Origin of the sequence: Undibacterium sp. 5I2, assembly GCF_035019605.1 — a bacterium.
Taxonomy (GTDB): Bacteria; Pseudomonadota; Gammaproteobacteria; order Burkholderiales; family Burkholderiaceae_D; genus Undibacterium.
This window is the reverse complement of record NZ_JASJVS010000001.1, coordinates 1-57,671: the sequence shown is the minus strand read 5'-3', so window position 1 is coordinate 57,671 and position 57,671 is coordinate 1. Positions and strand designations below refer to the sequence as shown.

Genomic DNA, 57,671 nt, shown 5'->3' with positions numbered 1-57,671 from the left:
TCCACGGTTACAAAATCATGCCGGCGCGCGGTTCCTGCAGCACTTGCACTGATGCGGAAATTACCGCGGCCGTGCAGTATATGATTACGCGGCTCAATGATTAAAACTGCTTAAATTATTGCTCACGCTGCGAGCTGATTAATCTTTCGATTTGCTGCGCATTCGCTGCTGAAATCGTGCGGAAGCGATCGCTGATCCTTGGATCGCATGCCGCACGATGCCAAAACACGGCGGCTGCCGCGGCAGCTTGTAGCCACGCGGAGCGTTCTCTTGGGCTTGGCAAAGTTGGCGTAAATTTTCTATCAAGCAATTCAACCCCACGTTGTGGTGCATAGAACATCGGTAACATATCGTAGGCCGGCGCTAACATCAGGTTTGGCTGGAATGCCAGATTCCCGTCATGCATATCGGTATTCGCGATTAAATGGCCAAAAAGTTCCAAAAGTTGTATCTGGCCGCGCGTTTCTGGTGCGATGTAATTATTCTCGAGCAAGTCATCGGCTGCAGCAGACCATGAGCCAGCTTTGCCGAACAAGGCGACATTCATCTCGTGCCAACTACAGACGCCGGAGCGGCCGAACTCGCCGTGGCGGTCGAATCGATCCACTTCGTAAAAAGTCCGCGCCCCGAATTGATAAATGCGACTGTTTGCTGCCGCAACGTGCAGCGTGTCAGCAATCGTATTCAAGGCTAAGTGTTTGCAGACCAGTAAATCTGACCAGCGCTGTGCTTGTGGTGAAGCATCTGAACCGGAAAATTTCACAATCACGTGCTGCGCTGTGCTTGTCATGCGTCGGGCGGTAAATTTTGGAAATTCCCCGGCAGCGGACGAACCCACTGTGCCATGGCTCAGCGCCTGTTGAGCCAGCGCCGGATAGGCTGTGACGATGGCATCTTCAGTGAGAAACGGCGGTTTGCTTTGTTGTTCCTCATAGAAGCGGCGCAGCGCCGCTTCACCTAAGATGTAATTGCCGGCTTGATCTGACCCCAGCAAACTCAATACGTGTAAGACGTCATCTTCACTCCAGCGTGTCAGGTCGGCGTCGACTTGCAGAATCGATGCATACTGATGCGCAAAATTGCGTCCTACAAAACCTTGTGGTCGCATATCTGCCAAGGGATAAGGGAGCCCGCGAAACCAGCCATCTTGCATTTCTTCGTACAGCGGCCATGGCAAGGGGGTGGCAAAGCGCATCGCACAACCGGCCGGATAAATCGCTTCAAGCTGGCCTGCTTCATGCGTACGTCCGGTGGTGTCGACGGAATACAGCATCAACGGTGCCTGACTACCACGAATTGCTCGTCTGGCCGCGTAGCTGGTTTTGCGAGCACGCCCACGTGAAACCATTTGGCCATCAAATATAATAGATCTATGTAACGATTGTTGTAACGATTGTTGTACATTGGTCGTAAGCGTATCCGTGGCAACGATGTCAGCGCCGTATGTAAATCAGACCCCATAGGATAGTCAAATCGGCCTTGTTTATTGAAGCATTCGACGCTGTTTAATCATACGCTTGCTGCTATCTCGTCTGCAGTGCGTTATGTTAAACTCAACACATGCCAAGCCCAGATCTTAATTTACTCCTGACTCTCGATGCCGTTCTGGCAGAGGGAAGTGTTGCGCGCGCAGCGAAACGCCTCGGCCTCAGCCCATCGGCAATGAGCCGTGCACTGGCCCGATTGCGAGCGACCACCGGTGATCCCTTGTTGGTCCGAGCCGGACGCGGTTTGGTTCCCACTCCTCGGGCGCTCGTGTTGCGTGAAAAAGTGAGCCAGATTGTGCAGGATGCTGAGGCGCTTCTGCGTCCCGCAGAAAACCTCGATCTCGCACAACTGATCAGAACATTTACGATCCGCACACGCGAGGGTTTTGTCGAAAATTTCGGGCCGGATTTGCTGGCTCGCTGCGCCAAAGAAGCCCCCGGGGTGCGGCTGTGTTTCGTGCAAAAACTCGATAAAGACAGTGTTCTGCTGCGCAGTGGTGTAGTCGATCTGGATGTGATGCGCTGCTTGAAGTTGCTGATGGGCAGGAAACCTTGGCATACCTCGAACAGGTCAACCTCTTTATTGTTCCGCTCGATAATGAGCGGCGCTGGTATCGATACCACCACTTGTTCGCTGATTTCTTGCGCCAACGCTTACTCAAAAATCAGCAAGCAGCAACATTTCATCTTCGTGCCAGCCTATGGTACGAGAAACAAGGCTTGGAAATTGATGCATTTCACCAAGCCGTCGCCGCGAACGACATACCACGCGCGATGCGTCTGATTGAAGGAAACGGCACGCCCCTGTACTTCCGTGGTGAGATGGAGCCTGTCGTACGTTGGCTACAAGCACAGCCCCACAAGGTCTTGAATGCCTATCCATCCCTTTGGGTGACGTTTGCTTGGGCCCTGTTTATTGCCGGCCAATCGAAACAAGTGAGTGCAAAACTATTGGCCGCCGAGGCTGCACTAGGTCATGCCCCGATTACTTCGTCTACCCCAGATCTTTACGGGCAAATCGCCACCCTCTGGTCTTGGTCGGCGGTCTCGCAACATAATATTGACGTCATTCATTCTCAAGCAACGCGCGCTTTAGAGCTCTTGTCAGCAGACAATCAGCCCGCGCGCACGGCCGCGCACTGTGCTCTCGGTGTTGTGTTGCTGTTTCGGAATGAACGTGCAGGGGCGCGACGCGCTTTCTCCGAGGTAGTCACCACCGGGCAGTCGAACGGAAACATGATGTTTACCGTAGCGGCATCGATCGCACTGGCAGGTATTGAAGCAAGCGACAATCAACTTCGCTCAGCCGCTGACACTTACCGACGCGCCTTGCAAATGATTACTGATCCTGACCATTTGATCGGATGCGAAGCCCACCTTGGATTAGCGCGCATACTGTATGAATGGAATGAACTCGACGAGGCTGAGTTCCATGCCTTGAAGAGCAGCAAGCTTGCCGCCCGCTCGGAAAGTGAAAACGGATTGGGTGGCGACGTATTACGCGCACGCATGATGTTGGCGCGCGAGGATAACGATAGTGCCGTGAGTTTATTGGCGCAAGCCAGCGTGGCCGCAAAGACAAAGCTTTTCACTGGCCGGATGCAGGAAATTGCTGAGGTTCAGGTGGTGGAAATGTTACGACGAGGTGAGGTGTCGGGTGCGGCCTATTTGGCCACTCAACAAAAATTACCGCTGGCCCAAGCCAAAGCATTTCTTGCGCAAGGGAATGGCAGTGCGGCGTTCTCAATTATCGACGCACACCGACGCGCCATGGTAGAAAAAGGCTATCCCAATGAGGTACTCAAAGCGCTGGTGACACAGGTGATGACACTGGCAGCCTTGGATAGAAGAACGGAAGCGATACAGGTACTCAATGAGGCCTTGGTACTGGCAGAGCCAGGAGAATATATCCGCATTTTTGTCGATGAAGGTATTGTCATGGCAAAGCTGCTCGCCGAAGCCGCCAGCCAAGCAATTAAACCGGATTACGTGGCCAAATTACTCAGTGTCTTTGCCCTGCAAGAGCCGATGAAGCAGAGCGAAATTACCCGAGCGGCCCCTCAGTTTTCCGCGCCAACTGTTGAATCCTATAGCCCCCGCGAGCTGGAAATACTGCACTTGATGCAGCAAGGACGTTCGAACCAGGAAATCAGTGAACGGCTGTTTTTATCGCTGAGCACGGTGAAATGGCATAATCAAAATATTTTTGGAAAACTACAGGTACAACGCAGAACCGAAGCCGTCGCTCGCGCCATGGAACTCAAGCTGTTCACGGCATAGTAGCTTACATGGCTACAATTATTTGCTTAATTGTAAGTTGACCTTATTTGTTCTCAATGATAAATTTGTTTTCAGCGCCCACTTCTGTCTGATATATAGGTCCATGTCGCGTACCGCTGTTTTTCAGGTATGTGCTTAAGCAATAGTGTCTTGCAAATGATTCAGCATACATTGCTTGGGCGGCGCGTTTTCTATACCAAGCAAGGCGCTCGCGCAGGGAGGCAAAAATGATGGCGGCAATTCCATTCGACACACAAATAATGGTGGAAAAGTTGGAAAAATCAGGCGTTCCACCAGAACAAGCCAAAGTGCAAACGGCACTATTAGCGGAACTCATTCAAGCTACCGATGACAGCATGAGCGAGCGTTTTTCCGCCAAGCAGGATGTGGCTTCGGAACTGAGTAAAATAGCTTTTGAGTTGACTTCGTTGCGTCAAGAAATGAAGACGGAATCAGCGCATTTTCGTCAAGAAGTGAAGACAGAATTAGCGTATTTTCGTCAAGAAGTGAAGGCAGAATTAAGTCAATTTAAATTGTCTGGCGAAACATTGAATGCCAATACCAAAGCAGATTTAATTCGCTACATTGTTTCTGCCGGTATTTTGCAGGGGGGCTTGATTGCCACTCTTATTTTAAAATTGCTGCATTAATTCAATGGCGACGGAGTGAGTCGCGTTTCGTTAGGAGCGGTTTTGCCGGTTTTGCTGTTTCAGTCGACGATATAAGCTGCGTTCGCTGATCCCCATTTGCGCTGCCAGCTCTTTGCGTGTGCCGCCCCATGCAGTCATCGGAACATCGGCTGGGCCGGCGACGCTTGCCTGAGTGCGCTTGCTCTGTCGCGTGGCTTCGATGTTTGCTGGTAGCGGTAAATGCTCGACGCGAATCACGTTGTCGTCGGCGAACAGGCTGGCTCGTTCCAAGACATTGCGCAACTCGCGCACATTGCCCGGCCAAGAACCGCGCTGTAATAGTTCCATCGCCTCTGCGTTGATCGTCAACTTGCGTTCACCTGAAGACATCCGTTGCAAAAATGAATCGACCAGCAGCACAATGTCGTCGGGACGCTCGCGTAGTGCCGGTAATACAATCGGAAATGCACTGATACGGTAATACAAGTCTTGCCGAAATTCCCTCTGCTCCATCATGCGATCGAGCGCCTTGTGGGTGGCTGCCACCAAGCGGAAGGTCGCGTGCTGAATTTCGACGCTACCGACACGGCGATAAGTACCCGATTCTATCAGGCGCAGCAATTTCACCTGCATTGACAGCGGCACATCACCTATTTCATCGAGAAACAAAGTGCCACCCTGAGCGGTCTCGACTAGCCCCAGTTTGCGTGAAGTCGCACCGGTGAAAGCGCCTTTTTCATGGCCGAACAGTTCGCTCTCGAACAGCGTTTCAGTCAAGCCTGAGCAGTCAACGATGACAAACGGCCCAGCCGACCGATTGCTCATTTCGTGCACGGCGCGCGCGAACAATTCTTTGCCGGTGCCCGATTCTCCGAGCAGCAATACTGGCAGCAAAGATGGCGCGACGCGTCGCAACGCGCCAAGTGCATGATTGAATGCGGCCGAGCGACCAACCAATCCATCGTCGCTGGGTCGCGCCGAAGCACTACGCACCACCTCCAAGCGTTCGACATACGCGGTAATAGTGCCGCTTTCATCAAAAATGGGACGCAGTTCCACAGCAACATGCTCGGGGCCCCGGGGTGTATGGTGAATATGCAATACACGGTCTGGCCCGCGCAACTCTTGCGCTTTTTTCATTGGGCAATGCTCGCCAGCCTGATCGCATGGCACCTCGTACTGATGCGAAATCCGATAACACTTGTGGCCGATGAGGGGTTTGTCGACCTGCCCGAAATTTCGCTGGTAGGCAACATTTGCGGCCAGGATGTTGTAGGCTGGGTCAAGCACGATCATTGGGTGCGGCTCGTATTCAAGAAACGAGATCAAAGACTGTACCGTAGCAGAGATGAGGGATGGTGCCGCAGGGGTGGCAAGCTTGCTCGGCATATTCGCTCCTAGTGATGACGCATCATGTCGCAAGACTGCCACTATGTCAAATGGCTCTGCCATTGGCAGTCAATAGCTGCCAAAAATGTCATGCGAACCGTAGCGCTGAATTAAATATTGTTTAAAATCAAATGTCTACGGTATTTTTCTTTAAGGAAATACTTTGGCACGGCTTTTGCTGTAGTGCATTCCATCGACGAGACATAAGCAACTCACCAAGGATGAAAATCATGAGCAATCAAGCACTTCATATTGAAGGATTTTTCGATCCTGCCACCAGCACGGTCAGCTATCTGGTCATGGACCCCCTTACCCGCCTTTGCGCTTTAGTCGATAGTGTGCTGGACTACGACCCACACTCCGGCCATACCAGCACGGCGTCGGCCGACCGCTTGATCGCCCTCGTCAAGGAACGCAATGCCACGCTGGAATGGATACTCGAAACGCATGTCCATGCCGATCATGTGACGGCAGCGCCTTACTTGAAAGAACGATTGGGCGGCAAGATCGGGATCGGCGCACAGATCGCTACCGTGCAAAAAGTGTTTGGTGCGCTGTTTAATGCCGGCCCCGATATGGCGCGTGACGGCAGCCAATTCGATCACTTGTTTACCAACGATGAGCCGTTTTCCATAGGAGCGCTGGAATGCCGCGCGCTGCATACGCCAGGCCATACCCCCGCCTGTATGAGCTATGTCGTTGGCAATGGCAGCGAGCGAGCCGCCTTCGTCGGTGACACCCTGTTCATGCCGGACTATGGCACCGCCCGTTGTGATTTTCCTGGCGGCGACGCCAGAACCCTGTTCCGTTCAATCAACAAAGTGTTGAGTTTGCCGGAAGACACCTTGCTCTACATGTGCCATGACTACCAGCCCGGTGGCCGCGAGCTGCGCTTTGTCAGTAGCGTCGCTGAAGAGCGACGCTCCAATATTCATGTACGCAACGGCATCACCGAAGAGGAATTTGTTGTCATGCGTACAAAACGAGATGCTTCGCTCGACATGCCGACCCTGCTCCTGCCTTCAGTGCAAATCAATATGCGTGCAGGGCACTTCCCGGAACCCGAAGCAAACGGCATCCGCTACCTGAAAATTCCACTTAACGCGGCCTGAAACACACAGCATAGTTGTAAGGAGACAAGCATGGATGGGCAAATCGGAAGCCGCAGATCGATGAAACGAAGAATACCAGCGGAGTCGACACAATGAGCATCATCATGCTGCTCGGATTCACAGTCGGCATCATTCTTGCACTCACCGGTGCTGGCGGCGGTATCTTGGCCGTGCCATTGTTGGTCTTTGGGGCCGGATTGAGCATGGCCGAAGCCGGTCCCATTGGCTTACTGGCAGTCGGCCTGGCGGCGGCCTTGGGCGCGCTAATGGGGCTGAAAAACGGCACGGTTCGCTACCGGGCGGCAGCGCTGATTGCCGGCGCAGGAATCATTTGTTCGCCGCTTGGTTTGTGGTTGGCGCAACGTAGCCCTAACCGGCCGCTGACTATCGTGTTTTCGTTTGTGCTGCTGTACGTGGCCGTGCGGGTCTTGCAACGCGCCATGCACGATGCTGGCAGTCATTCGCCGCAGGACAATGCGTCGACCAGCAAGACGCTACCGCCGTGCCAATTGGATGCGGAACGCGGCAAGCTACGCTGGACTGCGCCCTGCGCCCGTGCACTCGCGCTCTCCGGTGTGCTTGCTGGCACCCTGTCAGGTTTGCTCGGAGTCGGCGGCGGCTTTGTCATGGTGCCGGCATTGCAACGCTATACCGACCTGAAGACACAGTCGATTGTGGCGACTTCGCTCGCCGTCATCGCTCTGGTCTCGATTGCCGGCGTGGCCAGCAGTGCTGCGTCTGGCCACTTGCAATGGGCCATCGCCTTCCCCTTTGCTGCCGGCGCACTGGGCGGGATGATCGGCGGCCGCTTGATCGCGGCGCGGCTATCGGGGCCGTATCTACAAAAAGCGTTTGCCATTGTTTCTGCAGCGGTTGCAGTAGCGCTATTTATTAAAGCAATTTCATAAGGTTTTGGAGAAAATATGTTTGGCTTCAGCGCGTTAGAGCTCTCACGCATTCAGTTCGGTTTCACGATCTCGTTTCATATCATTTTTCCGGCGATCACCGTCGGCCTGGCCAGCTTTCTAACCGTGCTCGAATTTCGCTGGCTGCAAACCGGAAAAGCGGTCTATCTCGACCTATACCACTACTGGATCAAGATTTTCTCCGTCAACTTTGGCATGGGCGTGGTTTCCGGTCTCGTCATGGCTTACGAATTTGGTACCAACTGGGGCGGCTTTTCCACATTCGCCGGCGGCGTTACCGGGCCCCTGCTTGCTTATGAAGTATTGACGGCCTTTTTCCTCGAGGCCGGCTTTCTTGGTGTCATGCTGTTCGGTTGGGAAAGGGTGGGGCGCGGCTTGCACTTTTTCGCTACCGCCATGGTATCACTCGGCACACTCATCTCCACCACCTGGATTCTGGCCTCAAACAGCTGGATGCAAACGCCGCAGGGTTACGCAATCGTCAACGGCAGCGTGGTGCCGACGGATTGGCTGAAAGTGATTCTTAACCCCTCGTTCCCTTATCGTCTGCTGCACATGAGCACGGCTGCCTTTCTCGCCACAGCGCTGATAGTGGCCGCCGCCGCAGCGTGGCACTTGCTCAGAAAAAACGATAGCCCTGCCGTGCGCAAAATGCTTTCCATGGCAATGTGGATGCTGGTCATTGTTGCGCCGATTCAAGTCTTGATCGGCGACGCCCATGGTCTCAACACGCTGGCGTACCAGCCAGCCAAACTCGCGGCCATTGAAGCCCACTGGGAAAATCATGGCGATGAGGCGGTACCACTGATCCTGTTCGCTTGGCCCGACATGGCGGCCGAAAAAAACCATTATGAAGTGGCGATCCCGCGCATCGGCAGTTTGATCTTGACGCACACCATGAAAGGCCAGATTCCAGGCTTGAAAGAGTTTGCAAAAGCGGAGCGGCCGAATTCGACGATAGTCTTTTTCAGCTTCCGTATCATGGTGGCCCTCGGCTTAGCAATGATCGTGCTGGGTCTATGGGGTGTTTACTTGCGCATGCGTAAAACCATGTACCAGTCTCGCTACTTCTTACGCGCAACGCTGATGATGGGGCCGGCAGGCTTGATGGCCATCCTCGCCGGCTGGTTCACCACCGAAATTGGGCGTCAACCTTGGGTGGTCTACGGCCTGATGCGTACCGCCGATGCCGTTTCATCCCACGCTGCTGCGCCACTTGCCTTCACGCTTGCACTATTTATCATCGTCTATTTTTCCGTGTTCGGCACCGGTACCGCCTACTTGTTACGCTTGATGCGCAAAGGGCCGCAACCGTATGACGACCAGCGTCACCACATCAGCGGCGGGCCCGGTCACAGTCACACCGCCGCCCGTCCGCTGTCAGCGGCGGACGATGATGTTGCTGTTCACCTTTCATCATCCAACGAGCGGAGCTAAGCAAAATGGGTATCGATCTCTCCATCATTTGGGCCGTGATTATTTTCTTCGGCGTGTTCATGTACATTGTCATGGACGGCTTTGACCTCGGCATTGGCATCCTGTTTCCCTTCGTACCTGATCGGCACGAGCGCGACGTCATGATGAACACCGTGGCCCCTGTATGGGACGGCAACGAGACTTGGCTCGTGCTCGGTGGCGCGGCGCTGCTGGCCGCTTTCCCGCTGGCTTATTCAGTCATTCTCACTGCGCTCTACCTGCCGCTGATCTTCATGCTGCTGGGCCTGATTTTTCGCGGCGTGGCCTTCGAATTTCGCTTCAAGGCGCGCGACCACGAACGACATGTTTGGGATAAGGCGTTTATTGGCGGTTCGCTGACGGCCGCTTTCTTCCAGGGTGTTGCCTTGGGGGCCTATATCGATGGTTTCCCTATGCAAGGCCATGTCTACGTTGGTCACGTGCTCGACTGGCTGCGGCCATTCCCACTGTTATGCGGGGTCGGCGTGATCGTCGCCTACGGGCTACTCGGCAGTACCTGGTTGATCATGAAAACCGAGGGCGATTTACAACGGCGTATGCTGCAATTGACGCGGCCGCTGCTGGCACTGGTAGTCGCAGCTATTGGCGCGGTCAGTGTTTGGACGCCATTCGTCAACCCGCGCGTCACGGCACGCTGGTTCAGTTTTCCCAACATGCTATGGTTTGCCCCGGTACCGGTATTACTGGCCATTGGCGTGATCTTGCTGCTACGTTTTATTCGGACAAATTCTCAGCACCATGGCGCATTCGCAGCTGCATTGGCCATCGTTTTTCTCGGCTATACCGGGCTGGCGATCAGTATCTTTCCCAACATCATACCGCCGTCCATTTCCATCTGGGAGGCCGCATCTTCACCACAAAGCCAAGGTTTTGCACTGGTTGGAACGCTGTTTATCATTCCTTTTATTCTCGGCTACACGGTCTGGTCGTATTACGTATTTCGTGGCAAGGTGAAACTCGGCGATGGATACCATTGATATGCGCCATCATTGGCAATCTGACGAAGTGCCCAAACCTGCCAGCAACTGGCAGGTCTGGGGTAAACGCCTTGCTTGGCTCGTGCTGATCTGGACCCTGAGTGTCAGCGCGCTTGCTTTACTCGCCGGCGCCATGCGTTTGCTCATGCATGCGCTGGGCATGCGTTGACTGCTCGGCCGCGCCTTGTCAGGCAATCGGTTTGCGACGGCTCTGCAAGTGTTCCAATACCTCAAACACGATCATGCCCGCGATCATGGCAGCCACAAACACCAGTGGCTTGCTGCCGCCGCTGAGCAGTGAGGTCAGCGCCGGTCCCGGGCAATAACCGGCCAGACCCCAGCCTATCCCGAAGCTGAGGCCGCCCAATACCAGACGGCGATCAATCTGCGTTGCCGTGGGCACGCGCATGACCTCGCCTGTCAGTGATTGCCTGCGTCCTGCTGCCCAGCGTGACGCAAACAGCCCGACCAGAATGGCACCACCCATGACGAAAGCGAGCGACGGATCCCAACGACCAGTCAGATCAAGAAAGCCGATGACCTTGGCAGGATTGGTCATGCCCGAGAGAATCAGGCCGATACCGAAAATGATCCCAGCAATGAGTGCACTGATGATATGCATGGTGTTTTCCTTATCCGAGAAGGTGACGAACGATGAACACGGTTATGAAGCCAGCTGTCATGAAGGCGGCAGTCGCAACCAACGAGCGCAGCGAGCCGCGCGACAAGCCGCACACGCCGTGGCCGCTGGTGCAACCCGAGCCATAGCGGGTACCGACGCCGACCAATAAACCAGCTACCACCAGTGTGGCCGTGCTGGCATCAACGTGCACCGCAGGTAAGGGTGCGAAGATGCCATAGAAGAAGGGCGCGCCTAGCAGTCCAAGTAGGAAGGCAATGCGCCAAGCCATGTCGCCATGAGAGCGTTGCAGTAACCCACCTAAAATTCCGCTGATACCGGCGATACGGCCGTTGAACAGCAGGAATATCGCTGCCGCCAAGCCGATGAGGCTGCCGCCCGCCAGGGAGGTCCAAGGTGTGAAATGCGTCCAATCAATGATCATCATGCGACTCCGTTCGGTTGTTGACAATACAGGTGATACAAGATTTGCATGACTGCTTGCGCCTCACGACTGGCAATGCTGTAAAAGATCTGCTTACCTTCGCGCCGGGTGCTGACCAGTCCTTCGTCGCGCAACACGCCAAGCTGCTGAGAAAGGCTAGGCTGTTGGATGCCCAAAATAGTTTCAAGCTCGCTTACACAGTGAGGCCCCTGTGTGAGTTGGCACAGCAACAGCAGCCGGTCCGGATTGGCGAGCACTTTCAACAAACCGCACGCGGCAGTTGCAGCAAGGCGCATTTGGCTCAGGTTAAGCGAAGTTTCAAGCTCGGGCATGGTGTCAATATCTTCAATGAGAAGGTTTTATAATATACTATAAAACATAATATATAAATATATATTGTAAATTTGCAGTGTTTTTGTGCGTCTTAGATGAAGGGGCTGCGTTGCAAAAAAGGAAAAGAGCAGGGGGTATCACCTATGAATTATTCGACCGCTCGTCGTCGGGATAGGCGCTAAGCACGAGGCATCGAACTCGCGCATAGTTTCTTTTAATTCGGAACTATCATGTTCCTGAGGGCATTTTTTTCAGGTTTTCACATTGCTTGAGCATGCCACGTAGAATCGTGTCAGCAACATCGACTGGGAAGCCTTGTGGGATTTGGGTATAAACTGCGTTAACCACTTCTTCAGTTTTGTTTATGAGAGATTCAATAATTTGTTCAGCAGTTGCGGCACCTAATCCGACTAATTTAGCCTGATTTCCCCAATGGCATCGCTGTATTTGACGAATGAAATAATAATTTTCCGAACCTTTTACTGCCATTGCTAATTTTACTTTTTGAGGGGAAATGCTATGAGCTTTTGCGCCGATAATTGGATGAGCGGATAAGATGTCGTATAACGGCGTCGCCTGAAATTGACTTCCGGCTCGATGGAAAATGCTAAAGTTCTTTGCATGTCCATCTATCGCTGCTAATAACCAAAAGACCAATTGGGTTTTAAAAAAATTAAATCTATCTTGGTATGATTGATCAGAGCCGAGAAGAATTTCCATGATGCTTGAAATTCCCGGTCCCCCGTCTGCTTGGTATTTTTGGAGGGGCGACGTACCCGTCGCCTGACAAAAATCCTCTTGCGGTAGTCGTACTATCCAATTGCCATCTTGTGCCAACCGTCTATCAAATCGCTCAACGACAAGTACTTTTATATCTTCGAATTGAGCAATATCGCAATTTGCAACAGGCAGATCAAAGCCTTTCATGATTTTAGAGCATAGCCATTCATTTTCTACAGAAGTACGCATATCAGCCTTCATATCACCGACCAAGCCAAGTGGTAATTTAAAAATATGCGTGGTGGGCGTGCTACCTAGCGGCCTTTGCCACTGATTTTGGTGCCATAAAAGGGCACTTTTTTCTTGAGCACCTGCAATGGACAAACGAAGATCTACAGCGTTTTCTGTCATTCCGAAAGGTTTGTCGGTGCTGGCATTTCTTAGTGTTGCTGCAACCTGCCTATCGCTCAGGGGTTCACCGGCAATACAATAGAGATCGTTTGGTATATCGCCTTCTGGCAATAATTGAATTGCTCCAACGCAATCACGGCCAACCTCAGCTAATAATTGATAAGGTTCAATTCCGTCTGTTTTAAAGTGTCTAGCTATACGACGGCGTATCGTCAAACTGTCTGGTAACAAGTTATCAAAATAGTTTTGAACAGCAATACCTCGATGTGGCTCGTTATTTGGTGTAAAGGGAAGTGAAAGGGAAAGAGGGCGCCTTTGTTTATCAGCAAGCCACTCATCAAAGTACCTTAGCGTGCTCTTATTATTCTGCGCATCCCAGTACCCGACTGGTGTGCCATTGAGCCAGATATTTAAACGTTTTGTATGTGCTCGACGGCCCATTTACCAACTCTCTTTCGTACCAGATGGCGAGATTACCTTCGAGGGAGCTGAATGGCTTTTTTTTATTGCTTTACTCTTCAGTGCTATGGCCATTTTTGATGAAGGGTTTTTCGTACTTTGCTCAGCTAACACTGAAAGAGATTCTTTGTCTGTGAACTCTACCGGAGGTGCTGTTGTGGGATCATCGGAAACCCCCCAAATTTTCGTGTTTTGCGTGAAAACAATATCGCTTCCAAGTAATCGCAATATTGTAAATAGCCTTTCAACACTTGTCGCTTTGGGATTCGCTTCAATTTTGGCGTAACTCTGTTGAGTAACGCCAAGTAATTTTGCCACATCAGCTTGAGACAATCCGGCATGCTTTCTAAAGCCGACGAGAATAGTCCGAATTTGCTGCAATGTCTTAATAGGGTAGACCATATTCTTAATCCTGTATTTGACCGATACAGCATAGTGGTTGTATCGGTAAAATACAACTTTAAATATGTATTTTGTATAAACAGCCTCAAAGTTGTATTTTAAATTTACAACTTTAAGCTCTTGAGACGCTGTCGCAAAAGCCTGATGGACGTTTTTTACACCTGAAACACCGCATACATCGTCATTCCCGCATGCTTTTGGCGGGAACCCAGCGTCGTTTTTTACACTGAAAATGCCACAATTTCTGGCATTTTCAGTTAACCACGAACGCCGCTGGGTTCCTGCCAAAAGCGCGCAGGAATGACGTGGCCACCAGTTGGGGTCATGATACCGACTCAATACCCTTTTGCGACAGCCTCTTGAGGGCGGGGAGGATGTCAAGAGAAATTTCAAATCTTACCGATCTTCTTGAGGTTTGGCAGATGATAATTTGCATGTTGGGCATGCTGTTCTCTCCCACAGTGATCGAATTGAATGAGGAGATCATAAGGAGAGCGAATGATGAAGTAAAATGGTGTCATCTCAACGAAATATGAATTTTACTCATTCATCATGCTTGATCGCATCCACCTATCCATCGTCCAAGAGGTCGAAAAGCAAGGATCGCTGACCGCAGCAGCCGGCGTCCTCCACGTGACACAGTCAGCGCTGAGCCACAGTATGAAAAAACTGGAGCAACAACTGGGGACGGCCATCTGGCTGCGCGAAGGGCGTAGCCTTCGCCTGACACAAGCGGGGCAATACCTGCTGGCGCTAGCCAACCGCGTATTGCCGCAACTGAAGTTGGCCGAAGAGCGCCTGCAGCAGTTTGCGCAAGGCGAGCGCGGCACCTTGCGCATTGGGATGGAGTGCCATCCTTGCTACCAATGGCTGCTGAAGATCGTCTCCCCCTATTTGACGGCATGGCCCGACGTCGACGTCGACGTCAAACAGAAATTCCAGTTTGGCGGCATTGGTGCCTTGTTCGGTTACGAGATCGACTTGCTGGTCACGCCCGATCCGCTGGACAAGCCCGGACTGGTGTTCGAGCCGGTCTTCGACTACGAGCAGGTCTTGGTCGTCGCTGGCAATCACAAACTGGCCAAAGAGGAATACATCAAGCCTAGGCAGTTGGCCGACGAGGTATTGGTGACTTATCCCGTTTCGGTCGATCGCCTGGATATTTACAGCATGTTCCTGACACCAGCCGGTATTGCCCCCAAACGCCACAAACCGATTGAGACGACCGACATCATGCTGCAGATGGTTGCCAGCGGTCGGGGCGTGGCAGCGTTGCCGCGTTGGCTGGTCTTGGAATACGCTGACAAGATGGATGTGGTACCCGTGAGATTGGGCAAGCACGGCATTCCCAAGCAGATCTTCGTGGGCGTGCGCGAGGCAGAGATGGATCTCGACTACCTGCTAGCCTTTATCGAGCAAGCTAAACATCCTGCTGTGACATAGCTGACCAGCGTGGCTTTCATGAGTGCGACTCATAGAACCATCAATTCATTCCGACCTGCCACCTGCCTGAGATGCCACGCGAGCGCGCCATCCTCTGGTCTCAACAAGGCTTCGCAGTCACGACCGCTGACACCTTCCCCGCGCTGTAGAAGCGACAGCTTGAAAAGCCTTTCTCATGAGTATATCTAATGATTTTATGAAATTAATTCATTTTTATTCATGGATTGAACCTACTATAATTCGATTCAAATATTGGCAATGGCAAGACTTCTGAATCAAAAAAAACAGAAACGAACATTGGGAAGTATTGACGGCGCAGGAATGAAAGCGGGATTAACTGAGTAAGAAACTGGGGTTCAGGTCACATGCATAAAGCGTTTACATTTACTATCAAGAGCATTTGTTTCGACGAGGACTATCGTCCTTCCGATGCGTCACGCATCACCACGAACTTCGCGAATCTGGCACGTGGTGCGAGCCGTCACGAGAACCTGCGCAATACGCTCAGGATGATTGACAATCGCTTCAATGCTCTGGCGCACTGGGATAATCCCAACGGCGATCGCTACAGTGTGACGCTTGAGATCATTTCTGTTGAGATGACTATCGACGGTCAGCGTGCTGCTCAAGCATTGCCGCTGATTGAAATCCTGAAGACCAACATTGTTGATCGCAAGACCAACGAACGCATTGAGGGCATCGCGGGAAATAATTTCTCGTCCTACCTGCGTGACTACGACTTCAGCGTTCTGCTCATCGAACACAACAAGAATCAATCTGCCTTCAGCGCCCCGGAGAATTTCGGCGAGCTGCATGGCAAGCTGTTCAAGGCCTTCGTCAGTTCGGATGCGTATCAGGCACACTTCAAGAAGCTGCCCGTCATCTGCCTGAGCGTTTCCAGCACAAGGACCTATCAACGTACCGAGAACCAGCATCCTGTGTTGGGTCTGGAATACGTGCAGGACGCCTATTCGCTCACCGATGAGTATTTCGGCAAGATGGGCATGAAGGTGCGCTACTTCATGCCACCCAACAGCGTGGCCCCGCTGGCCTTCTATTTCTTCGGCGATCTGCTGCTGGACTATACCAATCTGGAACTGATCGGCACGATCAGCACGATGGATACCTTCCAGAAGATCTACCGGCCTGAGATCTACAACGCCAACTCGGCAGCCGGCAAGGTCTATCGGCCCAGCCTCAAGCACCAGGATTATTCCTTGACCCTGATCGTGTACGACCGGGACGAGCGCAACCGCCTCGCTGTCGAGCAAGGGAAATTCGCCGAAGAGAATTTCATCAAGCCCTACCAGGCAAGGCTTGCTCAGTGGGCAGCGAATTACGCTTTTTGATTAACCAGATAGATCATATCCTTTACCACCATGAAAAAACTGTTACCGACATCGACTGCTGGCAGCCTGCCGAAACCTTCCTGGCTTGCTGAGCCCGAGAAACTGTGGTCGCCCTGGAAATTGCAGGGCGATGAGCTGCGCGACGGCAAGCTGGACGCGCTGCGCCTGTCGCTGCAAGAGCAGCAGCACGCCGGGATCGATATCGTCAGTGATGGCGAGCAAACTCGCCAGCATTTCGTGACGACCTTCATCGAGCACCTCGATGGTGTCGATTTTGCGAAGCGCGAGACGGTCAGAATCCGTGACCGCTACGACGCGGCCGTGCCGACCGTGGTCGGTGCCGTTTCCCGCCAGAAGCCGGTCTTCGTCGAGGATGCCAAATTCCTGCGTCAACAGACCAAGCAAGCGATCAAATGGGCCTTGCCAGGTCCGATGACCATGATCGATACGCTCTACGACGCGCACTACAAGAGCCGTGAAAAGCTTGCCTGGGAATTCGCCAAGATCCTTAACCAGGAAGCAAGGGAGCTGGAAGCCGCCGGTGTGGACATCATCCAGTTCGATGAACCTGCGTTCAACGTGTTCTTCGATGAAGTCAATGACTGGGGTGTCGCCACTCTGGAACGTGCCATCGAAGGCCTTCAGTGCGAGACCGCCGTGCACATCTGCTATGGCTACGGCATCAAGGCCAATACCGACTGGAAGAAAACACTGGGATCGGAATGGCGTCAATATGAGGAAGCCTTCCCCAAGCTACAAAAGTCCAGCATCGATATTATCTCCCTCGAGTGCCACAACTCACATGTGCCGATGGACCTGATCGAGCTGATCCGCGGCAAAAAAGTCATGGTCGGTGCCATTGATGTCGCCAGCAACACCATCGAGACGCCTGAAGAGGTAGCCAATACGCTGCGCAAGGCGCTGCAGTTCGTCGATGCTGACAAGTTATATCCCTGCACCAACTGCGGTATGGCCCCGCTGAGCCGCAACGTTGCACGGGGCAAGCTCCGGGCACTGAGCGCCGGTGCTGAAATCATCCGTCAGGAATTGTCGAAGTAGAGCCTGTCAATAAATTGCTGTCAATGTCCGAGGTGTTGGCGTCGACTCAATAGTGACGCAGGGTTAGTTGCTGAATTTCAAGTTCCAATTCGTTGATCTGTTGATCTGTTGATCTGTTGATGGGAGTAGTCCGCGCTGCCAGTATCTTATTCACTGGCCGTGACGAATTCATGTTCCGCTTGCGACCGTGTCGCGGTGAGGCGGTTTGAATGCTGGTCATTGTCAACAGAAGAGCAGACATGCGGCTATGCCGAAAGGAGACGAAAGTACAAAACACCATGTTTGTTACGGTGTAAATGGGAAGGTGTCCGCGAAGTACGAGCAGGTGGTCGGATTCTACTTTGGCTCAAGCGCAGGCAGTTAGCAGAAAGATATTTTGCTGGCGCAAAGCGCAGCGGTGCCGCCTGAAAAATAAGCCTTTGCGGAACCAAGCCCGAATTGCGGAACTAAGCGCGCAAAAAATAAAAGCGACTTACATCGCTGTAAGCCGCTTGAATCCTTGTGGTGCCGAGAGCCGGAATCGAACCGGCACGCCTTGCGGCGCGGGATTTTGAGTCCCGTGCGTCTACCTATTCCGCCATCTCGGCAACGCATGAGCAGCATTATGACAGAGATGACCGCAAGTTGCAATAGTTGCCCGGTTTCGCCGGTCTTTGCCGGCTGTTCAGTGCTGTTTGTGTGCGGACTCCAGCCTCAGACAATATAACTGGCGGCATGCTGTCGCTGCACCCGCTGCAAATACAGGTACAGCGCCAAGGCAACCATGGCGATGCTCAGGCTGTTGGCTAGCCAGAAGCCGGGGGCGCCGTGCAGTGCGGTCGGCATGCATTGATACGGGTCTAAGCCGATCAAGTAACCGCCACCCAAGCCACAACCCCATAGGGCGACAGCATAGAGGATGGTCGGTACCACGGCGACGTGGTAGGCGCGCAGTGTGAAGGCGACGATAACTTGAATGGCATCAAACACTTGATAGACGGCGACAAAAAAGAACAGTGGCAGGGCGGCGGCGATGACTTCAGTCTGGTCGGTGTAGGCGTGCAGAATACGGCTGCGGCAAAACCAGATCAGCGCACCGAGCGGCATCACCAAGGCGGCGGCCAAGAGAATGCCGGCTTGGCCAGTTTGTTTGGCTGCGGCCGGATGGCGGGCACCGATCGCACGCGCGACCAAAGTGCCAGTGGCGCTGGCGATCGACAGCGGCAGCATGTACAAAATAGTACCGAAATTGGCCGTTAATTGATGGCCGGCGACAGCGACGGCACCGAGCCGAGCGATGAACAGCGCCATGAAGGTGTAGGCCGTTACTTCGATCAGATACGACAGGCCCATCGGTATGCCGAGTCGCAGCAGGTCGCGTAAATCCTGCCAGTGCGGGCGCACCCAGCCGCTGCCGAACAGCGCGAAAGCGCGATACACACTGGCATGGCGCAGTACCAGCCAAGCGCATAGCAGCATGCTCCAGGTGATGACGGTGGTGGCGACCGCGCAGCCGGGTCCACCCATGGCCGGTATGCCCCAGCCGCCGAAGATGAACAGGGTATTGAGCGGAATTTTGAGGACCAAGGCGCATAGCTGTATCGTCATCACCATTTTCGGTTTGCCGATGGCATTGTTGAACGCGCTGTAGATGCGAAATGCCAGTGTCGCCGGCAGCGCCATGGCGATGATTTGCAGGTATAGCGTGGCTTTGGCGCTTAAGGTCGGTGCTGCGCTGGCAATCCCGAGCAAGGGCGCGGGATGGAGCAGCAGCGCGCCGCCCAAGCCGCTCAGGAACAGGGCCAACCACAAGGCTTGTTTGAGTTTGGCACCGATGCGCACGAGTTCGCGCGCACCGAACAATTGGCCGATCACCGGTGCGAGCGCTTGCAACACGCCGTTGAGACCGACAAAAATACTCACATAAATCGAGATGCCGATCGACAGCGCAGCCAAGTCGTCAACCGAGCTGCGCGCCGTCATGGCGGTATCGATCACGCCGTTGGCAACAGTCGCCAACTGGCCTATCAGAATCGGCCAGGCCAGCGCGGCGATGCCAGCGGCGCTGCGCCAGAGGCTGCTACGGCCGGCCTCGTTCATCAGTTTTTGCGGCGATACAGGGTGAAAGTTTCGTCTTTATCGGCAGCGCGGTGGCCGCTCCAGATTCGGCTCCATTGCTCAAGACGGTATTGGGCCGGCAGATCCGGTTCGTCCGAGCGCTTGCGATTATGTTGCAGCATCAGGAATTCGCAGCCTTGATCCGAGAAACCGGCAAAATGCACTTGCCCGAAATACGCGAAGGAGCTGCGCTGTGAGGGGCCGATATAGGCTTCCATGCAGTAATTGCCAGTTGGTAATTGTGCCGCGATTTCTTGCGCCAAGGGTTGGTAAGTGACGCGATGATTGATCCATGGCAGCCATAAACTGAGCAGCAGCAGCCAGCACAAGATGACCCCGCCGCTCGAGAGTACGACGGCGCGCCATAACACCGCCGGTTGGCGCGAGATGCGCCAGTACACCAGCAAAAACCAGGCAATGGTGGCGGCCAAGGCGATGGCAAAAATGAAGGGGTTGAAGTTGGCTTGAAACCCCGGTGCCAGATGCATGATTTTGGCGCCGAGTTTATGCGGCCAGCCGGTTTGTTCGGCGATCCAACCGAGCCAAATGAAACCGGCGCTGGCAGTCAGTACGGTCACGGCAAACCAGTCGACGGCATTGATGGCGCTGCGTTTCATAGTCGGCAGGCCGAAGGCGGCAAGAATCGCCAGCGGCGGCAGCATCGGCAAGAGCAAACCATCTTCGGAATTCGGATTGAGCATGGCGAGCAGCGTTACGCACAGGAAAAATGCTGCCGGCAGCGCGATATGCAGGGCTTTGTCTTGCCGCCGCCAAGCGTAGATGGCCCAGCCGGCAAACGGCCAAGCCGGCCAGGCAAACCAGATGCTGTATTTGAAAAAGTAGCTGATGCTGGCCATCGTCGGCCACGCCAGTTGGCGCGCATTCCACTGCATCCACGCCGGGTAAGGAGTGCTGTCGTACGGGTGTGCCATGGAAATCGCCCATAGCCACAGAGCCGGCAGCAGCAGCGCCAACGGCAGCGCCGCCAGCAGATACTTGAACGGGCGCGCCTGGCGGCGGTACAGGCATAGTAATGCCAGGCTCATGACTAATCCGAGTGGCATCACCCAGCCCTTGGTCAGTATCAGTAAGCCCAGACTGATGCCGAATTGCAGAATCAAGAGTCGGCGCGCTTCATCGAACAGACGCACGCACAGGTAGAGGCAAAATGCGATCAGAGAAATTTGCAGGGTTTCGACGCTGGTTTCATGGCTCGGTATCAGCAGGCCGAGGCAAGCGAGATAAATCAGCAGGGCACCATCGGCCAAGGTGCGGCCGAAGTCGCGTGCTTCCGGTTGGCCACCGAAGGCCAGTTTCAAGGGCTGTGCTTCGTTGCGGCGACCGAGCAGGTAGGTGGCGTACCAGACCGAGAGCGAGCCGATGACGAAAAATACACCGGTCGAAACGCGTGCCGCCATCGGTTCGCCCAGCACGGCACCGAACAGTTTGATGCAGAGCGCGCCTATCCAGTAGGTCAATGGACCTTTTTCTGCTACCGGCATGCCGACAATATGCGGCCACAACCAGTCGGCAATACCGCCATGCGCCATGGTCCACATGATGCCGAAGCTGGTGGCGTCATCGCCTTTCCATGGGTCGCGTCCTATCAGACCGGGCAAGATGTACAGCAGGCACAGGGCAATGATGCCCCAGCGCGGAAGGGCGATCGTGGCAGCGGCAGGCAGGCGGACTGGCTTCATATCAATTCATTATTGGAAATGTCTTGCATCAACACATGCAAAGAGCTGCGCATATTGTAATGAGTGCGGCAGAAAAAAAGGCAGCCGGAGCTGCCTTTTTCTGAAATTCGTGCTGCTTAGTCGTTCGCAATAGAAGTCTTGGAACCAACTTTGCCGAATTTTTGGCGGAATTTTTCAACGCGACCAGCCGTATCAACAATTTTATGCTTGCCCGTGTAGAAAGGATGGGATTCAGCCGACACCTCGATCTTGACCAGTGGGTATTCTTTACCTTCAAACTCCATTTTGTCGCGAGTATTGATGGTGGAACGGGTGATGAATTTGAAATCGTTCGAAACGTCGTGGAACAACACATCGCGATAATTTGGGTGAATGCCTGGTTTCATGCTTGCCTCAGTATAAAGTTAGGTAGCCAATATGCACTTCGTCGATCGCCTTGCTTCTTGATCCGATTGCGTATCACTTGCCAGAGTTAAAGTTAACTTGGATTTCGCCTATGCAAAATGCCAAGCCCATGATTATACAATCAAATTGTCGCTGCGCGCCAGTGCTGTGATGGTATGCAGCAAGTTTGAGTGCACGGCAGAAACGAGTAAAATTCGCCTTAATATAGAAATAGCATGGAGGCAATATGAGTGGGGTGTATCTGGGAATGAATGCGGTCTTGCACACGGCCGAGGTAGCCGGCGTGATCGCTTTCGCCTGTTCTGGTTTTATTGAAGCGCGCCGCAAGCGCATGGATGCAGTCGGGGTGTTTACGGTGGCCTTCATCACGGCGTTCGGCGGTGGCACCTTGCGCGATCTCTTGCTCGACCGTCGACCCTTATTCTGGGTCGAGAATCAAGAATATCCGATTTTGATTTTTATTTTGTCATTATTGGCTATGCCCTTGTTGCGACATTTGCGCCATGCACTGACTGAAAGTGCGATCGAATGGGCCGATGCATTCGGCTTAGGTCTGTTCAGCGTTACCGGCACCTCGCTGGCACAAGAAGCCGGTATGCCGCTGTTTGTCTGTGCCATGATGGGCGTGATTACCGGTATATTCGGAGGGGTGCTGCGCGATGTGATTTGTAATGAAATTCCGCTGGTGTTCCGGCGCAGCCAGCTCTATGCCACCTGCGCCTTCGCCGGGTGCTGGGTCTATTTATTGCTCAATTGGTTCAATGCCTCCGATGCGGCGGCGCTATTGTGCGGCACCACGGTCACGTTTGCCATGCGCATGTTGGCCGTCAAATTCAACTGGAAGCTGCCGGTCTGAGCTGGCAGCGACCATTCAGTCAAGCGCAGCTTTTTTGCGCGGCGGGCAGGCCACCATGCCGGCTAAGAACATATCCATCATCGCTTCGGCATGCTCGGTCAAGCTGTAGGCGGAAGGGTCTTCCAGCCATTGGTGGATGATGCCGACCAAAAATGCATGGTTGGCTTGCATCACTAACGCGGCGTCGGTATCGGCCGGTAGTTGACCTTGCTTGGCGGCGGTTTCGATGATGGCCTGAACTTTGGCCAGGCATTCACCGCGTTTGAGTCGTTCGTCTTCAAAAAACAGCATTTCGATGTTTTTTTCACAGCGGTGATAAATGATGTCACATACGCGGCGCTGGCGTTGGCCGCTGGCGACCAGTTGCAGAAAATGGACATTCAACTGGCGTAGCGCGGCCAGTGGTTCTGCATCCGGTGTTCCGCTGATTTCATTGAGCAGCACTTCCATGGGCAAAAAGGCGCGGTCGCACATGGCCTGAAACAGGGCATTCTTGTCTTTGAAGTGCCAGTAAATCGCCCCGCGCGTCATTCCCGCAGCAACGGCGACATCATTGAGTGTGGTTCTGGTCACGCCTTTTTCTGAAAATACCTGTTCAGCCGCAGTGAGTAAGGCGGAATAGGTTTCTTGCGTATCTTCTTTGGTTTTTCTGACCATTTTCTTTCCTTGGCAGCGCTTGTCGGCTCACTCGCTGCGTACACCGCTGCGAGTGAATCCGGGCTTCCTGCATTTTTGCGACTTGCTAGTCGTTATCGATATTCCATGCACATTTTGACTAAAACCACGCAGCGGGGCAGGGTTTGGTGAACTTCTTGCACGAGCAAGTGACAAAGTTAGCCGTCCGACTGCTTTCGATCGCCACTTCAGCAACGAACCGTATCATGCCGAAAAGAATAATGATACGTGTCGATACCCATACAAAGTCTAGGGTTGCTCAATAAAATATTTACAAACATTCGTGTATGTATATAATAGCACGCTGCCCTTCAATCCAGAAGAAAGAATTTATATGCGTTTTACAGATGCTCCGTCGACAATCTTGTCGACCCAAATCAAACAAATGATGCAACATCCTGCTGCGCGCATGCTGGTGCTCGGCCTGCCGCTGGTCGTACTGGTAGCATGCAGTAAAGAGGGTGCCCACGCTGCACCCGGTCAAATGCCGCCACCAGGCGTGAACGTGGTCACGCTCGAAAAGCGCGACTTGGCGCTCGATTTTGAATATGTCGGTCAGACTGCCGGTTCGCGTGAAACCGAAGTTCGCGCTCGCGTCGGTGGCATTCTTGAGCAACGTCTGTACGAAGAAGGTTCGCGCGTCAAAGCCGGTGCAGTCTTGTTCCAGATCGACCCGGGTACGTACCAGACTCAGCTCAATTCGGCCCAAGCTGCGGCTGGTGTCAGCGAAGCCAAACTCAATCAAGCCAAGCGCGAATATGCGCGTTTGGCCCCATTGGCCGCGGAAAAAGCGATCAGTCAGAAAGAGTTTGACGATGCCAAATCGAATTTGGAAACTGCCGAAGCCAGTTATCAGCAACTGCGTTCCCAAGTCAATGAAGCCAAGCTTAACCTTGGCTACACCAAGGTGCTGGCACCTATCGACGGTGTGACCGGCGTAGCTAACAAGTCTAACGGTAGCTTGCTCAGCAGTACAGACAGCTTGCTCACCACCATCGTGCAAACTGATCCTGTATATGTCAACTTCAGCATTTCCGAAGCTGATTATTTAAAAGTGGCCAAACAAGTCAATGCCGGCGCAGTCGCCTTGCCGGGCAAACGTGCCAGTAATGGCAGTTTGGCCTTTGCTGTGCAACTCAAACTGGCTGACGGCAGTTTGTTCCCTACCACCGGCAAGATGAATTTCATCAGCGAACGGATTAACCCAGCCACTGGTGGCTTCGATGCGCGCGCTCAGGTACCGAATCCGGATGGCATACTGCGTCCCGGTCAATTCGTTCGTGTCGTGCTGGGTGGCGCGAAACTCAGTGGCGCTTTAGCGGTACCACAGCGCTCAGTGATTGATGGACCGTTTGGAAAAATGGTGTTTGTCGTCACGCCAGATAATAAGCTTGTACCGAAACCGGTGGAGCTCGACGGTTGGTCACATGGTGAATGGGTTGTCACCAAAGGCTTGGAAAGCGGTCAACGCGTCTTGGTCGATGGCTTCATCAAAGCGCATGAGCCGGGTATGACGGTGACCCCGACTGCCGTGACAGCCCAAGCCGCTGCGGCGGCTGATGCGGCCGCGCCAGCACCACAGGCTAAGCCGGAAGCCAAGCCGGAAGCCAAACCACAAACTAAGCCACAGGAAGCAGCGCCCGCCAAAGCCGGTAGTTAAGTCGGCGTTTATCAGCAGGCAATTTTTCTCTGAACATTCAGCTGCATCGTCAGCTCAGGCAAACAGGAATTTTACATGTTCTCAAAATTTTTCATTAACCGGCCGATTTTCGCGACTGTGCTGTCGCTGATTATCGTGCTGGCCGGCTTGGCCGCGTTACGCGTCCTGCCGATCTCACGATACCCGGAGATTTCTCCGCCGGTCGTGAATGTCACCGCGGTGTATCCGGGTGCCTCGGCCGAAGTGGTCGAACGCACCGTCGCCGGTCCGATCGAAGAACAGATCAACGGTGTCGAACACATGTTGTACATGAATTCGGTGTCCTCGGCCGATGGCCGGGTCTCGATCGATGTCACCTTTGAAGTCGGTACCAACCTCGATATCGCTGCCGTCAACGTCAATAACCGAGTACGCCAGGCCGATGCCAAGCTGCCGCAGGAAGTCCGACGTCAAGGCGTGACCGTCTCCAAGAGTTCGTCGAACTTCTTGGTAGTGGCCGCTTTGTTTTCGCCCGATAACCGCTATGACGCTTTATATCTGTCCAACTATGCCACGCAAAATGTGCTCGATGCCTTGAAACGGGTACCGGGTACGACGAATATTCAGATTTTCGGTGGCAAAGACTATGCGATGCGGATCTGGATGCGTCCTGATCGTATGGCACAGCTCGGTGTCACGGTCGGGGATATTTCGAATGCCATCACCGAACAAAATGCCCAGTATGCCGCCGGTAAAGTCGGCGCACCGCCGAACAATACTGAAGAACTGACCATGACCGTTACGGCCAAGGGACGTTTGCTCGAACCAGGCGAATTCGCTAATATTATCGTGCGCTCCGATAAAAGTGGCGCGGCGGTACGTATCAAAGACGTTGCGCGGGTTGAACTTGGTTCCAAAGATTACAATTTGTATGGTCGCGTCAATGGTCACCCTTCCGCCAATATCGGTGTGTTCCTGCAAACCGGCGCGAATGCGCTGGAAACTCGCAAAGCGGTGGAAAAAACCTTGCAAGACTTGAAGGCGAAATTCCCCGAAGGCATGGAGTACAGCACCCCGTACGACACCACACCGTTTGTCACCGAATCGATCGCCGAGGTATTGAAAACCTTGGCTGAAGCGATGGTCTTGGTGTTCATCGTGGTGTATTTGTTCTTGCAAAGCTGGCGCGCCACCATCATTCCTACCTTGGCAGTGCCAGTTTCACTGATCGGCACCATGGCCGGTTTACATCTGCTCGGTTACAGCATCAATACCCTCACACTATTTGGTATGGTGCTGGCCATCGGTATTGTGGTCGATGATGCGATTGTCGTGCTGGAAAACGTTGAGCGCTTGATTAATGAAGAAGGCATGACACCGAAGGAAGCGGCCATCGAAGCCATGAACGAAGTCACCGGCCCGGTGATCGCGATTGTGTTGGTGTTGGTGGCAGCGTTCGGTCCGATCGCCTTTCTCGGCGGCTTGGCAGGTGAGTTGTATCGTCAGTTCTCGGTCACGATTTCCATCGCCGTGGTGTTGTCGGGTATCGTCGCGCTGACTCTGACGCCAGCCTTGTGCGCCTTGTTGCTTAAGCCCGGTACCGAAAATCATAATGCCTTTTTCACTTGGTTCAACGCCGCCTTTCTGCGTCTGACCAAGCATTACACCGATGGCGTTACCTTCTTCCTCAAACGTGCCGTGCTTGGCATCATGCTGGTGCTCGGCATGGTCGCCTTGACCGGCGTGTTGTGGAAAAATGTACCGGGTGGTTTGGTTCCGGATGAAGATCAGGGCTATTTCATCGGCGCGGCCATCATGCCCGAAGGTGCTTCGCTCGACCGTACCGACAAGATGGTGCATGAAGTCGAAAGCATCATGAAAACCAATAAGAACATCGACACCACGTTTGCCTTGGTTGGTCTCGATTTTCTTGGCGGTGGCGGCTTGAAGTCATCGGCGGCAACCATGTTCTTCCCCTTGAAACCTTGGGACGAGCGCAATCAATCGGCGCAGCAAATGGTCGGCGAAGGCTATATGAAAACCGGCCATATCAAAGAAGGTCTGCCGCTGTTCTTCAGCCCTCCGGCGATTCAAGGTCTGGGTCAAACCGGCGGTTTTGAATTCTATTTGCAAAATGCCGGTGAAGGCGGGGTCGAACGTTTGGCCAAGCTCTTGCCTGTGCTGTTGGCCGAAGCGAACAAGCAACCAGAGTTAGCGGGCGTGAAAACTTTGTGGCAAGCCAATTCGCCGCAACTGTATGTCGACGTCGATAATGAGAAAGCGCGTGCCATGGGTGTGGCTTTGTCGGATGTCTACAACACGCTGGCCGCCACCATGGGTAGTTACTACGTCAATGACTTCAACAAAAACGGTCGCATTTATACCGTACAGTTGCAGGCAGAAGGCCAGTACCGTGCCAAACCCGATGACATCGGCAGTATGTATGTGCGTTCCGCCGCTGGTCAGATGATACCGGTACGCGCCTTCACCACCGTCAAGTACATTTCCGGTCCCGACTCGGTCCAGCGCTTCAATGCCTTGCCGGCGATTAAATTGCTCGGCGATGCTAAACCTGGCTACAGTTCCGGCCAAGCGATTGCAGCTATGGAACGGGCGGCAAAAAATGTCTTGCCTACTGACGTAGTCTACGATTGGGGTGGCGCTTCGTTCCAAGAAAAACGCAGCAGCAATGCGGCTGGTCTGGCACTCGGTGCCGGCGTGTTGATGATTTTCCTCATCCTCGCGGCGCAGTATGAAAAATGGTCCTTGCCGTTTTCAGTTTTGTTGGCCATGCCATTCGGTATTTTCGGTGCCTTGTTGGCGGTGTATCTGCGCCACTTCAATAATGATGTGTATTTCCAAATCGGCTTGGTGACCTTGCTCGGCTTATCGGCGAAAAATGCGATTCTGATCGTCGAATTCGCCGTCATGAAAATGCATGAAGGGTATGCCCCGGTGGCAGCGGTCTTGGAAGCGGCACGCCTGCGTTTCCGGCCGATTCTGATGACTTCGCTGGCGTTTATTCTGGGCGTGGTACCGCTGGCATTCTCCAGTGGTGCCGGCGCGGCGGCGCGACAGTCGCTCGGCACCGGTGTGCTTGGCGGTATGCTGGCGGCGACCTTCCTGGCGATTTTCTTTGTACCGCTGTTTTTCAAGCTGATCAACGATAAGCGTTTGAAAACCACGGAGCAGGATTTCGAGCATCCGGTCCACATTTTGCACAATGCAGCAAAGGAATAACGATGTTGAAAACCCCTTTTATGTTCACGACGCTGGCAGCCAGTATGCTGTTGGCAGGCTGCACCTCGCTGGCGCCGGATTATCAGCGTCCGCAGCTCGATACGCCAAGCGCCATCGCGCTGCCGGCTACCAAGTTGGTCACGGCCGAGGTCGATTACGCCGCCTGGTGGAAAAGCTTTCAAGACCCGGTGCTCGACGCCTTGTTGGAAGAAGCTCGCCATGGCAATCAGAATTTGTTACTGGCCACGGCGCGGATTGACGAAGCACGTGCACTGGCAGTCGGTGCCAAATCGAATCGTTATCCGACCGTCGACGCGACTCTGAGTGCGAGCAAGTTGCGCACCAGCCAAAATGCCGGCAAGATTGCCCCTGGTACCGATCCATACAGCCGCGATTACCAAGTCGGTCTGAGCGCCTCGTATGAGCTCGATTTATGGGGCAAACTCAGCCGTGCCGATGAAGCGGCGCGGGCGCGCTTGTTGTCGCAAGTAGCTAACCGTGGCGTCGTGCTGACCAGTCTTTACAGCACGCTGGCGCAAAACTACTTCACCCTGCGTGCCAGTGATGCCGAGTTGGCGCTGGCTGAAGGTACGCTGCAAGCGCGGGTGGAAACCCTGCGTTTGCAACGCAAGTTGTTCGCCGCCGGCAGCATCGGTGAGCTCGAACTGCATGTGGCCGATTCCGAAGCGGCTGCGGCTGAAATCAGTTTGGCACAAGCGCGTCAAAGCGTCGCCAATACCGAAGCGGCCATCGCGCTCTTGCTCGGTCGTAGTCCGGCCGCGATTGCGCAGCCGGTGATTGCACGTGGCAGCGATATCGCCAATTTGTATCAACAACTGCGTATGCCGGCCGAGCTGCCATCGGATGTTTTGAACCGTCGCCCCGATCTGATCGCCGCGGAACAATCGCTGGTTGCCGCCAATGCCGATGTCGGTCAAGCCAAGGCCTTGTACTTTCCTACGCTTAAGCTGACCAGTTCGGTCGGCTATGAATCGCAAGGGGTGCATAATCTGATCGATCCGGCGTCAATGTTGTGGAATCTCGGTGCTAATTTGGTCCAGCCGGTATTTCGTGCCGGTGCCATCGGCGCTCTGGTCGAAGGCGCTGATGCGCGTAAAAACCAAGCGCTGGCGCAGTACGTGCAAGCCGTGCAATCGGCCTTCCGCGATGTGCATGATGCTTTGACAGCTAGTACCGCCAGTGAGCAAATTTATCACTCGGGACAGCGTCGTGTGTCGGCTTTGCAAGATTCATTGCGCTTAGCGCAGTTGCGGCATAAGAATGGTTACAGCAGCTATCTCGAAGTGCTTAATGCGCAACGCGATCTGTGGCAAGCCCAAGTGGCCTTGATCGATACCCAGCGTGCACATCTGAGTGCGGTGGTCAGTTTGAACCAAGCCTTGGGTGGTGGTTGGGATATGCAGGCATTGCTGGCTGAGAAGTAATGGCCAGGCTCTGATCGTCACTCTTGACGATATTGGATGAAAACTGCGCGGCTTGTCCGCGCAGTTTTTACGTCGGCCTTACGTGCCGGCGCTGCTTTATTTCAGACGTAAAAAAGCCCTTGGCTTGCGACAAGGGCTGTTGTGGTGCTGTGCTGTTTTTGGCGCGGCAAGCATGCCGCTTCGATGCGGCAGGCACCACGCATGCGTGACGAAACCCCTGCCTTATCCCCCTCGTCGCATCATCTCGAAGAACTCGCCGTTGTTCTTGGTGGCTTTCATCTTGTCGAGGATGAATTCCATCGCTTCGATTTCGTCCATGCTATAGAGCAACTTACGCAGTATCCAGATTTTTTGCAGTTGTTCTGCTTTGATCAGCAACTCTTCGCGACGTGTGCCGGATTTGTTCAGGTTGATCGATGGATAAACACGTTTCTCGGCCAGACGGCGCTCGAGATGGACTTCCATGTTGCCGGTACCTTTAAATTCTTCGTAGATCACGTCATCCATACGGCTGCCGGTTTCGATCAGGGCCGTTGCGATGATGGTCAGCGAGCCGCCTTCTTCGATATTGCGCGCAGCACCAAAGAAGCGTTTCGGGCGTTGCAATGCGTTGGCATCAACACCACCGGTGAGCACCTTGCCCGATGCCGGGATGACGGTATTGTAGGCGCGTGCCAGACGAGTGATCGAATCGAGCAAGATGACCACATCTTTTTTCATTTCAACCAAACGCTTGGCTTTTTCCAGCACCATTTCAGCGACTTGAACGTGGCGCGTGGCCGGTTCATCAAAGGTCGAGGCGACTACTTCGCCGCGCACAGAACGCTGCATTTCGGTGACTTCTTCTGGCCGTTCGTCGATCAGCAGAACGATCAGCGTGACGTCAGGGTGATTGGTGGTGATGGCATGGGCGATGTGCTGCAGCATGACCGATTTACCAGATTTCGGCGACGCCACCAGCAAGCCGCGCTGACCGCGACCGATAGGGGCGATCATGTCGATGATACGGCCAGTGGTGTTTTCTTCGCCGCGCATTTCGCGTTCCAGCGTTAACACTTTGTTCGGGTGCAGCGGTGTCAGATTTTCAAACAGAATACGGTGTTTCGAGGCTTCCGGCGATTCGCCGTTAACTTTATCTACCTTCACCAGCGCGAAATACCGTTCGCCGTCTTTCGGCGTACGCACTTCACCTTCGATGGAATCACCGGTATGCAGGTTGAAACGACGGATTTGTGACGGCGAAATATAAATATCGTCGGTCGAAGCCATGTAACTGGCATCCGGCGAGCGCAAGAAGCCAAAGCCATCGGGCAGGACTTCAAGGGCGCCGTCGCCGAAAATTTGTTCGCCTGATTTGGCACGTTTTTTCAAGATCGCGAACATCAGCTCTTGCTTGCGCATACGAGCGGCGTTGTCGATGTCAAGCCCTACAGCCATTTCGAGCAATGCCGATACGTGTAAGGCTTTTAATTCAGATAGATGCATGGTGAGTGTCCCGGGATGGGAGTATGGGGTGGGGGAGTGAGCAGAGGAATTACAGAATAAACAGAATAGTTATTTGTATTGTTTGATTAATGTATTTCTGGTGTCGCTCACATCGCTGCGGCGCCTACCTGCCATCACTGGGCCGAAAAACCATGTTGCTGGTTTCGGTCACAGTGACGGTGCAGAGCTTAAATATTGGCGTCGATAAACGCAGTCAGTTGGCCTTTGGCCAGCGCACCGACTTTTTGCGCGGCAACCGCGCCGTTTTTAAACAAGATCAGGGTCGGGATGCCACGGATACCGAATTGAGCAGGAATAGCCTGGTTCGCATCGACATCGAGTTTCGCGATCACGATTTTGCCGCCATATTCTTTTGCAACTTCTTCCAGAATAGGCGCAATCATCTTGCACGGACCACACCATTCGGCCCAGAAGTCGACCAATACCGGCAGATCGGATTTTAATACGTCAGCTTCAAAAGAAGCATCGCTTACATGTTTGATGTTTTCGCTCATGGGATCCTCGTCGAGAGGGAAAAATTAAGGGGTAACAGCGCCACAGAATAGCGGAATGTCTTGGCAAATCGCCATATTCAGTGTTGAATCTGGTGGCGATTGATAGTAATTCAATGGCGCGGATAAATTTCACCATTGCTACGCCAGCGTCGAGTCAAGCGTGGTCGGCCAGACGCCAAATAATAACCTATTTTTAAAAAATGTGGGATGCAAACGGACAATTTGTGTTCTCACTCACAAAAAATAGGCATTCAACAGACAGAATGTATCCATTTGTTTAGTACTGTGACGATTTTTTTCAGTCATTTTCACTTCCGCAGCCATCGGAACGACTGCGCGCCGAAAAATTGCTCGTATAATGAGAGTCCAGATTTGTTGCTGTCCTTTAAATATCTATGATGATTTCCGATTTTCAATTGCTAGCTGAAAAAGTCGCCAAACTCTCTGAGCTCACGCATGCCCTGCGCGCGGAAAATGCCGGTCTGCGCCATGAACTGCTTACCTTGACGGCACAAAATCTGGGTATGCAACAGCGCATGCAAGAGGCGCATGCGCGTACCAGCGCTTTGCTCAGCCAACTGCCGGCCGAAATCATTGAAGATGAGGAAGCAGTATGAGCGATAAAAAAGTGATCCAGGTCGACGTCACCATCATGGCACAGAGCTACAAGCTGTCCTGCCGCGAAGGCGAAGACCGCGCGCTGCGCGAAGCGGCCGCGTTTCTCGATGCGAAAATGACGGCCCTGCGCGACTCTTCCAAAGTCAAAGGCACCGACCGCATCGCCGTGATGGCAGCGCTAGGCATGACGACTGAACTGTTGGCAACCAAGTCGCCGGAAGGTCCTTTGTCGGGGATGTCCATGTCGGAAGTCAAGCAAAAGATGGAACACATGCATGTGTTGATGGACCAAGCTTTGAATGCGCAAGAAAAACTATTTTGAACCGCCCCTAGATTATTTAAATTAATTGAAATCGCTTCCCCTGCCACAGTATTTGGGAGTAAACTTCAATTCCCTGCCGTGCTCGCCAATGCCATATATTCCTTGAACCATTTATGTGCATAGGCCGCGGGATATTGTTCTGTGGGTGTGAGCGTCGCTAGCCCGATGAACCCGAAACGGAACTGACCGTAGCCAACTTGAACCCTCAGGTTCAGGATGCCGGCATAGCGGCATCGGTGGGGACTTATTTTTGAACGGCTGTCATTCATGACAGCCGTTTTTTTATGCACCTTGGCGTTACCGGTGCGGTAATCAGGTTTTTTTCAGCGGATGGAGTGGCATGGCTTACTGGTTGATGAAATCGGAACCGGCAGAACTGAGTATCGACGACGCGCTGGCGCTGTCAGCCGTGCCGTGGTTCGGGGTGCGCAATTACCAAGCGCGTAATTTTATGCGTGACGCTATGCAGCCCGGTGACGGCGTACTGTTTTATCACTCCAGCTGCGCCACCCCCGGCATTGCCGGTTTGGCGCAAGTAATCAGTACGGCCTATCCCGATCACACCCAATTCGACCCGGCCAGCCGCTACTACGACGCCAAATCGACGCCGGTACAGCCGCGTTGGATCATGGTCGATCTGCAGGCGCAGCGCAAAACGCGTCTGCTCAGTCTGAGCGAAATGCGCGCCACGCCGGCCTTGAGCGATATGCCGCTACTGCAAAAAGGCAGCCGCTTGTCAATCACGCCGGTCAGTGCGGCACAATGGCAGGCCGTGCTGGCACTGCTGGAATGATAAGGATAAAGAACATGATGAATCACACGACTGGCATGAACGCCGTCGCAGCGCAGCCGCTGTCAGCCGCCCGCTGGATCAAAGAAATTGGCCGTGGCAAAGACGGTGCACGTAATATGACGCGTGTCGATGCCACCACCCTGTACGCGGCCATGCTGGCCGGACGCGTCTCGCAGCTGGAACTCGGGGCGATTTTACTGTCCATGCGTATCAAGGGCGAATCGGTAGACGAAGTGGCTGGCTTTCTCGCTGCCGCCGCTGATTTTTTATTGGACTTGAGCGCCCCAGTCGAGAGCGAGTTTGCACCGGTGGTGATACCGAGTTATAACGGCGCACGCAAAAAAGCCAATTTAACGCCCTTACTCGCGCTGTTGTTGGCCCAAGCCGGCGTGCCAGTATTGGTGCACGGCGTGGCAGACGATCCCGGTCGCGTTACCTCGGCCGAAATTTTTGCAGCCCTCGGCATCACTGCCGCGCAATCGGCTGAGCACGTATCCTTGCAAATGGCGGCGCAGCAGCCGGTGTTCATGACGATACAAACCTTATCACCGGCACTGGCAAACCAGCTCAGCATGCGCCGTATCTTAGGCGTGCGCAACTCGGCCCATACCCTGGTGAAATTACTCCAACCGTTCACGACGCCCGTCTTGCGCTTGAATTCCTATACCCATCCCGAATACTTGAACATGCTCAGCGAGTATTTGCTGCATGCCGCACCGGCCGATGCCGGCGAAGTGTTCCTGATGCGTGGTACCGAAGGCGAAGCCGTGGCCAGCACCGGACGTGCCCAGCGCATAGACTGGATACATCAGGGGCAGCGCGAAGTCTTGTTGGAGACGGAAGAACTGCTGAGTGGGCCAGCGGCCGCCGTGCCAGCGGCGATTGATGCCGCCAGCACGGCGGCATGGATCAGTGAGGTGCTGTGCGGTCAACAGCCGGTGCCGACGAATATCGCCCGCCAAGTCGCTTTGTGTATCGATGTGGCTCGGCGTATCAAGCAAGGGCAGGGCGGATAAGCTTGCCGCGCTTGCCTCAAAAAAAACGCGCCCGGTGCAAACCGTGGCGCGTTTTTTTCAGACTGCAAGGCTCAATTAAAAGTTCGCTTTGAATTGCACGCCGTAGCTGCGTGGTTCATTCAAAATGCCAGTCAAGTTATTGAAGTCGATGGCGGCGATGACTTGCTGTTTATTGGTGATGTTGCGACCATAGGCAGCGAGTTCATATTTTCCATCAGCCCAGACGTAACCGACGCGCAAACCGCCTTCTAACAAAGACTTCGCCGTGTATTCCTTGGCTTCATACAAGAACATATTGTATTTGTCTTTGTAAGCCCAATCGGTATTGGCATACAGCGTGCCTTCGCCGATTTGCGTACTGTAACGCAGGGTAAAGTTGCCTACCCATTTAGGTGCGCGTGGCAAGGGATTGCCATTGATCGAAGTGCTGCCGGCGACCGAACCGGCTGCGTTGGTCACCGTGCAGCCATTGCCGCAGGCAGCAACGAACAGGCCAGGATCTTTGATTTGCGTTTCATTGTAACTGGCACCGATGGTCGCTTTCCAGTTGCGGCTCAAATTGGCTTGCATATCGAGTTCGATACCTTGGCCAGTGGCTTTGGCGGCATTGACCAGTTTATTCTGGTTGACGCCGCCGCTGCCTGCCGTCAGTTGCAAATCTTTGGCCGTGTATTGGAATACCGTGGCGCTCAGACGTGCCGTATTGTCGAGGATATCTTGTTTGATACCAGCTTCAAACGACAAGGTGGTTTCCGATTTCGCTTCCGAAATGGTATCGCCGAACAAGACGCGACCTTGAATACTCGGGGCACGGTAACCGGTAGCGACGCGCGCAAACACATTGGTTTGTTTGTCGAGCGCATAGCTGCTGCTCAAATCCCAAGTCAGGTTGTTCGAACTCGGATTGGCCGTCAGCACGGCTGTACCACCGGCGCTGATAGGCTTGCCTGGAGTCCATTGACGCTGGGCATCGAACTCTTTCTTATCGCTGGTGTAGCGCAAACCGCCGCGTACTTTCAATCGATCATTGACCGCGTAGTTGAGCGAACCGAAAGCCGCATACGATTTGGCATTCTGGTGTTGAACCGCATAGCCATCCTGAACATTGCCGCCCAGCGAGTTGTAATCGAAGCTGTCAACTTGCAGATTTTCACTGAAGTAGTACAAGCCGGCGATCCATTGCAAAGCATCCTTGGTGTTGGACTCGAGTCGCACTTCCTGAGTGATCTGACGCAGGTAAGGCATACCATCCGCCGTTTCGGACGGGAAGGGAATCACGCCTGGGCCGGAAGCCTGGCCGGTAAACACCGCGCCATAGCCGCCGTCGACGTCGGCACGGCTGTAGAACTTGGCGCGGTCGTAGCCTGTGATCGAATGCAAGGTCATACCGTCGAGATCCCAACGCAGACGGGCGCTGGCACCGGACGAGCTCAAAGTTTGATGGTTGATGCCGTCGGTAGGGTAGTTGCTGTAATCAAAACCTGGTACCAAATCATTCGTACCTTTTTTGATGATGTTGGCGCGGAACAGCGTCGCACTACCTGCCATATCGCGGCCATGCACATTGAACAAGGCGTTGAAATTACCATTTTTATAAGCCAGTTGCAGACGCATGGCGTTATCGTGGTAACCCTCAAAGGTTTTGGTGCCGGTGGCGCGCGGATTGGTCACGCGGTCGTCGCGGCTTTGTGCCTGACCGGCAATGCGCATCGCCCAGTCTTGGTTGAGCGGTACATTAACGGCACCTTCGAGATTGACGGCACCATCGTTACCGTAACCGACGCTGCCATAGCCTTCAAAACGATTGCTCGGTTTGGCCGATTCAAACTTGATGATGCCGGCCGGCGAGTTGCGACCGAACAAAGTACCTTGCGGGCCGCGCAGCACTTCCACTTGTTCCACGTCAAACACCGGAAAGCCTTTGAGCATAGGGCTTTCTTGCACGATATCATCGTAGACCAAGCCGACCGGTTGTGAAGCATTCAGATCGAAATCGGTATTACCTAAGCCACGGATGTAAAAACGCGGGAAGGCACGACCGAAATCGGATTCGATGTTCAAACTCGGTACCCGCGCTGACAAAAATCGAATGTCTTGACCGCTGGCATTATAAGTATCGAGCGCCTCGCCTTTGATGGCAGAAATCGACATCGGCACTTCTTTAATGTTTTCTGCGCGGCGGTTGGCCGTCACGATGACAGTTTCGAGTTTCACTGCATCATTTTTTTGTGCTGCCGGTGCGACTTCTTGTGCCCAGGCGGCGTGGATAGGAAACGCGGCGGTAATGGCCAGCGCGATCAGCGAACGGGTGGTGCCCGTCAACAGTTGGCGGGTAGAGTAATTACGCATGAATGACATCCCAAAGGTAAGTTTTTTTGTCCGAGTAAAGGATCTTTTATGGTGCAAAATTATTTATACGACACCTGCTTGATAAACAGTTTTGCTTATTTATTAAGGGCTGCGCAAACGTTTGCGCAGCCGCTGATCTGTTATCCGATTTTGCCGAAAGCAAGTCAAGAATTTCTTGTTTTATAGCTTTAATTCAATTTTAAAAGCCTAGTAAACGTTGCGTTTTTCAAACACGCGCACTGATATAAAGCAATCTTTTGCAATGCAAGATGTTGGTGCGAGGTTCTTGCTGCTATCTGGACAGATTCCGTTCTGGTGAGCGAAATGAGGGAATTCACTGATATAGAACATTTGTTACATGGCGGTATTTTGTGCTCTAGAGCAAAATCAATTTTTTAAAAGTTCAGGGAAATTTCTTGTGAAAAAAATCTATTTAAGCGGCGCCTCTCTTTGTTTCTTGCTCGCCGCTTGCGGTGGCGGTTCCAGCACTAGCACGGCACCGGTCGCGGTGGTGACGCCCGTGGTCACACTCGATGCGGTGACCAGCGCCTCGGCGGCCACTGCCAGTCAACTCGGATTAAGCGCGCTTACTGGCAACAGCAGCACCGCCAGCGTGTATGACTTGGTCGCCGATGTCGGCGACAGTTGGCGCCTGACTTTGAATCAGGATGGCAGTTTCAGCATTCGCGTCTTGTCGACCCAATACGGCTTGAGCGATCTCAGCGGCACCTACAGCAAAACGACTAGCGGCAGCTTGGTAACGCTGACCGGTGCGAACGGCAGTTTTGATCTGAAACTCGATACGCGCACCAGCACGCTGGTCGGCCGCGTCAAGCTCGGTGCCATTGCCGCTACGGTAACTGGCAGCAGCTATGCGCTGCCGGCCAGTCTGAGCAATCTTGCCGGCATCTACAATTTTATTGGCAAAGGCCGCAATGCCAGCAATGGTGGCTCGCCGAGCACTGTGGCCGGTACCATTTCGCTCGATGCCAGCGGCAAGAGCGTGACCGTGTGCGTCGGTGGCCAGGCAAATGCCAATGGCACGTGTTCGAATGTATCGACGCAGACAGCGGCCCAAGCGCCGGTAACACTGACGGTGCAGACCAATAATGCCGATGGCCGTCTGCATTTGCAGCAAAACGGCAGTGAATTCGGTACCCTGACGGTACAAGCGGGCGACCGCGGTGCCGTATTGGTATTTGATCACTATGGCTATAACACCGACACGCCGCCGGTGATGCGTTCCGGTGCGTTGTATGCCGTCAAACAGCAGGCATTGACAGGCAGTGAACTCAACGGCAGTTGGGATTGTGCCGACGCCGGCACGGCGATTGCCAGCCTCAGCGTCAGCGGTAGCGTGATCCAAGCGACATTGTTGCCGAGCACAACGGCCGCGACGAATAATCTGAGCTTTAATAAAGTCAATGACGCTAACAACTTGTTTAGCATCAATGGCTTTGCCGTCAATGTCGCCAGCGGTGACAGCATCAGCCAAGGGGCCTTGGTTCTGCCTTTGTCGTCGAGCTTGTTTGCCGTCGAGCGGGTAGCGGCCAAGTCCGTGGCCTTGTGCCGCTTGTCTAAATAGACTCAGCGCGGGGTGGCGCAGCCGCTTTAAAAAGGGCGTGACCGGATGGTATCGGGCACGCCCTTTTTGTTGCGCTGATGATTTTTTGCTGCGATTCCCTCAGTCCGATAGGCGCCTAGGCTACAATCTCGCCTCAATTGAAGATGGGAATCGCATGAACCAGCAATATGATGTCGCCGTGATCGGTGCCGGTGCCGCCGGAATGATGTGTGCGGCCGTCGCCGCTGCACGTGGCCGCCGCGTGGTACTGATTGATCACGCCACCCGCTTGGCCGAGAAAATCCGCATTTCCGGTGGCGGACGCTGCAACTTCACCAATCTAGAAACTGGGCCGGCGAATTTCTTATCGGACAACCCGCATTTCTGCAAAAGCGCCTTGTCGCGCTACACACCGCAGGATTTTTTAGCCTTGCTCAAACGGCACGGCGTGGCTTGGCATGAAAAGCACAAAGGCCAGTTATTCTGCGACGACAGCGCCGAAGACATTATCCGCGTCCTCAAAACTGAATGCGATCGCGCCGGCGTAAGCTGGCGCATGCCATGCAGCGTGGCGGCAGTTGCGCCAGCGGCCGCTGGTGGCTTCGTGCTTGAGACTGCCACCGGCAGCATAGCAGTGAGCAGTGTGGTGATCGCCAGCGGTGGCCTATCGATACCGAAAATCGGTGCCACCGACTTCGCCCATCAGATTGCGCGCCAATTCGGCCTCAAAGTCATCGAGCCGCGGCCAGCCTTGGTACCCCTGAGCTTCGCCCTGCGCGATTGGGAAGCCTTCGTGCCGCTGGCCGGTATCGCGCTGGCCGTGACCGTTGAAACCGGCGAAAAGAAGCAACGCGCGCTGTTTCGTGAAGACATCTTATTCACCCACCGCGGCTTGTCTGGTCCCGGCATTTTGCAGATTTCCAGTTTTTGGCAAGCAGGCGCGCCGATACGCCTGAATTTACTGCCCGACTGTGAATTGGCCGCGGAACTGATTGCCGCCAAGAGCAGCAGTAAAAAAAATCTGGCTAATTATTTAGCCCAATACCTGCCGCAACGCTTGGCCGACGGATTATTGGCCGCGCATGGTTTCGACGGACAACAAAAAATCGCTGACATGCAAGATAAACGCTTGCGCGAACTCGGACAAAAAATCAACCAGTGGGAAATTGTGCCGGATGGCTCGGAAGGCTACCGCAAGGCTGAAGTGACACGCGGTGGCGTTGACACCCGGGCGCTGTCGCAGCAAAGCATGATGGCCAATGCTGTGCCAGGCTTGTATTTCATCGGCGAAGCCATCGATGTGACCGGCTGGTTAGGTGGTTATAACTTCCAATGGGCATGGGCTTCGGGTTCGGCAGCCGGGCAGGCGGTGTGATTGTTCATGTCTTTTTGTGAACAGAGGTGGACAAAGCGGCGCTTTTGGCCGATACTGCGGCTCTGACAAATTGAAACATACACGCGAGAGCCGACAGCTTTTTGTGGTTTTCGGTTCAAGTGGTACGCATTATTTGCGTAAGATTTAATCATCCACCTTCCCTTAAATCGAAAACCCTGCTACTATCTCGTTCTTCCTATAATCTTTCCATGGTTTGAACTTAAATGACCACAATTCGCCTTAAAGAAAACGAGCCGTTCGAAGTCGCCATGCGCCGCTTCAAGCGCACTATCGAAAAGACCGGTCTGTTGACCGAATTGCGTGCTCGCGAGTTCTACGAGAAGCCAACTGCAGAGCGCAAGCGTAAGCTGGCGGCCGCAGTTAAGCGTCACTACAAACGCATTCGTAGTCAGCAATTGCCTAAGAAAATGTATTGATATTGCCTCTGTTTCTGGCTATGCCAGTAACGCTGCAATGTAATACCGCTTAGGTTTGCATGCCCGCTCCGGTCAGCCGCAGCGGGCTTTGTGTTTTTATTCGATTCCGTATCAGGAGAGCAAAATGAGTTTGAAAGAACAAATTACCGAAGACATGAAAGCCGCCATGCGTGCCAAGGAAGCCGTCAAGCTCGGCACCATCCGTCTGTTGACTGCCGCGATGAAACAACGCGAAGTCGATGAACGCATTGAGCTCGACGACGCGATGGTCTTGGCGATCATAGAAAAAATGATCAAACAGCGCAAAGATTCGATACAGCAATTCGAAGCCGGTGCCCGCCAAGATTTGGCCGACATCGAAAAAGCCGAATTGCTGGTCTTATCGGCCTATATGCCGGCTGCCTTGTCGGATGAAGAAGTGGCTGCGGCCGTGACTGCAGCAGTGGCGCAAACCGGCGCAGCCGGCCCGCAAGACATGCGCAAGGTCATCGACGTGCTTAAAACCCAGTTGGCCGGTCGTGCTGACATGGGTAAGGTATCGGGCTTGGTTAAAGCCGCGTTGACGCGTTAATTGCAGTCCACATAACGAAGCGCTCGACGGCATGCGTCAACTCCTGTGATACCGCAAAGTTTCATTCAAGATTTGCTGGCCCGCGTCGACATTGTCGACGTGGTGGGTGGCTACGTCCAGCTGAAAAAGGGCGGTGCCAACTACATGGGTTTATGCCCCTTCCATAACGAAAAATCGCCGAGCTTCACGGTCAGCCCGACCAAGCAGTTTTATCACTGCTTCGGTTGTGGTGCGCATGGTAGCTCGATCGGTTTTTTGATGGAATATTCCGGCCTCAGTTACGTCGATGCGATTCGCGATCTGGCCCAGAACAACGGCATGATCGTGCCGGAAGAAGATCGTTTGTTACCGGCGCAGCGCGCGGAAGTGCAAGCCAAAAGCCTGGCCTTGTCGGAAGTAATGACCAAGGCCGGCGATTACTACAAGCAACAGCTGCGCACGGCACCAGGCGCCATCGCCTACCTGAAAAAACGCGGTTTAACCGGCGAAGTGGCGGCCCGTTTTGCGCTCGGCTTCGCGCCCGATGCCTGGGACAGTTTGCGCAGCGTGTATGGCGATTACCAAGCCCCGGAGCTGGTGGAAGCCGGCTTAGTCATCGACAAAAGCGATGAGGAAGGCGGGCAACGCAAGCGTTATGATCGTTTCCGTGACCGCGTGATGTTCCCGATTCGCAATACCAAGGGGCAGATCATCGGTTTCGGTGGGCGTATCATGGAGCAGGGCGAACCGAAGTATTTGAATTCGCCGGAAACGCCGCTGTTTCAAAAAGGCTTGGAATTGTATGGCTTGTTCGAGGCACGCCAAGCCATTCGTGAAGCCGGCTATGTGCTGGTGACTGAAGGCTATATGGACGTGGTGGCGCTGGCGCAAATGGGTTTTCCCCAAGCGGTGGCGACGCTGGGCACGGCCTGTACCGCTACGCATGTGCAAAAACTGCTGCGCCAAACCGATCACGTGGTGTTCAGTTTCGATGGCGACAGCGCCGGTCGTCGCGCGGCGCGGCGCGCCCTCGATGCCTGTCTGCCGCACGCCAATGATGACAAATTCATCAAATTTTTATTCTTACCGACCGAGCACGATCCTGACAGTTACATTCGTCAATTCGGTGCCGACGCCTTCGAGCAGGAAGTCCGTGGTGCCATGCCGCTGTCGCAATTTTTCATGCGTGAAATGATCAGCGACAACGATTTGACCACCGCCGAAGGGCGCGCTAAAACCCAGTTCGATGCCAAGCCGATGTTGCAAGGTATGCAAGCTTCCGGTTTGCGTTTGCAAATCGTGCGCAATTTGGCGCAAGTCACGCAAACTACACCGGCGGAAATTGAAGCCCTGTTTGAACTTGCGCAGCCAGTTGCGCGTCAAAAGCAAGCGCCGCCGAAATCCAAGCGCAGTGCGCCGGTTGGTTTGGAGCGCCAGATCATGCGCATTCTGGTGGCTTACCCGGCCCTGGCGATGCTGCTCGATGCCGACTTATTGGCCGAAGCTGCCTTGCTGGCCCCCGACGGAGCGGCCATGCTCGGTCAGTTGGTTGCTACTGCGCAATCAATGGGTGAGGGCGCGCAATTTGCTGCCTTGGCCGAGCAATTACGCAATGTGAGTGCCGACTTCGATGGTTTGATTGCCGAGGTCGCCGAACAAACCGATACCGACCCTGACTTGGTCAAGCTCGAATTACTCGGCGCAATCCGGCAGATTCGTTCACAGGCCTTGAAAAACGAGGCCGAGCGTTTGGCTTCGGGTGGCTTGCAAACCGATGAGGCACGCGCGCGTTGGCGAGAAATCATGCAATTGCAAGAAGAATTGCGCAAGCAAGCGATCACCGAAGCCGCCAATCGTTGATGAAAAGCAGTTTTTTGTCTATGGTAGTAACGGGGCGCTGCTGAATATTTCAGCAGCATGATAATCTGTTTGTTTGCGCTTAATCATGCTTTGAGTTTATCTTTTGAAAACTGATTGCCTATTTTTTTATCAGTCCCATGGCCTTTTGCTATGGTGCGGGCTAGAGAAAAGCCTCACTGCGTGGTATAATTAAAGGCTTACGATTCAAAGTCTTAGGTTGTTTCATTCTGTGCTCAATCGACTGATTTGGCATGGAATGTGTTGTTTAGGTGAGTTTGACACTCCTCCGAGTAACCCAAAACACTGGCACTGAAGACTGTGGCACCTGAAATGAAAAACGGCTAGCGCCGTGTGCGGGTCGAATGACCTGCTTTTTTCTTTTTGTATCAGGGAAGCTACTCAGTTCCGGATGGTTTGATTCAATGGCTAGCGCAATGAAGAAACCCGCGAAAACCCCGATGCCCGAGGCAGTGAAAAACACTGCAGCGAAGCTTTCGAAAGATGCAACTGTCGCTGCTGCTGCAACAAAGCCCAGCAAGACAGTGATAGCCAAAGTAGTAAGTGTCAAAACACCGACTGTGACAAAACCAGTCGCAGTTGCAAGTGTTGCTAACCAAGCAAGCGCAACACCGAAGTCGGCAGCGCCTGCCTCGAAAGCAGCGGTACCAGCCGGTAGTGCAAAAAAAACCTCGGCTTCGCCGCCCCAGCAGCCCGCTACTGTGGCCGCCAAGGTGAGCAAGCCGGTGCGGTCTGGTAGTGCGCCGGCCAAGGCGCAAGCCCGCGCGCCCTCTGAAGCCAGAAAAAGTGATGAGCAAGTTGCGGATGGCGCAACTCATCAGATTGCAGGTAAGCAAACGCGAACCGCAACGGAGTCGCCTCAGGCCAACCCAGTGCTTCACGCAACATCGAAAGCTTCCGTGACAACTAACAAAACCGATGCAAAGACAGTGATTAAGCCTACCAAGAAATCAGTAAAACTTGCTCCTGAAGTTCAGGAAATCAAGAATGGCTCTGCGCCTACCGTCAGCCAAACGACTGACGCTGCCGTGCTGGCCGCCATCGATACATCCGGTTATGTCTTGCCCGGCGTGAAAGTGCCTGGTCGTCGCGGCCGCAAGCCGAAAGAATACCAGCCTGAAAACGAAGAAATCGCGGCATTGAATGCGGTTGAACGTGCCGAAATGAAGGCGATCGACAAGGCCAAAGCGAAAGACCGTAAAGCCAAAGAAAAAGCCTTGCTCAAGGATGCGTTCTCGTCCGATCCGGAAGCGACCGAAGAAGAACTCGAACGCCGCCGTCAAAAGCTCAAAACCCTGATCAAGCTCGGTAAAGATCGCGGCTACCTGACTTTTGCTGAAATCAACGATCACTTGCCAGAAAACGTCGTCGATCCGGAAGCCATCGAAGGCATCATTGGTACCTTCAACGACATGGGTGTGGCAGTCTACGAGCAAGCCCCTGATGCCGAAACCTTGCTGTTATCCGACAATGTCGTCACCGTCACCACCGACGACGATGAAGTCGAAGCCGCTGCCGAGGCCGCGCTGTCGACGGTCGACTCCGATTTTGGTCGCACCACCGACCCGGTGCGCATGTACATGCGCGAAATGGGCTCGGTTGAGCTGCTGACGCGCGAAGGCGAAATCGTCATCGCCAAAAAGATCGAAGAAGGCCTCAAAGACATGATCCAGGCGATCTCCGCCTGCCCAACCACGATCGCGGAAATCCTCGCGGCGGCTGACCGTATCGCCGCCGATGAAATTAAAATCGATGAATTGGTCGATGGCTTGGTCGACCCGAATGCTTCCGACGATGCCGCACCGGTTGCGCCGCCGGTAGTGGTGGTGGTCGATGAAGATGCCGAAGAAGAGGAAGACGAAGAGGAAGAAGAAGAGGTCGATGAAGAAGACGCCGCTGCCGGCGCCGCTGCGATCTCGTCGGAACAACTCGAACAAATGAAGCGCGATGCGTTGGCCAAGTTTGAAATCATCTCGGTCAATTTCGATAAGATGCGCAAGTCTTACGAAAAAGAAGGCTACAACTCGAAAACCTATGTCAAGGCGCAAGAAGCCATCTCCAATGAATTATTGGGCATCCGTTTCACCGCCAAAGTAGTCGAAAAACTGTGCGACACCTTGCGTGGCCAAGTCGATGAAGTGCGCCATATCGAGAAGCAAATTCTGGAAGTGGCGGTCAATCGCTGCGGCATGCCGCGTTCGCATTTCATTAAAGTTTTTCCGGGCAATGAAACCAATCTCAACTGGGTGGTTGGCGAAGTCAATGCCGGTCATTCTTACAGCGCGATACTCGGCCGTAACGTGCCATCGGTACAGCAACTGCAGCAAAAACTGATCGACCTGCAAGTGCGCGTGGTCTTGCCTTTGCCTGATCTGCGCAACATCAATAAAAGGATGTCGGCCGGTGAAATGAAGGCCCGCAAAGCCAAACGCGAAATGACCGAAGCCAACTTGCGCTTGGTGATTTCGATCGCGAAGAAATACACCAACCGCGGCTTGCAATTCCTCGACTTGATCCAAGAAGGCAATATTGGTTTGATGAAAGCCGTCGACAAATTCGAATACCGTCGCGGCTACAAATTCTCGACCTATGCGACTTGGTGGATACGTCAGGCCATTACGCGTTCGATCGCCGATCAGGCGCGCACCATCCGTATTCCGGTGCACATGATAGAGACGATCAATAAAATGAATCGCATCTCGCGCCAGATCTTGCAAGAAACCGGGGTAGAGCCGGATCCGGCCACCTTGGCGATCAAAATGGAAATGCCGGAAGATAAAATCCGCAAGATCATGAAAATCGCCAAGGAACCGATTTCGATGGAAACACCGATCGGCGACGACGACGATTCGCATCTCGGCGATTTCATCGAAGACAACCACACCCTGGCACCGGCTGATGCGGCCTTGCATGCATCGATGCGCAATGTCGTCAAAGATGTGCTCGACTCGCTCACCCCACGCGAAGCCAAGGTCTTGCGCATGCGTTTCGGCGTGGAAATGTCGACCGATCACACGCTCGAAGAAGTCGGCAAGCAGTTTGACGTCACGCGCGAGCGCATTCGTCAAATAGAAGCCAAAGCGCTGCGCAAGCTGCGTCACCCGTCACGTTCGGATAAGCTCAAGAGCTTCCTCGAAGGGAATTAATAGGTTATAATTGGCGCTGCTTTTTTTCAGCAGCACCGCGTTTTTTTATGCAACTTATCGCGCAAAAAAATCGTTGAAAAAAAATGGGCCTCTAGCTCATGTTGGTTAGAGCAGCGGACTCATAATCCGTTGGTACCGTGTTCGACTCACGGGAGGCCCACCAGAATTTAGTATTAAAAACAAGGGGTTACGTTTATTCGTAGCCCCTTTTTTTATTCTGCGTTCGTCAAAGGTTCAACGGAAGTTCAACCAAGATTTAAAGCACTAATCGGATTCAGTTTTCTTGTTTCCTGCAAATGCTCTGGTGACAGACGGGCGTACCGCATGGTCATGGCCAAACTGTGATGACCAAGGACTTTTTGCAATGCCAGGATGTTCCCGCCGTTCATTATGAAATGGCTGGCGAACGTATGGCGCAGGATATGTGTCATTTGGCCTGCCGGCAGTTTTAGCTCGGTTCGTTTTAATGCATCCCTAAATGCTGAGTAGGCCGTTGTGAATAAGCGTTCATCATTACCGTATTTATCATGGTGTTTTTTTAGTTCTTCTTCGAGCTGTGGCGTGATCGGGACAGCACGTGCTTTACTCGATTTTGTCTGAACGAATTGAATGACTCCGCTACGGGCTTGGGATATCCGTAATGACTCAGCTTCTCCCCACCTGGCGCCCGTTGATAGGCAGACTTTCGTTACCAGGGCGACATGCGGATTTTGCGCCTGGCTTAATTCGGCTAATAGTATTGTTATTTGTTCAGGCGCGAGATATGAAAGCTCTTTTTCCTGGATTTTGAATGCTCGCAGTTTTTGTAATGGATTTTCTTTCTTCCAGTGATCGAGTCGAATTAATTCATTAAATACCGCTCGTAAATATGATTGCTCGCGGTTCATGTTATTGGCAGTCACGCCATCGTTAATACGCTTCGCTCTATATTCAGCGAACTGATCTGCTGTAAAAAGGTCGCTGCGAGGATTTCCCATTGCTGTGCACATTGCCAATAAGCGGCGATATGTATCAGCTCCGGCCCGCAACCCTGAGCCGTGATGACGTTGCCATATATCGACAAGATCGGACAGTGTACGAGCATCTTTTTTTTGCGGTGACCATTCGGGTGTTTCTTGCACTTTTGCCTGAATGTGACGTTCCCAGGCTAGTGCTTCAGCTTTGGTTGGGAAGGTCTTTTTGATTCTCTTTCCACTTCGCCCTCCTGGTTGAATATTGACTTGCCAAGCAGTTTTTGTTTTATTTTGCTTGATTGCCATTATTACGCTTTCTGTGTTCAATCATCAGCTTTTCAAGTCTCTCAGTTTCGTTTGGGGTAAGTTTGTCTTCGTTGTAGCGAATTTGTCCTCCTTGCATGACTGGGAAAACTAAGTTCTCATTTATTCCATGATGCTCTAAATATTTTTGAATATCTGAAAGTGACATTTCGGCAATACTTTTGAATTGTTCATCTGTGAGTTGTGTTAATGGAATATTTAATATGCTTAGAGCAAATTTCGATTTTTGCAAATCTTTTGGTCGATAAAACAAATCCCAACGATTTTGATGTTGAGTTCTGGGATCAATACCGAGTATTGGTGTAATTCTAAGATTAGACGAATTTTTTTCTGTGGTTTGAGCTACTAATGGTTTCTGTTTTTGTGCTGCAATACGTTCAATATTTTCCTTGCGTTCTTCTTCCCGCTCATTCCAAAGTTTTTTTAAATAATCGTATTCTTCAGAAGATGCAATTTTATATGCAGCATCGCTTAGAGGGCTATCCCACCAGTGAGCTAAAGGGCGAGTCCTTTCTGCTGCATACATTCGTTCTTTTTCGTCATTAGTATTTACTTGTGCTTCTTTATATAACGTTTGGGCTAAATTAAGGCTATGAGTGAAATATTGGTGCGCTGCATACGATGTTTCATAAATTCGCTCTGGAAATATTTGTGCAGTGTATGGTGCAATATGACCATTGGCCGCATCGGTAATCCCCGTGCTAAGCCAGAATGCATAATCTGGGAAAAGTTGGGCGAGTGCTTGAAACATATCTGAAGTTATACGCTGATCTCTTGCATAGACTTTTCGCCATCTTTTAGAGTTAATCCCTGTAAAAAATCCAAGCCTTTCCCAAAAGCCATGGCCTCCGATTTGAGGCTGTTGTGCGTCACTTCCTATTGCCGATTTTATTTTATCGATAACCCCCTTTTTTTTGTCGGGCTCCAATTCTCCAGATTGATCGCGAAGTAAAAGTATCACGCGATCTTCAATAGTTGTTGACATAGTATTCCAATAGAGGTTTAATGCCTATATTGTTCATTTGTCCTAAATTAGGATATATGAATTTTCTAGGGTAATGTTATAGCTGAGGGTTGATATTTTGGACGCTTTTTCGAATTTTGTCACCAGACCTGAATTTCCAATACAGGCATTTTCTCATTATCCATCGCCGGTGGTTTCGCGTGAACGTTTTGCTGACATGGTTGGACTTCCACCTGGCGTCATTATTGGCTGGTGCAATAAGGGGCTTGTTCCTCAAGTAAAAATTGGCAAATACACCTTGATTTCCATTGAACTTCTAAGAAAACAATGTTTAGCAAAGGAGTTCGCGTAATGAGTATTTTTATTTTTTATCTTTCCTTTGGCGTAAATCGTTTTTTTTCAGTTGATTCAGGGTGCTTCAAATGAGCAAGATGAAACGCTTAGACGACGATCTCCGCAACCAACGCGGCACGCGCCTGCCCGCCCGCAGCGACAGCGAGGACGGACAGCCGCAGGGCCGGGTTGCGTCGTCTAAAAAACAAGCGTTTGCGCCAAGCGCTGAACCCCTCCAAGCTAATAGAGGGGTACATGAACAAGATTACATCGATCTAGTGTTGGCAGATGGTGCGGTAAAACAAGTTCCAAAGCGTGCGGCATCAAACAGTAAGGTATTTATTGACTGGCTTACGTTCACTGCGAATGTTGATGCTTTTCTTAGATTCAATGGCTATAAAGCTTTTACTGATGATGACATCGCAAGCGCTATCTCACTAATTTTGCATGACATGTTTGGTGATGGTTTTGGGATTAGTAAAAAGAACGGTTTTGGCATGCACTTTCATAAAGAAAGTTTCGTGATTGGTGACAACATGGGAATTTTTTGCATTGGTCATCGTAATAACCGTTTTTTAGTCTCGATTTCAGGTGACGGTTGGTTAAATGCCAATCCGGATGCAGCAGAAAAATTACATAAATTCTTAAATCAACTCAATGACCATGGTGCAGATGTTCGGATTAGTCGCGTAGATATTGCCGCCGACTATTACACCGATGGACCGACACATGACGAATTTGAAGAGGCATATCACCGAGGTGAATTCGTCCGCCAACAGCGCCACATTAATTCAAAAGATGCTTGGCCGAATTACCAAGTGTATGGCTGCATTCATACGAACCGTGGCCTGCAGGCCGGCATAACCGATGCTATTGGAGTTCGTACTTCGGACCTGTATTTGCGTCGCTATGACAAAGGCCGACAGTTAGGTGACCCAAGTTCGCCTTGGGTGCGAGTCGAATTGGAAATCAAAAATAAAGACACGATCATCCCTTTGGATGTGTTGCTGATGCCAGAAACCTTTTTCTGCCAATACCCATGGTTGCGCAATCTTCGGGACAGTACAGCTGAGAAAATGGAAACCAAGCGGCAACGCGCGGAAATTACTGTGGAAGCGTCCAAAAAAATCATTAAAACGCAATTTGGTAAGTATCTCCGCGTGTTGCGTGGCTTGGTTGATTCAGACGAAGAACTGATCAATCAGCTTCAATCTGATGAGGACGAATGGCCTAAGCGGCTAGCGAAAGTCGCACCACAAATATTTGTGCCTCTGCACAAACAACCAATAAGAAGCAACGTTTTATTTGCGGATGAATTCGCCACATCGGACTACGGCTACACCGATGGTTCTGGCTTTACCAGTAGTCATACACATTAAATTCCAAAAGGAAAAAGCATCATGAAATTTACTTCACAAATCAAAGTACTCGGTATGAAAGCCTCTAAAGGCACTCTTGAAAATGGTAGCGGTTATGACAGCACAAAAATCTATGTCGAGACTGGATTAGATGACAGTAAAGGAAATGCAAAAGGTTTTTCTGCCGTTGAATATTCTTTTGGTATGTCGGATGAATATGCCAAATACAAACATCTGACGTTTCCGTTTATGGCAGAAGCGACACTGGAAATTGTTACGACAGGAAAAATTCAGAAAACTCAGTTGATTGATTTGAAGCCAATTGAGATGGTCAAACAACCGAAAGCGGCCTAATCATGCGGCGCGTTTTCATTGTTCAGGACACAGAAAGCGCGTTGTTTCTATGCCCTCATTTTGGCGATGTGAGTTACACGCAATGGTTTGATGAAGCAGGGCGTTTTGATGATCAGGAGTCTGCTATTGAAACCGCGCATGTTCACTGCACAGAAGGCTTTAGATTGCATTCATTTTTCGAGGAAGACTAATGGCTACAGGCTCTTTGCAAAACGTGATTATTTGCGTTCCGGTGACTAGCGGTGCATCTGTCGCGCCATGCTCAAGCGTTGGCGGCGTGAAGCAAAAACCTGTAATGCAAATCGCCTATGTCATTGATCCAGCAAGCGCAAATTATTTTGACATGGCACTGGAGCCACTTGACCCGGCTTCAGTCGCCACTGTTTTCTCGGTTGGATTTTCTTTTGTGCTGCTATTTTTCCTAGTGGCACGTGGTGCTGGTGTAGTTCTAAATTTAATCCGCAAGGGTTAATAACAAACCGAGTCGGACGGCTTCCGATATTTTTTAATGAAGGAAATTTTATGAAAACTTTTAAAAACAAAATCGCATTGGTTGCAGCTTCCGTTATTGCGATGAGCGCTGGCGTTGCGAATGCTGCTGTTGATTTAACGCCAGTTACTTCGGCGTTCACTGCTGCAGATGTCGTAACAGGTGTGATGGCGGTAGCGGCTGTTCTGGCAGTAATTTATGTATCAATCAAAGCTGCAAAAATCGTTCTTGGCATGCTGCGTGGCGGTTAATACTAGCCCGTATTGATTGACAGGGCACAGCAGAAATGCTCTGCCCTTTTTTATTTTATGGGAGATAAATATGACAGCAACACAACTTTGGTACTTGTTCGTTTTTGCTTGGGGCATTATCTGCGCATGGGCAGTTATTCAAGGCTTGGAAGGGTGATTATGCGTAAGTTACTCATATTGAAATTATGCTTTTTGATCGCCTTATTGCCTTTGAAATCGTGGGCATTAACGGCAAGTGATGCTGCGTACTGGAACATGAATCGGGCGCTATCCGGAACGACACAAACTGCATTGCAGAATCGTGGTTATGTTCCCAATGATCCTCGAACATATTCGACTTTATCAGCTATGTCTGGCTCTGCAGTCAATATTGCATCATCGGCAGCCGGAGCTGTCGCTGGAGCGGGCGCTGTGACATTAGCTGGAATTACAGCGCCGGCCTGGGGATCATTACTTATATTTGCAGCTGCATCTACTGTGGTCGGATATACCGTCAATTTGGCATTGAATGGTTTGGTGAACTGGCTATTTAATTCAAATAAAACTGTCGATGTTATTACGCCTGGTTCGGACACTAACTCAATTCCCGGTACATCTATTGGGATTGGTTCAGTTTGGTGTACTAATAACGGTGGTGGTGGCTGTTCTTCAAGTCCAGATGCCATGGCAAGCCAAGCAATCGCCGATGTGTTGGCTGTTTCCGGTAGCGCGTATATAAATTTGATTTCAAAAACCTGCGCTTTTAGCGGAACTGGTTCCACAATGTACACGTGTTCGACTGTCTATAAATTGAAGACTGGGACCAACGCGAACGGTGCAACTATTTATGTCAATCTTAGTAATGGCGCTGTAGTTTGTCCGAGTGGACAGTATTATCAAGGTTCATCTTGTAAGGCGTTTTCTTATGCTACAGGACAAGTCGCTACAGGTCAGACCATCGGGCAAGCGGCAGGTACTTTAACGGACGTTCAGAAGGCGCAAGCTGTAAATCCTCAGTTGGTCGCTGCATTAGCCAACACACTTTGGCAGCAAGCCGCTTCACAACCTGGATATGCCGGCTTTCCCTATCCTTCAGGTAATCCAATTACTGCTACAGAAGCTCAGACCTGGCAACAAGCAAATCCGTCGCTTTGGCCAACAGTTGGCGATCTGGTTGCACAGCCTCATGCATCAAATGTGATAGATACATGGACGTTGCCATCCAATCCAGCATCGGCCACTTTGCAGCCCACGACTGCACCAAATCCTAATGCAACTAATCCTGCCTCTGCAAATCCATTACAGAACCTTGGCTCTGATCCTGGTGTTGGCGCGCCAACTTTGGAAGCGACTCCTACCGCTCAAATGATTTTAAATCCAATCATGAACTTGTTGCCAGACCTTAAGAGCTATTCGCCGACCATGTCTGCGGGAGTCTGTCCTCGGCCAACGTTAGATCTTTTTGGACATACCCAAACGATGGAGGCGCACTGCACGATTTTGGACAACAACCGTTCGACTATTCATGCCGCGATGGTCTTGGCTTTTTCTTTGCTAGCCCTGTTAATCATTCTTTCTGCGTGAGGTTTATATGTTCGGAATCGTATTAAGTGTTTTCAATACCGCGCTGGCCTGGTTAGTGCGCTCCGTTCTCGTGAAATTTGTCGTTTTCTTTGGGCTGTATTTTATTACGACAGAATTTGTTTCAGTCATCACTAACTTATTACCTTCATCATCTTCGTTGAACGGAGCCCTTTCAAGTATTGCCGCAAATACAGCTTACTTTTTGGATGTATTCGCTTTACAGGCAGGTTTGTCCCTTGTGGTTTCTGCTTACGCCACGCGGTTCCTAATCCGTCGTTTGCCGATAATCGGTTGAGGTTATTTATGCCAATTAATGCCTATACCGGTTTAATGGGATCAGGGAAATCGTTTGAATGTGTGGTGTCAGTAATTCTTCCTGCGTTGTGTGCTGGTCGGCGTGTTGTTACAAACGTCGATGGTATTGATAACGATGCGTGCCGAGCGTATTGCTGCGAAGAATGGGGTGTGGACTTAGACCAGCTAGGGAATGTTTTTCATTGCACCAACGATGACGTAAAAAAATCTACCTTTTTACCGTGTGGATCGGACGAGGAAACTTTTTGCTTGCCTGGAGACATGGTTTGCATTGATGAAGCTTGGCGATTTTGGGGAACCGATTGCAAGCTTTTGAAAGAGCATGCAATATTTTTTCGTGAGCATCGTCACTATGTTGACGAGGTGTCGAAAGTTTCTTGCGATTTAGTGTTGATGGTGCAGGACATTTCTGATTTACATCGGCAGTTAAAAGTAGTGGTTGAGTTGAGTTTTAGAACAACGAAAATCAAGTCTCTCGGATTGAGTAAGATTTATCGGGTGGAAATGTGGGAGGGCTATAAACAGACTGTGAAAAGTCGTGTGTCTGTCGAAAACAAGAAATATGATCCAGCTATTTTTCCTTTGTATTCCTCTTACGTTGGTGGGAATGGCAAGGAATTACAGGTTGATAAACGTCAAAATATTTTGAATTCAAAAAAGCTGTGGGCTATGGCTACCGGAATTATTTTTCTCGGCGGTATTGGGTTATACGGTGTTTTGCATTTTTTTGATGCTTCTCGTTATGAGAAGAAGATCGTTACAAGCATCAAATCAGGCGTTCAAGACGATAAATTGAGTTCTGTTACACCAATCTCTGCAAACGATCATAAAAATGGCTCTCAGGGCGTCTCATCAGTTTGGCGCATTGTCGGAAACTTTCAAGCCGGCGAACGGTTTTATATTGTCATCGCTGATTCCTCGGGACGTATTCGCGTTGAACATCCATCCTCTTTTCAAAATACTGGAATTAGCATGGTGGGTGAAGTTGATGGCGAACGGGTGGCATTATGGTCCGGCGCTCTTGATACTCACTCTGCATTGCAGGAGTTAAAAAAATGAAAAATATTTTTTTCGTCGTTTTGTTGTTGTCGTCTGTTTTATCGTCGGCTCAGGAGGTGCAATCAATTTCTAATCCTGCAAATATTTCTAGGCCGTATGTGCAAACCTCAAAGGTTTCACGTTTTGATTTTCAGTCGATTTGCGTGGCTCAGGTCATTCAACTGATTTATAGCGAAGCGTTAAAAACTCCTTACGTACTTGATCCAGAGATTTTAACTGATGGACGTCTGGTATCTTTTCGCTATGCGAACGACAAGGGAGATTTAAAAATCTTTCTTCAAGTGTTTCTTGAATCGCTAGGCTATTCACTGGAATCTCATAGCGGAATTGATTTTGTGGCGAAGCGCAAGGTTGATGAAAAGGCAGAAATTGAGCCAGATACGTTCGTATATCGTCCTAAATTCCGCGAGGTTACCTATCTCGCACGCTTGTTATCGCCTTTGTTTAAAGGCTCTTTTTCGGTTAATCATGCAATCGCAGCGCCGGACGGAGGCAAAGTACAAACAAGTGTTCCGAGTGGTTCTGCAGCTTCGCTGATTGATCAGAGCGGCATTGATATTCTTATGTTTTCAGGACCGGGAAAAGAGATTGAAAGACTGAAAAAACTTCTTCCACAAGTTGATTTTGTAACCGGTGAAGTTTTAGTTCGTAGCGTGGTTTATGAGGTCAGTACAAGTGAAAAAGACGGTTCTGCATTTGGTCTTCTCACAAATATTTTAGGCGGAAAATTAAATATTGGTATTGGTGCCGCGATGAATACAGGAAACTTCGTACAGTTTAAAAATGCTACGCTTGATGTGATCTATTCAGCGCTCTCTAGTGACAGCAGGTTTAAAGTTGTTTCTTCGCCGTCTCTTCGAATTCGCTCGGGTTCAAAAGGTACCTTTTCGGTAGGCCAAGATGTACCAGTTCTGGGTGCAATTTCTTATCCTACTGGTGCAGGGCAGGCTGTCCAATCTGTCGAATATCGGTCATCGGGCGTGTTATTTGATATTCAGCCAGTTGTGCATGAATCTGTCATCGATCTGAATATAGATCAACAACTCTCGAATTTCGTTACGACAACGACCGGCGTAAATAACTCGCCTACGCTGATCAAGCGTGCGCTAAAGACCACTGTATCAATGCAAGATGGTGATTTGATTATCCTGGGCGGTTTGACAGAAAATAAAGAGAGCGGCACACATGATGGTTTGTCATTTTTACCTAAATTTATGCATACGAAAGGCACTGATAATAGCCGTTCGGAAATTTTATTAATTTTGCAAATACAGCAGTTGTAGTAAATTTAAATTAAAGGAGTGTATTGTGGTTATTGCCAGTAATGATAAAGAATTGGAAGATACTCAAAAACTTACGGATGACGGCATGGAATGTAGCTTGTGCGGTGGAACAGGAGGTTGGCCGGGGTTGAGTGGCTGGGTCGAATGCAAACCATGCAAGGGCTTAGGCGTGTCGTCCGTGCCTGTGACAATGCCAGCCGCAAACAAATAGTCGATCAATGAAGGGGGGCTTTGATTTTCACTGTTCGAGTATTTTATGGTGACAGTCAAACTCAGTAAAAATAATTCCATGAGGAATAATGCATTACTCCGTGAAATCTTGCATTATGTGCAATAATTGGTTTTCGGTTTATGTGTAGGATCGTGAATGCCTTGCCTTTTCAGGCGGCATTTTTAACTTTTTGGGAGAGCACTGATGGACGTAGCACGTTGTACGTTGGATGATGTGGTTTATCAAGCAACTCGTTTTTCCATATTGCTGCCGAGCGATCTTGCTCAAAAGCGTAAATTCTTGGTTTGCCCTAATTGTGGTGGACCTTCATTTTTTCGTAAAGCGTCGCGAAGCGGTCAAGCGGCGTGTTTTGGAGCTCGACCTCACGAAATCGGATGCTCATTAGCGGCCCCTGAATACGAAAAAAGTGATGACGGGCAGGGTGATGATCAAGACACTGTTGATAACCCTGGTCAACGTATAGTGGTTGATTTTAATTTTGGAGCTCTGGAGAATGACAGGCATAACGACCCAGATGCCATTGGAAATCCGAGCGGCCGTGGCGGGCGATATGTTGGTGGCGGGGCTCGACCAGATGCTACTATGCACAGGCGTCTTAGTACAATTCTTCGCAATCTTGTCGTATCTGAACAGTTCAGAACTTCACAGCAGATTTTGGAAATTTCGGGTGTTGGGGAGTTCAGTGTCGCAGACTTTTTTGTTCCGTTCGCATCAATCATGTCAGAGCATGACGGCAAATATCGCGGCTACTGGGGAATGATTTCGGACGCGCGCATGGGACAAAATGGTTCGTTGTGGCTCAATTCCGGTGGTAAAGGCGACGTGAGTCTTGTAATTGGCGAAGCACTTGTTAATCAAGCTTACGAACGATTTAACCTTGGCGATGAGGAAGACATTGCCGGCGCGTATGCGTTGGTTTTTGGCACATTGCGTATGTCCCAGAATGGGAAAAAGTATGTCGAGGTTGAAAATCTTGGCTTCTTTACGCTTCGGTTGGAGTAACTGTGTAAAATTTACTAGGATTTTCATGAGGTCGTGTTTTTGCTTTATTTGGGCCGCCATTGCTGCGTATATTGACGATGCTGTCAATATCAAGTATTATTGAATCAACACAGTCGCCACACGTCTTCTCCAACGGGGAAGGTCCTTCGAAAGAGGGCGTGCAAAAGGCGACTTTTCTATTCCAGGACGCCAATTGGCAACATTTTCCAAGACTGCGAAACCCCCAGCCGCTTTGCTAGCGAAGCTAATTGCGCAGAAGCTGGCCGTTGCAGACACTAAGCTTGCTGAGCAGTACATCACTTTTGTTGGTCATTACAGGCTCAAAGGTTACTGGTTCCATTTCGTTGATCCGATTTCCAATGAGTTTAAGGCCAACACGACCTTTGAGATGATTCGCGACCGGTATGAATTCGATCGCGAAATTCGAGCCTTTATTCTTGAAGCCGTTGAACGGTTGGAGGTTGCTATCCGTAGCTCGTTGTGCAATTTTTTAAGTCTTAAGCATACGCCTCACTGGTACTTAGACACTTCCTTGTTCAAACCAGGTCGAAAATTTGGTGTCGGACAAATGCTGTCCAAGATTGAAAGTGAGGTTGCTAGATCAGGGGACAAGCGGTTCATCAAGGCTTACTATGATGAGTATGATGATCCATATTTGCCTCCTAGTTGGGCAATGAGTGAATGCGTAACGCTAGGGATGTGGTCGAAAACTTATCAAATGTTGCGAGATGCAAGTGATAAGAAATCTATTTCGGCGAAATTTGGTATTGGACAAGTCGAGGTCTTTGAAAGCTGGCTGCACACATTAACAGTATTGCGCAACATGGCCGCTCATCATGATAGGTTCTTGGGGCAGAAACTCGGTGTTGGGCCAACGAATCTTAAAGCTAAGAGTATCAAATTTTCGGACAATAAGTCGGTATATGCAGCCCTTACAGTTGTGCATGTGTTGCTTGATTCGATTGATTTCAATACGACGTTTCGCCAACGTCTCGTTGATCTGAAGGTTAAGTACGGGATGGGGCTGATGCAAGAACTGGGTTTTCCGAACAACTGGCCGACTGGTGCCGTTGGCTGGTAGTGGGGCGGAGCTAGTGAGTAGTATGTAGGGTCAACGAAGGTTCAACCGCATTGTTATATAACACCTGTGCAATGGTAGATGATGTGCGCTAAATCATTGTTTAGTAATGTATAGTTAAGTATTGTAGCGCAATGGTAAGGACTCATAATCCGTTGGTACCGTGTTCGACTCACGGGAGGCCCACCAGAATTTTAGTCATTGAATCAAGCCCTTACGAGAAATCGTCGGGGCTTTTTTCATTTTTGCGCACCCTGAAATCGGTGGGTCAGTTTTAGATGTAAATTAACAGTCTCGCTTCAACTGTTTCTTCAGTACGCTCTTGCCGTGAGCATCCATGCCGTGAAACTGGAAAACAGATTTTGCTAAATCCATGCCGATTGTTGTAACCTTCATGGTGATGCCTCCCTCGGTTCAATAAAGTGGCCCCCTAAGTCCAGACAATTATTCAAAGAGTTTAAGATAGTGCCTGTTTCTGCCACAGCTGCGCG

Annotated in this window: 53 protein-coding genes, 2 tRNA genes, 1 other RNA gene and 2 pseudogenes (1 of these 58 running past the window's edge); 39 read left to right on the top strand and 19 right to left on the bottom strand. The window is 51.7% G+C overall.

The features are described from left to right. On the top strand, window positions 1-104 hold the 3' end of the coding sequence (locus QN359_RS00290; protein ID WP_322249264.1) for a c-type cytochrome. 220 nt of this gene lie to the left of the window's left edge; 104 of the gene's 324 nt are visible here — the last part of the coding sequence; its start codon lies beyond the left edge, outside the window; its stop codon occupies window positions 102-104. An 11-nt stretch (window positions 105-115) separates the two neighbouring features. Here QN359_RS00290 and yjjJ read toward each other — a convergent pair whose 3' ends face one another. Then, on the bottom strand, window positions 116-1,432 hold the full coding sequence (yjjJ, locus tag QN359_RS00285) for a type II toxin-antitoxin system HipA family toxin YjjJ (protein ID WP_323493168.1): 1,317 nt from the start codon (window positions 1,430-1,432) through the stop codon (window positions 116-118). A 128-nt stretch (window positions 1,433-1,560) separates the two neighbouring features. Between yjjJ and QN359_RS00280 the strand changes: the two are divergent. The 3 genes and pseudogenes from QN359_RS00280 to QN359_RS00270 form a co-directional block, all read left to right on the top strand. After that, window positions 1,561-2,001: pseudogene (locus QN359_RS00280) on the top strand (LysR family transcriptional regulator); the annotation flags it as partial. Between the two features lie 206 nt (window positions 2,002-2,207). Continuing rightward, entirely contained in the window at window positions 2,208-3,767 is a 1,560-nt protein-coding gene (locus tag QN359_RS00275) for a LuxR C-terminal-related transcriptional regulator (RefSeq protein ID WP_323493547.1), read from the top strand. A 227-nt stretch (window positions 3,768-3,994) separates the two neighbouring features. Continuing rightward, the gene (locus tag QN359_RS00270; protein ID WP_322249261.1) at window positions 3,995-4,417 is read left to right on the top strand and encodes a coiled-coil domain-containing protein; all 423 of its coding nucleotides are present in this window, start codon (window positions 3,995-3,997) and stop codon (window positions 4,415-4,417) included. A 30-nt stretch (window positions 4,418-4,447) separates the two neighbouring features. On the opposite strand, the gene QN359_RS00265 is transcribed toward QN359_RS00270, so the two are convergent. Continuing rightward, window positions 4,448-5,785, bottom strand: a complete 1,338-nt coding sequence (locus QN359_RS00265; protein WP_322249260.1) for a sigma-54 interaction domain-containing protein — start codon at window positions 5,783-5,785, stop codon at window positions 4,448-4,450. A gap of 230 nt (window positions 5,786-6,015) precedes the next feature. Here QN359_RS00265 and QN359_RS00260 point away from each other — a divergent pair, with 230 nt between their 5' ends. From QN359_RS00260 to QN359_RS00240, 5 genes are all read left to right on the top strand, one after another. Next, window positions 6,016-6,897 (top strand): MBL fold metallo-hydrolase, encoded by an 882-nt coding sequence (locus tag QN359_RS00260; protein ID WP_322249259.1) that lies wholly within the window; start codon window positions 6,016-6,018, stop codon window positions 6,895-6,897. A gap of 92 nt (window positions 6,898-6,989) precedes the next feature. Next, the gene (locus QN359_RS00255; RefSeq protein ID WP_322249258.1) at window positions 6,990-7,805 is read left to right on the top strand and encodes a sulfite exporter TauE/SafE family protein; all 816 of its coding nucleotides are present in this window, start codon (window positions 6,990-6,992) and stop codon (window positions 7,803-7,805) included. A 15-nt stretch (window positions 7,806-7,820) separates the two neighbouring features. Continuing rightward, complete coding sequence (locus tag QN359_RS00250) at window positions 7,821-9,260, top strand: cytochrome ubiquinol oxidase subunit I (RefSeq protein WP_322249257.1); 1,440 nt, start codon at window positions 7,821-7,823, stop codon at window positions 9,258-9,260. Window positions 9,261-9,265: 5 nt separating this feature from the next. Beyond that, the gene (gene cydB, locus QN359_RS00245; protein WP_322249256.1) at window positions 9,266-10,276 is read left to right on the top strand and encodes a cytochrome d ubiquinol oxidase subunit II; all 1,011 of its coding nucleotides are present in this window, start codon (window positions 9,266-9,268) and stop codon (window positions 10,274-10,276) included. Next, window positions 10,263-10,445 carry a DUF2474 domain-containing protein gene (locus tag QN359_RS00240; protein WP_322249255.1) on the top strand — a complete coding sequence of 61 codons (183 nt, stop codon included), beginning with the start codon at window positions 10,263-10,265 and terminating at the stop codon, window positions 10,443-10,445. Before cydB ends, QN359_RS00240 begins: the two co-directional genes overlap by 14 nt. An 18-nt stretch (window positions 10,446-10,463) precedes the next feature. Here QN359_RS00240 and QN359_RS00235 read toward each other — a convergent pair whose 3' ends face one another. From QN359_RS00235 to QN359_RS00215, 5 genes are all read right to left on the bottom strand, one after another. After that, window positions 10,464-10,898 (bottom strand): YeeE/YedE family protein, encoded by a 435-nt coding sequence (locus QN359_RS00235; protein ID WP_322249254.1) that lies wholly within the window; start codon window positions 10,896-10,898, stop codon window positions 10,464-10,466. Between the two features lie 10 nt (window positions 10,899-10,908). Further along, window positions 10,909-11,340, bottom strand: coding sequence for a YeeE/YedE family protein (locus QN359_RS00230; RefSeq protein WP_322251013.1), 432 nt, complete (start codon window positions 11,338-11,340; stop codon window positions 10,909-10,911). Then, on the bottom strand, window positions 11,340-11,672 hold the full coding sequence (locus tag QN359_RS00225) for a metalloregulator ArsR/SmtB family transcription factor (RefSeq protein WP_322249253.1): 333 nt from the start codon (window positions 11,670-11,672) through the stop codon (window positions 11,340-11,342). Before QN359_RS00225 ends, QN359_RS00230 begins: the two co-directional genes overlap by 1 nt. A 229-nt stretch (window positions 11,673-11,901) precedes the next feature. Next, the gene (locus tag QN359_RS00220) at window positions 11,902-13,245 is read right to left on the bottom strand and encodes a type II toxin-antitoxin system HipA family toxin (RefSeq protein ID WP_322249252.1); all 1,344 of its coding nucleotides are present in this window, start codon (window positions 13,243-13,245) and stop codon (window positions 11,902-11,904) included. Continuing rightward, window positions 13,246-13,953 carry a helix-turn-helix domain-containing protein gene (locus QN359_RS00215; protein WP_322249251.1) on the bottom strand — a complete coding sequence of 236 codons (708 nt, stop codon included), beginning with the start codon at window positions 13,951-13,953 and terminating at the stop codon, window positions 13,246-13,248. Window positions 13,954-14,217: 264 nt separating this feature from the next. Here QN359_RS00215 and QN359_RS00210 point away from each other — a divergent pair, with 264 nt between their 5' ends. The 3 genes from QN359_RS00210 (at window position 14,218) to QN359_RS00200 (ending at window position 17,516) form a co-directional block, all read left to right on the top strand. Beyond that, entirely contained in the window at window positions 14,218-15,108 is an 891-nt protein-coding gene (locus tag QN359_RS00210; protein ID WP_322249250.1) for a LysR family transcriptional regulator, read from the top strand. 365 nt (window positions 15,109-15,473) lie between these two features. After that, window positions 15,474-16,457, top strand: a complete 984-nt coding sequence (locus QN359_RS00205; protein WP_322249249.1) for a DUF1852 domain-containing protein — start codon at window positions 15,474-15,476, stop codon at window positions 16,455-16,457. Between the two features lie 30 nt (window positions 16,458-16,487). Next, window positions 16,488-17,516: a methionine synthase gene (locus tag QN359_RS00200; protein ID WP_322249248.1), complete on the top strand. Its 1,029-nt coding sequence runs from the start codon at window positions 16,488-16,490 to the stop codon at window positions 17,514-17,516. Between the two features lie 502 nt (window positions 17,517-18,018). Here QN359_RS00200 and QN359_RS00195 read toward each other — a convergent pair. The 4 genes from QN359_RS00195 to QN359_RS00180 form a co-directional block, all read right to left on the bottom strand. Further along, window positions 18,019-18,103, bottom strand: a tRNA-Leu gene (locus QN359_RS00195). A 106-nt stretch (window positions 18,104-18,209) separates the two neighbouring features. Beyond that, entirely contained in the window at window positions 18,210-19,595 is a 1,386-nt protein-coding gene (locus QN359_RS00190; protein WP_322249247.1) for an MATE family efflux transporter, read from the bottom strand. Then, window positions 19,595-21,313: a glycosyltransferase family 39 protein gene (locus QN359_RS00185; RefSeq protein ID WP_322249246.1), complete on the bottom strand. Its 1,719-nt coding sequence runs from the start codon at window positions 21,311-21,313 to the stop codon at window positions 19,595-19,597. The genes QN359_RS00190 and QN359_RS00185 overlap by 1 nt, the downstream gene beginning before the upstream one ends. Before the next feature lie 116 nt (window positions 21,314-21,429). Next, window positions 21,430-21,699 carry a type B 50S ribosomal protein L31 gene (locus QN359_RS00180; protein ID WP_322249245.1) on the bottom strand — a complete coding sequence of 90 codons (270 nt, stop codon included), beginning with the start codon at window positions 21,697-21,699 and terminating at the stop codon, window positions 21,430-21,432. Window positions 21,700-21,944: 245 nt separating this feature from the next. Here QN359_RS00180 and QN359_RS00175 point away from each other — a divergent pair, with 245 nt between their 5' ends. Further along, on the top strand, window positions 21,945-22,574 hold the full coding sequence (locus tag QN359_RS00175; protein WP_416200205.1) for a trimeric intracellular cation channel family protein: 630 nt from the start codon (window positions 21,945-21,947) through the stop codon (window positions 22,572-22,574). Between the two features lie 15 nt (window positions 22,575-22,589). Here the strand turns inward: QN359_RS00175 and QN359_RS00170 are convergent, their stop codons facing one another. Then, window positions 22,590-23,231, bottom strand: a complete 642-nt coding sequence (locus tag QN359_RS00170) for a TetR family transcriptional regulator (RefSeq protein ID WP_322249244.1) — start codon at window positions 23,229-23,231, stop codon at window positions 22,590-22,592. A 352-nt stretch (window positions 23,232-23,583) separates the two neighbouring features. Here QN359_RS00170 and QN359_RS00165 point away from each other — a divergent pair, with 352 nt between their 5' ends. The 3 genes from QN359_RS00165 (at window position 23,584) to QN359_RS00155 (ending at window position 29,573) form a co-directional block, all read left to right on the top strand. After that, the gene (locus tag QN359_RS00165) at window positions 23,584-24,909 is read left to right on the top strand and encodes an efflux RND transporter periplasmic adaptor subunit (protein WP_322249243.1); all 1,326 of its coding nucleotides are present in this window, start codon (window positions 23,584-23,586) and stop codon (window positions 24,907-24,909) included. Between the two features lie 75 nt (window positions 24,910-24,984). Next, complete coding sequence (locus QN359_RS00160) at window positions 24,985-28,128, top strand: multidrug efflux RND transporter permease subunit (protein WP_322249242.1); 3,144 nt, start codon at window positions 24,985-24,987, stop codon at window positions 28,126-28,128. A gap of 2 nt (window positions 28,129-28,130) precedes the next feature. Then, on the top strand, window positions 28,131-29,573 hold the full coding sequence (locus QN359_RS00155) for an efflux transporter outer membrane subunit (RefSeq protein ID WP_322249241.1): 1,443 nt from the start codon (window positions 28,131-28,133) through the stop codon (window positions 29,571-29,573). A 222-nt stretch (window positions 29,574-29,795) separates the two neighbouring features. On the opposite strand, the gene rho is transcribed toward QN359_RS00155, so the two are convergent. Together rho and trxA are read right to left on the bottom strand one after the other, a co-directional pair. Further along, a complete protein-coding gene (gene rho, locus QN359_RS00150) occupies window positions 29,796-31,058 on the bottom strand; it encodes a transcription termination factor Rho (protein ID WP_322249240.1) in 1,263 nt (420 codons plus the stop codon). 188 nt (window positions 31,059-31,246) lie between these two features. After that, window positions 31,247-31,573, bottom strand: a complete 327-nt coding sequence (trxA, locus tag QN359_RS00145) for a thioredoxin TrxA (RefSeq protein WP_322249239.1) — start codon at window positions 31,571-31,573, stop codon at window positions 31,247-31,249. 398 nt (window positions 31,574-31,971) lie between these two features. On the opposite strand from trxA, the gene QN359_RS00140 reads away from it, so the two are divergent. The 5 genes from QN359_RS00140 (at window position 31,972) to ybiB (ending at window position 34,322) form a co-directional block, all read left to right on the top strand. Next, on the top strand, window positions 31,972-32,190 hold the full coding sequence (locus QN359_RS00140) for a DUF904 domain-containing protein (RefSeq protein WP_323493546.1): 219 nt from the start codon (window positions 31,972-31,974) through the stop codon (window positions 32,188-32,190). Between the two features lie 11 nt (window positions 32,191-32,201). Continuing rightward, the gene (locus QN359_RS00135) at window positions 32,202-32,513 is read left to right on the top strand and encodes a cell division protein ZapA (RefSeq protein WP_322251011.1); all 312 of its coding nucleotides are present in this window, start codon (window positions 32,202-32,204) and stop codon (window positions 32,511-32,513) included. 67 nt (window positions 32,514-32,580) lie between these two features. Then, window positions 32,581-32,760, top strand: a non-coding RNA gene (gene ssrS, locus QN359_RS00130) — 6S RNA. 93 nt (window positions 32,761-32,853) lie between these two features. After that, window positions 32,854-33,306 carry an EVE domain-containing protein gene (locus tag QN359_RS00125; RefSeq protein WP_322249237.1) on the top strand — a complete coding sequence of 151 codons (453 nt, stop codon included), beginning with the start codon at window positions 32,854-32,856 and terminating at the stop codon, window positions 33,304-33,306. Between the two features lie 14 nt (window positions 33,307-33,320). Continuing rightward, complete coding sequence (gene ybiB, locus QN359_RS00120; protein ID WP_322249236.1) at window positions 33,321-34,322, top strand: DNA-binding protein YbiB; 1,002 nt, start codon at window positions 33,321-33,323, stop codon at window positions 34,320-34,322. Between the two features lie 75 nt (window positions 34,323-34,397). Here ybiB and QN359_RS00115 read toward each other — a convergent pair whose 3' ends face one another. After that, window positions 34,398-36,671, bottom strand: a complete 2,274-nt coding sequence (locus QN359_RS00115) for a TonB-dependent receptor (RefSeq protein WP_322249235.1) — start codon at window positions 36,669-36,671, stop codon at window positions 34,398-34,400. Window positions 36,672-37,089: 418 nt separating this feature from the next. On the opposite strand from QN359_RS00115, the gene QN359_RS00110 reads away from it, so the two are divergent. The 5 genes from QN359_RS00110 (at window position 37,090) to dnaG (ending at window position 42,457) form a co-directional block, all read left to right on the top strand. Continuing rightward, a complete protein-coding gene (locus tag QN359_RS00110) occupies window positions 37,090-38,256 on the top strand; it encodes a hypothetical protein (protein ID WP_322249234.1) in 1,167 nt (388 codons plus the stop codon). A 154-nt stretch (window positions 38,257-38,410) separates the two neighbouring features. Beyond that, a complete protein-coding gene (locus tag QN359_RS00105) occupies window positions 38,411-39,610 on the top strand; it encodes an NAD(P)/FAD-dependent oxidoreductase (protein ID WP_322249233.1) in 1,200 nt (399 codons plus the stop codon). A 224-nt stretch (window positions 39,611-39,834) separates the two neighbouring features. Beyond that, window positions 39,835-40,047 carry a 30S ribosomal protein S21 gene (rpsU, locus tag QN359_RS00100; protein ID WP_005877634.1) on the top strand — a complete coding sequence of 71 codons (213 nt, stop codon included), beginning with the start codon at window positions 39,835-39,837 and terminating at the stop codon, window positions 40,045-40,047. 124 nt (window positions 40,048-40,171) lie between these two features. Beyond that, entirely contained in the window at window positions 40,172-40,618 is a 447-nt protein-coding gene (locus QN359_RS00095) for a GatB/YqeY domain-containing protein (RefSeq protein WP_322249232.1), read from the top strand. 45 nt (window positions 40,619-40,663) lie between these two features. Beyond that, complete coding sequence (dnaG, locus tag QN359_RS00090) at window positions 40,664-42,457, top strand: DNA primase (RefSeq protein WP_322249231.1); 1,794 nt, start codon at window positions 40,664-40,666, stop codon at window positions 42,455-42,457. A gap of 265 nt (window positions 42,458-42,722) precedes the next feature. Here the strand turns inward: dnaG and QN359_RS00085 are convergent, their stop codons facing one another. Continuing rightward, the gene (locus QN359_RS00085; RefSeq protein ID WP_323493167.1) at window positions 42,723-43,187 is read right to left on the bottom strand and encodes a hypothetical protein; all 465 of its coding nucleotides are present in this window, start codon (window positions 43,185-43,187) and stop codon (window positions 42,723-42,725) included. Window positions 43,188-43,374: 187 nt separating this feature from the next. On the opposite strand from QN359_RS00085, the gene rpoD reads away from it, so the two are divergent. Both rpoD and QN359_RS00075 read left to right on the top strand, forming a co-directional pair. Next, window positions 43,375-45,621, top strand: a complete 2,247-nt coding sequence (rpoD, locus tag QN359_RS00080; RefSeq protein WP_322249229.1) for an RNA polymerase sigma factor RpoD — start codon at window positions 43,375-43,377, stop codon at window positions 45,619-45,621. Between the two features lie 85 nt (window positions 45,622-45,706). Then, window positions 45,707-45,784, top strand: a tRNA-Ile gene (locus QN359_RS00075). Between the two features lie 82 nt (window positions 45,785-45,866). Here the strand turns inward: QN359_RS00075 and QN359_RS00070 are convergent. Together QN359_RS00070 and QN359_RS00065 are read right to left on the bottom strand one after the other, a co-directional pair. Further along, window positions 45,867-46,880, bottom strand: coding sequence for a tyrosine-type recombinase/integrase (locus QN359_RS00070; protein WP_322249228.1), 1,014 nt, complete (start codon window positions 46,878-46,880; stop codon window positions 45,867-45,869). Beyond that, window positions 46,861-47,883, bottom strand: coding sequence for a hypothetical protein (locus tag QN359_RS00065; protein ID WP_322249227.1), 1,023 nt, complete (start codon window positions 47,881-47,883; stop codon window positions 46,861-46,863). The genes QN359_RS00070 and QN359_RS00065 overlap by 20 nt, the downstream gene beginning before the upstream one ends. Window positions 47,884-48,293: 410 nt before the next feature. Here QN359_RS00065 and QN359_RS00060 point away from each other — a divergent pair, with 410 nt between their 5' ends. The 11 genes from QN359_RS00060 to QN359_RS00010 all read left to right on the top strand — a co-directional run bounded on the left by QN359_RS00060 (window position 48,294) and on the right by QN359_RS00010 (window position 57,183). Further along, window positions 48,294-49,574: a replication initiation factor domain-containing protein gene (locus QN359_RS00060; protein ID WP_322249225.1), complete on the top strand. Its 1,281-nt coding sequence runs from the start codon at window positions 48,294-48,296 to the stop codon at window positions 49,572-49,574. A 21-nt stretch (window positions 49,575-49,595) separates the two neighbouring features. Next, a complete protein-coding gene (locus tag QN359_RS00055; protein ID WP_322249224.1) occupies window positions 49,596-49,907 on the top strand; it encodes a hypothetical protein in 312 nt (103 codons plus the stop codon). A 2-nt stretch (window positions 49,908-49,909) separates the two neighbouring features. Further along, window positions 49,910-50,098 (top strand): hypothetical protein, encoded by a 189-nt coding sequence (locus tag QN359_RS00050; RefSeq protein ID WP_322249223.1) that lies wholly within the window; start codon window positions 49,910-49,912, stop codon window positions 50,096-50,098. Beyond that, the gene (locus tag QN359_RS00045; RefSeq protein WP_322249222.1) at window positions 50,098-50,379 is read left to right on the top strand and encodes a hypothetical protein; all 282 of its coding nucleotides are present in this window, start codon (window positions 50,098-50,100) and stop codon (window positions 50,377-50,379) included. Before QN359_RS00050 ends, QN359_RS00045 begins: the two co-directional genes overlap by 1 nt. A gap of 50 nt (window positions 50,380-50,429) precedes the next feature. Continuing rightward, window positions 50,430-50,648 carry a hypothetical protein gene (locus QN359_RS00040; RefSeq protein WP_322249221.1) on the top strand — a complete coding sequence of 73 codons (219 nt, stop codon included), beginning with the start codon at window positions 50,430-50,432 and terminating at the stop codon, window positions 50,646-50,648. Window positions 50,649-50,807: 159 nt separating this feature from the next. Beyond that, window positions 50,808-52,211 (top strand): hypothetical protein, encoded by a 1,404-nt coding sequence (locus QN359_RS00035; protein ID WP_322249220.1) that lies wholly within the window; start codon window positions 50,808-50,810, stop codon window positions 52,209-52,211. Window positions 52,212-52,218: 7 nt separating this feature from the next. Next, complete coding sequence (locus QN359_RS00030; RefSeq protein WP_322249219.1) at window positions 52,219-52,506, top strand: DUF2523 family protein; 288 nt, start codon at window positions 52,219-52,221, stop codon at window positions 52,504-52,506. An 8-nt stretch (window positions 52,507-52,514) separates the two neighbouring features. Continuing rightward, entirely contained in the window at window positions 52,515-53,585 is a 1,071-nt protein-coding gene (locus tag QN359_RS00025) for a zonular occludens toxin domain-containing protein (RefSeq protein WP_322249218.1), read from the top strand. Beyond that, window positions 53,582-54,868, top strand: a complete 1,287-nt coding sequence (locus QN359_RS00020; RefSeq protein ID WP_322249217.1) for a type II secretory pathway protein — start codon at window positions 53,582-53,584, stop codon at window positions 54,866-54,868. The genes QN359_RS00025 and QN359_RS00020 overlap by 4 nt, the downstream gene beginning before the upstream one ends. Window positions 54,869-55,283: 415 nt before the next feature. Then, window positions 55,284-56,102 carry a hypothetical protein gene (locus QN359_RS00015; RefSeq protein WP_322249216.1) on the top strand — a complete coding sequence of 273 codons (819 nt, stop codon included), beginning with the start codon at window positions 55,284-55,286 and terminating at the stop codon, window positions 56,100-56,102. Between the two features lie 193 nt (window positions 56,103-56,295). Further along, window positions 56,296-57,183: an Abi family protein gene (locus QN359_RS00010; RefSeq protein ID WP_322249215.1), complete on the top strand. Its 888-nt coding sequence runs from the start codon at window positions 56,296-56,298 to the stop codon at window positions 57,181-57,183. A gap of 288 nt (window positions 57,184-57,471) precedes the next feature. Here the strand turns inward: QN359_RS00010 and QN359_RS00005 are convergent. Continuing rightward, a pseudogene (locus QN359_RS00005) lies at window positions 57,472-57,576 on the bottom strand (IS110 family transposase); the annotation flags it as partial. Between the last annotated feature and the right edge of the window lie 95 nt (window positions 57,577-57,671).

Bases quoted from the DNA above. Each gene is read 5' to 3' on its own strand.
- QN359_RS00205 (WP_322249249.1), top strand. From the start codon at position 15,474: ATGCATAAAGCGTTTACATTTACTATCAAGAGCATTTGTTTCGACGAG.
- QN359_RS00180 (WP_322249245.1), bottom strand. From the start codon at position 21,699: ATGAAACCAGGCATTCACCCAAATTATCGCGATGTGTTGTTCCACGAC.
- QN359_RS00230 (WP_322251013.1), bottom strand. From the start codon at position 11,340: ATGATCATTGATTGGACGCATTTCACACCTTGGACCTCCCTGGCGGGC.
- QN359_RS00175 (WP_416200205.1), top strand. From the start codon at position 21,945: ATGAGTGGGGTGTATCTGGGAATGAATGCGGTCTTGCACACGGCCGAG.
- QN359_RS00115 (WP_322249235.1), bottom strand. From the start codon at position 36,671: ATGCGTAATTACTCTACCCGCCAACTGTTGACGGGCACCACCCGTTCG.
- QN359_RS00235 (WP_322249254.1), bottom strand. From the start codon at position 10,898: ATGCATATCATCAGTGCACTCATTGCTGGGATCATTTTCGGTATCGGC.
- QN359_RS00030 (WP_322249219.1), top strand. From the start codon at position 52,219: ATGTTCGGAATCGTATTAAGTGTTTTCAATACCGCGCTGGCCTGGTTA.
- QN359_RS00035 (WP_322249220.1), top strand. From the start codon at position 50,808: ATGCGTAAGTTACTCATATTGAAATTATGCTTTTTGATCGCCTTATTG.
- QN359_RS00065 (WP_322249227.1), bottom strand. From the start codon at position 47,883: ATGTCAACAACTATTGAAGATCGCGTGATACTTTTACTTCGCGATCAA.
- QN359_RS00165 (WP_322249243.1), top strand. From the start codon at position 23,584: ATGCGTTTTACAGATGCTCCGTCGACAATCTTGTCGACCCAAATCAAA.
- QN359_RS00160 (WP_322249242.1), top strand. From the start codon at position 24,985: ATGTTCTCAAAATTTTTCATTAACCGGCCGATTTTCGCGACTGTGCTG.
- QN359_RS00220 (WP_322249252.1), bottom strand. From the start codon at position 13,245: ATGGGCCGTCGAGCACATACAAAACGTTTAAATATCTGGCTCAATGGC.
- QN359_RS00125 (WP_322249237.1), top strand. From the start codon at position 32,854: ATGGCTTACTGGTTGATGAAATCGGAACCGGCAGAACTGAGTATCGAC.
- QN359_RS00200 (WP_322249248.1), top strand. From the start codon at position 16,488: ATGAAAAAACTGTTACCGACATCGACTGCTGGCAGCCTGCCGAAACCT.
- QN359_RS00140 (WP_323493546.1), top strand. From the start codon at position 31,972: ATGATTTCCGATTTTCAATTGCTAGCTGAAAAAGTCGCCAAACTCTCT.
- QN359_RS00265 (WP_322249260.1), bottom strand. From the start codon at position 5,785: ATGCCGAGCAAGCTTGCCACCCCTGCGGCACCATCCCTCATCTCTGCT.
- QN359_RS00055 (WP_322249224.1), top strand. From the start codon at position 49,596: ATGAAATTTACTTCACAAATCAAAGTACTCGGTATGAAAGCCTCTAAA.
- QN359_RS00250 (WP_322249257.1), top strand. From the start codon at position 7,821: ATGTTTGGCTTCAGCGCGTTAGAGCTCTCACGCATTCAGTTCGGTTTC.
- QN359_RS00015 (WP_322249216.1), top strand. From the start codon at position 55,284: ATGGACGTAGCACGTTGTACGTTGGATGATGTGGTTTATCAAGCAACT.
- QN359_RS00050 (WP_322249223.1), top strand. From the start codon at position 49,910: ATGCGGCGCGTTTTCATTGTTCAGGACACAGAAAGCGCGTTGTTTCTA.
- rho (WP_322249240.1), bottom strand. From the start codon at position 31,058: ATGCATCTATCTGAATTAAAAGCCTTACACGTATCGGCATTGCTCGAA.
- cydB (WP_322249256.1), top strand. From the start codon at position 9,266: ATGGGTATCGATCTCTCCATCATTTGGGCCGTGATTATTTTCTTCGGC.
- QN359_RS00025 (WP_322249218.1), top strand. From the start codon at position 52,515: ATGCCAATTAATGCCTATACCGGTTTAATGGGATCAGGGAAATCGTTT.
- QN359_RS00185 (WP_322249246.1), bottom strand. From the start codon at position 21,313: ATGAAGCCAGTCCGCCTGCCTGCCGCTGCCACGATCGCCCTTCCGCGC.
- QN359_RS00190 (WP_322249247.1), bottom strand. From the start codon at position 19,595: ATGAACGAGGCCGGCCGTAGCAGCCTCTGGCGCAGCGCCGCTGGCATC.
- QN359_RS00045 (WP_322249222.1), top strand. From the start codon at position 50,098: ATGGCTACAGGCTCTTTGCAAAACGTGATTATTTGCGTTCCGGTGACT.
- QN359_RS00255 (WP_322249258.1), top strand. From the start codon at position 6,990: ATGAGCATCATCATGCTGCTCGGATTCACAGTCGGCATCATTCTTGCA.
- QN359_RS00270 (WP_322249261.1), top strand. From the start codon at position 3,995: ATGATGGCGGCAATTCCATTCGACACACAAATAATGGTGGAAAAGTTG.
- QN359_RS00170 (WP_322249244.1), bottom strand. From the start codon at position 23,231: ATGGTCAGAAAAACCAAAGAAGATACGCAAGAAACCTATTCCGCCTTA.
- QN359_RS00105 (WP_322249233.1), top strand. From the start codon at position 38,411: ATGAACCAGCAATATGATGTCGCCGTGATCGGTGCCGGTGCCGCCGGA.
- QN359_RS00260 (WP_322249259.1), top strand. From the start codon at position 6,016: ATGAGCAATCAAGCACTTCATATTGAAGGATTTTTCGATCCTGCCACC.
- ybiB (WP_322249236.1), top strand. From the start codon at position 33,321: ATGATGAATCACACGACTGGCATGAACGCCGTCGCAGCGCAGCCGCTG.
- QN359_RS00020 (WP_322249217.1), top strand. From the start codon at position 53,582: ATGAAAAATATTTTTTTCGTCGTTTTGTTGTTGTCGTCTGTTTTATCG.
- QN359_RS00240 (WP_322249255.1), top strand. From the start codon at position 10,263: ATGGATACCATTGATATGCGCCATCATTGGCAATCTGACGAAGTGCCC.
- QN359_RS00095 (WP_322249232.1), top strand. From the start codon at position 40,172: ATGAGTTTGAAAGAACAAATTACCGAAGACATGAAAGCCGCCATGCGT.
- QN359_RS00155 (WP_322249241.1), top strand. From the start codon at position 28,131: ATGTTGAAAACCCCTTTTATGTTCACGACGCTGGCAGCCAGTATGCTG.
- QN359_RS00060 (WP_322249225.1), top strand. From the start codon at position 48,294: ATGAAACGCTTAGACGACGATCTCCGCAACCAACGCGGCACGCGCCTG.
- QN359_RS00070 (WP_322249228.1), bottom strand. From the start codon at position 46,880: ATGGCAATCAAGCAAAATAAAACAAAAACTGCTTGGCAAGTCAATATT.
- rpsU (WP_005877634.1), top strand. From the start codon at position 39,835: ATGACCACAATTCGCCTTAAAGAAAACGAGCCGTTCGAAGTCGCCATG.
- QN359_RS00040 (WP_322249221.1), top strand. From the start codon at position 50,430: ATGAAAACTTTTAAAAACAAAATCGCATTGGTTGCAGCTTCCGTTATT.
- QN359_RS00210 (WP_322249250.1), top strand. From the start codon at position 14,218: ATGCTTGATCGCATCCACCTATCCATCGTCCAAGAGGTCGAAAAGCAA.
- trxA (WP_322249239.1), bottom strand. From the start codon at position 31,573: ATGAGCGAAAACATCAAACATGTAAGCGATGCTTCTTTTGAAGCTGAC.
- QN359_RS00225 (WP_322249253.1), bottom strand. From the start codon at position 11,672: ATGCCCGAGCTTGAAACTTCGCTTAACCTGAGCCAAATGCGCCTTGCT.